Below are 57,113 nucleotides of genomic sequence, written 5' to 3' on the forward strand. Positions count from 1 at the left end.
CCTTCTCGTCAGCCTTGTCGTCGGCCTTCTCGTCAGCCTCGTCGTCGGCCTTCTCGTCAGCCTCGTCGTCGGCCTTTTCTACTTCCTCTTTGTCGACATCGTCTTCCGGTTTCTCCTCACCGTAATCGTCGTCGGTCGCGATCACGCCAGCGCCGCTGACGATGGCTACCGCCATCATCAGCGCCATTACGAGCGCAATCGCACGTTTTGAGATATTTACCATGGGTAGCTTTGCACACCCGAAGCGGCTACCACGGCGTCGCCACGCACCGGGTGCACGAAAACAGCTAACCAGAGACCGGATAGTAAGTATCTGCAGACTACTCATCTCCGCTCGAGCGGGAGCTACCGCCGAGGCGTCTAGATAGAGCTTACGCGCTGGTCGGGATCCGTTCGACGCGTCGGACTACTCGACTCGCGACACTGTACGCGCTCGAGACAGTTCTCGTGTAACGTCGAGATCGTAGCGGACACGAGTAACACGACCGTCACACGGAGAACACCCTTTTCGAACTCTGAACTGTAGTTGCTGACGATCTTCCTCCTCGTTTCTACTGACGTGTAGTCCTATCGTAGAGCGGAATCTATCGGCAAGAGGCCCGCCCGATCGGAAGTAGGCTGCACGTACCCGGCGAACACACGGATCGAATCGGCTCGAGACAGGGTCGGGGTCGCGTGTCGAGGAGCAAATCGTTCCGTATCGCGGCGGATCGATCGGAGATATCGGACTCGAGTTCGAGTCACCGCGGAGCGATGCCTCTCGCCGGTTCGTTCTCGAGACTGCAAAAAAGCGTGCGACGAGCGCAATCGAAGGCGGGTAGCGACAGTTAGCAGTCCTTCTTGTCCGACTTCTTCTCGTGATCGCCATCGTCAGCCTCGTCGCTGTCGGTGGCGTCGTCATCGGTTACCGCGTCGTCCGACTCGTTGTCGGACTCGTTTGCGTCCTCTTCGTCGACCTCTTCGCCGTTTTCGATAGTCTCGCCGTCGTCGTCGTAGTCCTCGTCGGCTGCAATCACGCCGGCACCACTGACAACCGCAAGCGCCATCATCAGAGTCATCGCGAGCGCAATCGCACGTTTCGGTATATCTGGACAAACTACTACAGAACTCTGAATGTATCGACACAGAATGTTCTCTCCGAGGCGTCGTTTCGTTCGGGCTGAGACGAGAAGTAAACATGGCCATCGGCACCTTTCGACACGAGTTTGCTGGTTGCGGCGACTTCTCTCGAGAAGCGGTCCGACCGAAACGGTTCCAGAAGAGGAGTTCCGACAACTGTCCGATATTTATAACGATCGGCCATCGCAGGCCTGGAAGCGAATAATTCGGAGTTTTGACGGATTGTACTCCCATAATACGTCTAATGCAAGTCGCCTCCTTATCCACGATCACTCCCGATGTTGAAACATCAAAAATAAATATGATGTCGGACCGACCCCTTCGGTCGGTCCCCCGAGAAGGAGTCCCTCGGAACTGTCGAACAACTGGTCTCGATCGCCACCGCTCGAGCCAATCTCCGAGGGAAAGTTCAAAAAGCGGGCCCGAAGCTGGTTCGGACGCGGAACGCACACGGTAAACGGGTGACGGCCGCACGCGTCGAACGCAAGCGAGTCGCAAACGTACGGTCGGCAAAAGCTGTCCGTACCCGCGTCAAGCGAATCGGGATCGGAAAACGGATACCTTCGATTCGATCGGCTCGGCGTTCACTCGCCTTCAGGCGAGGGAGTGATCAATCCGTCTCCTCGTCGTCCGTCGCGTCATCGGGGTCCGCCGGTGCCCGATAGACCGGTTCCTCGGGATCGTCCTCCTCGGAGTCTTCCTCCTCGACGTCGGGTTCCTCAGCGTCCGACCGTCCGGTATCGTCCTCGTCGGCTTCTTCGGCGTTTTCCTCTTCGGTTTCGGATTCCTCGGCGTCTGTCCCTTCGGTCTCGGAGTCCTCGGCGTCGGATTCCTCAGCGTCCATCCCTCCGTCGGTTTCGGACCCCTCGAGCGAGCGGTCCTCGGGGACGATCTGGCCGCGGATCTCGCCGTCCGGATACGCCTCGGTAGTCACGCTGGCGTAGATCTCCCGATCGGCCAGCTTGGTCGCGACCGTCTCGAGATCGTGTCGCTCGAACGCCTCGAGCAGTTCGTCGACGGTGAGGGTCCCCTCCGCGAGGGTTCCGTCGAACCGCCCTTCGGCCGGTTCGCCGTCGGCCTCGGGGTAGAGCCGGACGAACCGCGCTCCGCTCTCGCCGTCGGCCCCGTACCCGACGTATACGTCTGTCGGGTCACAGAGGTGCTCGACGTCGATTACGTAGTGGACGGCCCGTTCTTCGAGGTCGACCTCGAACGTGGCGGTTCCGCAGGCGTTCGTCTCGACCGCCCGCGGTACCGACTCGTCGGTTAGCTCCGCGACGAAGGTCGTCGGGAGGTCCTCGAGATCGGTCTCCTCGTCGGCATCTGCACCTGCGGTCCCCACCGCGAGTCCGCTACCGACGGTTACACCCGTCGCACGTAGCACCCATCGCCTGGATCGGAGATCATCAGTCATGTATAGCTGAACTACAGTGACAGAGATATTTCTGCGAAACCCGATAAACCCATTTTACGGAAAGGGCTGACTTTCAGACAATCTAATACTATCTGCGGGGATGCCGATCCGTCCTGTCGTCCCGGTTCGACGGTCGGCCGTCGACTCCAGTCCGGCGAGTCGAGCGGGCGACCCCGACCCGAAGCGGGTTTCCTGGAGTGGCGACCGACCGGACGCAGTTCGGAGCCCTCGGGAGCCACCTCCGGAGGCTCGAGCACACGAGCCACAGGGATCGGACCTGCCCTCTCGACGAACAGTCAGAACTATACGCGTTATCGCAAAGATGTAGGCATGGCGACCCAAGACCGTTGGAATCGACGGCGCGTTCTGGTTTTGGCGGGCGGGATGTCGGCCCTCGCAGGGTGTAGTACGGACGACGAGTCCACGGACGGATCGGAACCGAACGACGAGAACGAAACCGACGAGGTCGACGACGGAGACGACGCGGAGACCGACGGCCTCGAGGACGAGACCGACGATGACGAGGCGGAAGCGGAACCCGACGAGGACGCTGAGGACGACGAGCCCGCGGAGGAATCCGACGAGGACGACGAGGCAGTGGAGAAACCCGAACTGGCGGAGTTCACCCTCCGGGTCGTCGACGCCAACGGCGATCCGGCCGAGGCGATGCTCGTCGTCGGGGAAGGAGAGCCCCACGACGCCGATATTCCCCTCGAGTTCACGGGCGTGACGGGATCGGAGGGGTACCACCACAACGTGATCTACGAGAACGAGTACACGATCGAGATCGACCACCCCGACTACGAGGGGACCACGATCGAACACACCCACGACGGCCCGAGCGAGGTCACGGCCGAACTCGACGTCGAGGTGGATACCGACGACTCCGACGCGGACGACGACCCGTCCGGGGCCGAGGCGCCCGACCACGCGGAGCTCGTCCTCCGGGCCGTCGGGGCCGACGGCGACCCGATCTCGGGCGCGGTCGTCAGCGGCGAAGGTGAGCCCCACGAGGCCGACATCCCCCTCGAGTTCACGGGCATCACCGGCGGACAGGGGTACCACCACAACCTGATCTACGAGAACGAGTACACGATCGAAGTCGACCACTCCGACTACGAACCGACGACGGTCGAGCACACTCACGACGGCGACCACGAGCTAACCGTCGAACTCGAGGCCGAGTAGCTCGCAACCGAAACCGTAGCGAGGTTACTGGAACCCTGAGCGGATCCGTCGATCAGTACCGGTACCGCCGTTGTGGACTCGCGGGGATGTTGAACTACGCCCAGACGTTCCGGGTCGCTCGCTGCGCTCGCTTCCCGGCTGCGACTGGTCTCGTTCAAATCCCGCTCGTATCACGAATTTGCGGCTCGCGAATTGCTCGCCGCAAAATTAGTGGACTCGCGGGGATTTGAACCCCGGGCCTTCCCCGTGCCAGGGGGATGATCTACCACTGATCTACGAGCCCTCTCTGCACTTCCCACTTTCGCACACACCGGTATAAACCCCTCGATATCGGGCGACAGCGGCGGGGAGGGGCACGGTACGTGATCTCGAGCCACGCCGGTCTTGTCGATCGCGTCGCAGTCCTCGAGCGCGCCGAATCGCCGGCGGGCACCCGCGTCCATGAGAAAAGATTAGGCAGATACTGCCGTTGGGTGTGAACGGGAACCATAAAAACGACAATGCGGACCACGGACTTCCTCGACCGGGCCGTCGACCTCTACGACGACGTGACGGGTATCGTCGCCCACGACGGGACGGAGTACACCTACGCGGAGGTGAACGAGCGGGTGAACCAACTGGCGCACGCCCTCGAGGAGAGCGGCGTCGAGCGGGGCGACCGGGTCGCGCTGCTGGCGCCGAACACCCACTACTTCATCGAGACGCTGTACGCGACGAACAAACTGGGGGCGGTGTTCGTCCCGTTGAACTACCGCCTGACAAGCGGCGAGTACGAGTACATCCTCGGGGACTGTGCCGCGAACACCCTCATCGCCGACTACGACTACGCCGAGAAGGTCGAGCCGATCCGCGACTCGATCCCGGCCGAGACGTTCGTCGGCTACCGGGCCGACGAGATCGAGGGGGAGTGGACCGACTACGAGACGTTCCTGGACGGCCAGCCCGCCGAAGAACCCGACCGCCCCGACATCGGCGAGGACGACGACGCCAGTATCAACTACACCTCGGGGACGACGGGCGACCCGAAGGGTGTCGTCCGAACCCACCGCACGGAACACTGGCACGCCCTCGTGCTGAACCAGCACATGGAGATCCGGGACGACGACAACTACCTCTGGACGCTGCCGATGTTCCACTGCAACGGCTGGGGGCACACGTACGCGATCACGGGCACGGGCGGCACCCACGTCTGCCAGCGCACCTTCGACGCCGAGGGTGTCTTCGATCGGGTGCGAGAGTACGACGTCACGTTCATGTGCGGCGCGCCGACGGTGCTGAACTCGCTGATCCAGTACCACGGCGAGCACGCTGCGCCGGAGGGGCAGCGAGGCGAAGGCGGTGAAACCGCCGGAGCGTTCGAGACGACCGGTGACCGCGACGTTCGGATCGCGACCGCCGGCAGCGCCCCCGCCACGGCGACCATCGAGACCGTCGAGGACGAGTTCGACTGGCGGATCATCCACATCTACGGGCTGACGGAGACGGCGCCGATCATCACGACCAGCAACTCGCCGCGCCGGCTCGCCCAGCGCGGGCGCGAACTCAAGATCAAGCAGGGCGCCGAAACGCTCTGTACCGACGTCAGAGTCGTCGACGAGGACGGCGAGGAGGTCCCCCGCGACGGGGAGACGATCGGCGAGATCGTCGTCCGGGGCAACCAGGTGATGGATCGGTACCTCAACAAGCCCGACGCGACAGAGGAGGCGTTCTCCGAGCGCCTCGAGGGCTACTTCCACACGGGCGACCTCGCGACGATCGACGAGGACGGGATGGTCGCGATCCAGGACCGCAAGAAGGACATCATCATCTCCGGCGGGGAGAACATCTCGAGCATCGAACTCGAGGACGTCCTCTACGACCACCCGGCCGTCCAGAAGGCGGCGGTGATCCCCGTCCCCAGCGAGCAGTGGGGCGAGACGCCGAAGGCGCTGATCGTCCCCCGCGCGGACGCCGAGCCGACCGAGGACGAGATCGTCGACTTCGTCACGGACCACCTCGCGGGCTACAAGAAGCCCACCAGCGTCGAGATCGTCGAGGATCTCCCGGAGACGGCGACGGGGAAAGTCCAGAAGTACGAACTCCGCGAGGAGTACTGGGACGACGCGGAGCGACGCGTCGGCCAGCAGTAAGCCGAACGGGTTCGATTCGCGTTCCAACGCGGCCTTTCGCTCTCGACACCGATTGATCCATCCGCAAGGAGTATAATGAACGATATCCAAGGATATCGTATATGGAGGTTCCGCTCCTCGTAACCGACTTTCTCGACCGCGCACGGAAGTACTACGGCGACGAAGAGGCCGTCGTCGCCACGACGGGTGAACGCTACACCTACGACGAGTTCGGAGACCGCGCCGACCGCCTTTCCGCGGTACTCCAGGAGCGGGGCATCGAGAAGGGCGATCGGGTGGCGGTGCTCGATCCGAACACCCACTACCACCTCGAGTCGGCCTACGGGATCATGCAGCTCGGAGCGATCCACACCCCGTTGAACTACCGGCTGACGCCCGATGATTACGAGTACATGCTCTCGGACGCGGGCGTCGACGCCGTCGTCGCGGACTACGAGTACGCCCACAAGATCGACGCCGTTCGCGACGAGGTGCCGACGGAGACGTTTATCGCGACCGACGCCGACGCCCTCGAGGACTGTGAGGGCGAGTGGGAGGACTTCGAGGCGCTCATCGAGGACGCCTCGCCCGACTACGACCGCCCCGAGATGAGCGAGGACGACGTCATCACGATCAACTACACCTCGGGGACGACGGGCGATCCCAAGGGGGTCATGCGAACCCACCGGACCGAGTCGCTCCACGCCCAGCTGGTGACGATCCACCACGAGATCCGCGACGACGACGTCTACCTCTGGACGCTGCCGATGTTCCACGTCAACGGCTGGGGACACATCTACGCGATCACGGGGATGGGCGCGAAACACGTCTGTACGCGAGGGACCGACGCCGAGACGAACCTCCGGCAGATCCGTGAGGAGGACGTCTCCTTCCTCTGCTGTGCGCCGACCGTCCTCACCCTGTTCGAGGAGTACCTCGAGAACGAGAACGTCCCGACGACCGGCGACGCGCCGATGCGGGTCACCGCGGCCGGTGCCGCCCCGCCCGAGAGCATCATCGAGACCGTCGAGACCGAGTTCGGCTGGCACTTCCGCCAGCTCTACGGCGCGACCGAGACCGGACCCCTGATCGGTACCTCCGCGACCCGGCGGCTGATCGACGAGGGCAGCGACGAACGGTTCGCCCTCAAGAAGCGCCAGGGGATCGCCCCGCTGGCGACCGAGGTCGAGGTCGTCGACGACGACGGGAACGAAGTGCCCTGGGACGACGAGACGATCGGCGAGATCCTCGTCCGGGGCAACCAGGTGATGGAGGGCTACTGGGAGAAACCCGAGGAGACCGAGGAGGCGTTCGACGACAAACGCGAAGGGTGGTTCCACACCGGCGACCTGGCGGTCGTGAACGAAGACGGCCTGATGGCGATCCAGGACCGCAAGAAGGACATCATCGTCTCGGGCGGGGAGAACATCTCGAGCATCGAACTCGAGGACACCCTCTTCGACCACCCCGACGTCGGCGACGTCGCGATCATCCCCGCGCCAAGCGAGAAGTGGGGCGAGACGCCGAAGGCGTTCGTCGTCCCCGCCAACGGCGACCCGGAGAACCCCCCCGTAACCGCGGACGATCTGACGGCCTACACCCGCGAGCGGCTCGCCGGCTACAAGGTGGTCCACCAGGTCGAGTTCGTCGACGAACTCCCCAAGACCGCGACGGGCAAGATCCAAAAGTACGAACTCCGCGAACGGGAGTGGGAGGACGAGGAGTCGATGGTCGGACAGGGCTGACACGGAACGGCTGCGTTTTCGGGAGCGGAAGGCGGTCACCGCAGGACGCAACCCTTTAGTCGCTGCTCCCGGTAGCGACGGTGGGAAGCGCACGGCCGCAAATCCGACTCGCTGTCCATCCTTTCGGGCAGCTTGGGATTGCGGAAGTGCACGGACAGCCGGCTCCCCGGCTGTCGAACACTCGAGCGGTCAGTGCGGTTCCTATCCTCACCAATGGCACGAATGCATACCCGCCGTCGCGGCTCGTCCGGATCGGACAAGCCGACGGCAGACGAACCGCCGGAGTGGAGCGACGTCGACGCGGACGAGATCGAAGCCCGCGTCGTCGAACTGGCAGAGCAGGGCCACGATCCCAGCCAGATCGGGATCAAGCTGCGCGACGAGGGCGTCACGGGCACCCCAGTTCCGGACGTCAAGCTGGCGACCGGCAAGAAGATCACCGAGATCCTCGAAGAGAACGACGCGAAAGCCGACATCCCCGAGGACCTGCGCAGCCTGATGAAACGCGCCGTGCGCCTGCGCGAGCACGTCCGGGAGAACCCCCAGGACTACCAGAACAAGCGCGCCCTGCAGAACACCGAGTCGAAGGTCCGTCGCTTGGTCAACTACTACCGCGGCGACGAGCTTGAGGCCGACTTCCAGTACTCCTACGACGTGGCGGTCGAGCTCCTCGAGGAGTAAGGAATGTCCACCGAGGGTCGAACCGCCGACGCGACGCTAGCCCCCCTCGAGAGCGCCGGCTTCGTCCGGCTCGTGGCCAGCGCCGACGGCGACGCGCTCGCGGCGACCGGGCTGCTCGCGCGGGCGATTCGCGAGCGCGGAACGCCGTTCCAGGTAACCGTCGGCCGCACCGTCGCCGAACGAACCGAACGGGCGACGATCGGCGAACCCGAGACCGACGACGCGACGATCGTCGTCGGCAGCGCCGACCCCGACCTCGAGGCGACTCGGCTTGCGGCGGCCGACAGAGCCGCCACGCTCGAGGCCGTCGAACTCGTTCGCGGGCTGGGCGGAGCGCCCGACCCCGTCCTCGCGCTCGCGGGACTCGTCGCGGCCGGGAGCGATCCCGGTGCCGGCGAGAGCGAGTGGATGCTCGAGACCGCTCGCGATCGCGGTCTCGTCGATCGGCGACCCGGAGTCGCGGTGCCGACCGCGGATCCGGTCGACGGCCTCGCACACTCGACGCGCGTTCGCGCGCCGTGGTCCGGCGACCCGGACGCGGTCCGGGACGCGCTTTCGGAACTCGACGTTCCCGAACCCGACGCGCTCGAGGTCGACGATCACCGGGCGATCGGCTCGCTGGTCGCGCTGGATGCGGTCGGTGACGAGGACGCGGTCGAGGCGAGCGCCCGATCGATCGGGCGCGCGCTGAAGCCGTACGCGACGCCGGAGGGGTCGTTCGCGACCGTCGGCGGCTACGCCGACGTGCTGGCGGCGACGGCCCGAACCGAACCGGGAACCGGCGTCGCGCTCGCGATGGGCCACGGCGTCGATCGAGCCGCGCTCGAGGCCTGGCGAACCCACGGCCGACGCGCACACGCGGCGCTCGATTCCGCTTCGGTCAGCCGACACGACGGGCTGTTCGTCCTCGCGATCGAGGACGGCCCCGTCGAGACGGTCGCCGAGGTCGCCGTGGCCTACCGGTCGCCGGAATCGACCGTCCTGGTCGTCGGCGACGGCGAGGCCGCGCTCGCGACCCGCGCGGACGACTCGCTCGGCGCGACGACCGAGGCGATCGCCAGATCGCTCGAGGGTGACGTCGACGGACTCGAGTATGACGACGGCCGACGGCGAGGCTACCTGCGGTACGACCCCAAGACGGACGACTCGACGATCATCGCGACCACGAGGGAGTTCAGATGAGCCGACGAGCGACGATCCGGACGACCCACGACGATCCGGCGCTGATCGCGCGTTCGATCGCACCGGACAACACCGACGAGATGGAGACGACGGTCGACGACGACGCTCCCTCGAGCGACGACGCGGTCGTCACCCGGATCGAACGCGAGACGACGTCGGGGCTGCAGTCGACGGTCGACGACTACGTGGTCAACCTCGCGGTCGCGATCGAGGTCGCACAGCACGCACACCCGACGGACACGGGCACTGTGTCCGACACCCCAGATAACACCCAACTATGAGTGAACGATCGGTTTCACGCACGAAACAGGAAAAGCGGTGGTACACCATCCTCGCGCCCGAGCAGTTCGATCGCAAGGAACTCGGTGAGACCCCCGCCGACGAACCGGAGAAAGTCTACGACCGCACCATCGAAACGACGCTCGGCGAGATAACGGACAACGCCAGCGAGAATAACACGAAGCTGACCTTCAAGGTCACCGACGTCGGCAGCGACGCGGCGTACACGGAGTTTCAGGAACACGCCCTGACCCGCGACTACCTGCGCTCGCTCGTCCGCCGCGGTGCCTCGAAGGTCGAGGCCTACGTGACGGTCCTTACGACCGACGACTACCGCGTCCAGGTCCAGCCCGTCGCCTTCACGACCAAGAAGGCAGACGCGAGCCAGGAGAAAGCCATCCGCGAGCAGATGGTCCGGATGGTCGAGGAGGCCGCCGCAGAGCGGACCTTCGACGAGCTCATCGACAGCATCGTCGAGGGCCGACTCTCCTCGGCGATCTACGGCGAGGCCAAGACGATCTACCCGCTTCGCCGCGTCGAGATCCAGAAGACCACCCTCGAGGCCCACCCCGAGGAAGTCGCCGAGGAGGAAGCGACCTCCGTCGACGTCGACGAGGAAGACGTCGCAGCCGAGAACTGACGCGACGCTCGAGTTCGATTTTTCTGCGCTCGGTCGAGAAGCGACGGCTACTCGACGAGTATCTCGCCGATCATGCCGCCCTTGACGTGGGGTTCGCAGATGTAGGTGTAGGTTCCGGGAACCTCGAAGGTGTGTTCGTAGGTGTCGCGGGTGCTGAGTCGCCCGCCGCGGTACTCGTGCCAGGCGTCGATCGCCGTGTCCTCGTCCTCGTAGCCGCCGCTGGCGAAGTAGTCGGCCTCGTCGGGAATCTGGTTCTCGAGGGCGGTGACGGTGTGGTCGGCGCCGCTCGTGTTCTTCCAGACGACGGTGTCGCCGACGCTCGCGGTGTAGGTTTCGGGGAGGAACTCGTTGCGACTCATCCCGATATCACACTCGTCGCCGGCACACGGACCGTCGTCGTCCTCGAGGACGCTGAGGACGGACGAACAGCCGGCCAGCCCGGCCGAGGCGGCGGTCCCGACGGCGGCAAGGTAGACGCGCCGGTGCATACGCGAGCGTTAGGACGGTCGCGGTATAACGGGTCCGGTTCGATTCTCGAACGGGGCGGCTCAGTGGCGAACACGTTCGCGAGCCGCGGAACTCCCGCCGTCGGCTTCGGCTCTCGAATCGAGGACGCCGGAGTCGGGAACTCGCCACTTCGAATCAGCGATTATTCCACCGAAACGAAAACACGTAAGGTATCGGCCTCCCGTATCGAACGTATGCTTCCGCGGTTCGTCGGACGACTGGGTATCGCGGACGCGGTGACGATCGCCAACGCGGCGCTGGGGTTCGTCGCGATCGTCGTCGCGTTCGTCGACATCGAACTTGCGGCGCGGCTGATCCTGCTCGCGGCGATCGCCGACGGCCTCGACGGGCTGCTCGCGCGCCGCTACGGCGGCACCGAGGCGGGGCCCTACCTCGACTCGCTGGCCGACGTCGCCTCCTTCGCCGTCGCCCCCGCCGTCCTCGCGTTCGTCGTCGTCAGCGACGGGCTCGGATTGGGTTTCGACGCCGTTACCGCCGAGTTGCTCGTGGTCACGGCGATCTGTGCGCTGTTCGTCGCGATGGCCGTCACCCGGCTGGGGCTGTACACCGCCTACGACACGGCCGGTAGCTACACGGAGGGCGTCCAGACGACGCTGGCCGCGACGATCATCGGCGCCGCCATCCTCGCGGGCGACCCCGCCGACGCGCCCGTGCTCATTCTGGCGATCACGGCCGCCTTCACGTACCTGATGGTCTCGCGGATCCCCTATCCCGACCTGCTCGCTCGAGACGCCGCCATCATGGGGGTCGTCCACGCGCTGGCGATCCTCGTCCCGACGGCCGCCGGCCGGACCTTCCCCTACGCCCTGTTGACCCTCGGGATCGCGTACATGACGCTGAGCCCCTGGCTCTACTGGCGGCCTGACCCCCCTCGAGCCGAAACCGACCTGCATGGAAACGCTTAGGAACGTGCTGACACGACCTGTACGTATGAACGAAGTCACGCGTCGGTGTCGTCCCCGGGTGATTCCATGAGCGAGGACGAGGCGAACGGTGACGAGGAGCCGGCAGAAGAGCCGGACGAACAGGAGACGACGGCCGACGGAGAAGAATCCGAAGCGGAAAAAACGGAGGACCGAGAGGACCCCGAAGCCGGGGAAGAAGCGGAAGACGAGACCGAGGAGGCAGAGGACGAGAAAGACCTGGACGAGGACGCGAACGAACTCGAGGCGATCCGCGGCCAGTTCGACGCCTTCGAGACCCAGATCGAGGAGTTCGAGGCCGAACTCGAGGCCGCCGAGACCGAGGACGACCTCGACGAGGTCGAGCCGAAACTCGAGGCGTTCCGCGAGGAACTCGAGGAGGTCGAAATCCCCGACCCGCCCGAGGAGGACGACGACGAAGACGAGGACGAAGACGTCGTCCACCCCGAGGAGGAGCTCCAGGACCGCTACGACGAGATCGAGGACGCTCTCGACGACCTCGAGGACGACCTCGAGGACCAGCGCGGTCCCTACGCCGAGGACGTGATCGGGGAGATAAACGGCGTCGCCGGGACGATCACCGGCACCCGCTGGACGATCGAGGGCGAGGAGGAGCTGATCGATCCCGTCGAGGCGTTCGTCGCGGAGGCGAACGACCTGCTCGGCGCGTCCGTCGCGGTCCCCGACGACCTCGAACCGACCGAGAGCGCCGAGCTGCGCGAGGACGTTCCCGACGAGGACGAGGGCGTCCCGGAACGACTCGCCGCGACGCTCGAGGAGGTCACCGACGCCGTCGAGGACGCCGACCTCGACCCCGACGAGGACGCCGAGACGATCGCCGCCCTGCTCGAGGCGACCGACGACCTCGAGGACGGGGTCGAGGAGGCCACCGAGTGGACCGACCTGAAGGTCCGCGAGCAGCTCCGCCGCGAGGGCTTTTACGACGTGCTCGACCATGTCAAGGACTTCCCCCCGGAGTGGCACGCCCTCAAAGTCCACGAGAAGCGCGGCAACGTCGACATGATCCTGCTGGCGCTCGACTCGCTGGGCTCGGAGTTCATGGAGGAACACTGCATGGAAGCCCTCGAGCGAATGGGCCGCGAGGAGGCCATCGACCCGATGATCCAGAAGGCCAACCGCCGAGACACCAAGGCGATGAGCATCCTCGGGAAGATCGGCGCCGACGACGAGGAGGTCGTCGACACGCTGCTCGACTACGTCGACTCGAACATCCAGCTCCAACGCCCTGCGTTCAGGGCGCTGGGCGAGATCGGCGCCGAGGACGCCGTGCAACCGATCGCCGAGGAGCTCGCGACCAACGACAACCCCGCGGTTCGCAGCAACGCCGCGCGCTCGCTCGGGCTGATCGGTGACACCCGGGCCATCGAGCCGCTTGCCGACGTCCTCGAGGACGACGACGCCGACCGCGTTCGGGCCAGCGCCGCCTGGGCGCTCAACCAGATCGGCACGGAGGACGCACTCGAGGTCGTCGCCGACTACGCCGACGACCGCGCCTACCTCGTCCAGGCCGAGGCCGAACGGGCCGACCTCGAGCCCGCAGCCTGACCTTTAGGTACGAAGCCGCGGCCAGACGGACCGATGGTCCGTCGACGAGTCGCGCTCGCCGCGACGCTGGTGCTCGTTGCCGGCCTCGGACTCCCGCTCGCGACGGCGTTCGGCGCCGACGCGACCCCCGAGCCGGGCGTCGCTGATTCTCACGCAGAACACCCGCAGCCGTCCGTCGCGTCCTCGTCCGACGAGGTCAACACCGACCTCACCTGCCCGATTCCGAACGGCTCGGTCGGGAGCGGCGACCCTGACGTCAGATCCCAGCCTCGAATCGTCGAGCTCTACCCGAACCCGACGACACACGGAAACGTCGGCGAGTATCTCGTCGTCGAGACGCCCCCAGGAACTGATCTCGAGAACTGGTCGCTCACCGACGGCCATACGACCGCACGACTCCCGAACGAGACGGTTTCCGGACGGATCGCGCTCACGACCGACCCCGAGGAAACCCGCGAGCTGACCGACGATCCGGTCGCCGAACTCGAGGGAACCGTGCGACTCGCCGCCGACGGGGACGAACTCGAGCTTCGAGCCGGGAACCGGACGGTGGACGCGGTGACCTACGACCGCGCACCGACGGCCGAGCGGTGGTACCGAACGCCCGGGGCCGGCGACGGCGAGTCGACCGACGGCGCTTCCGCCAGCGGCGAGTGGTGGCCCCGGGACGCGACCTGTCTCCCGGCGTCGACCGCCGATGTCGACGAGGCGACCGCGTTCGTCCTCCCCGACAGCCCCGACGTCCCGCGGGAGACGATCCGCGAGGCCGACGACCGACTCCTGCTGGCCGGCTACACGTTCACCGACGACGACGTCGCCGACGACCTCGTCGCGGCCGCCGACCGGGGCGTCGACGTGGCGGTACTGCTCGAGTCGGGACCCGTCGGCGGTACCCCTGTAGCGACCGCGGACGTCATCGAGACGCTCGAGCGCGGCGGCGTCGACGTTCGGGTCCTCGGCGGCGAAGGGGCGCGCTACCGGTTTCACCATCCGAAGTACGCGGTCGCGGACGGGTCGGTCCTCGTAACGAGCGAGAACTGGAAGCCCTCGGGAATCGGTGGCGAGTCGAGTCGCGGCTGGGGCGTCCGTCTCGAGGACGGTCCACTCGCCGACGAGCTGGCCGCCGTCTTCCGCGCGGATTTCGAGGGCTGGGACACCGAATCGGGGGCGAGCTTTCGGGCCGACACCTCGTTCGTCGAGGACGACTCCCCGCCGCCCCGCGAGTTTTCGACGAGTCACGGGGCCGAGACCGTGCCGGTCGAGACGGCCGAACTCCTGCTCGCGCCGGAGAACGCCGAGCCGCGGCTACGGGAGCTGCTCGCCGACGCCGACGACGAGATCCTGATCAAGCAGGCCACCGTTGCCGACGACGTCTCCCTGCTCGAGGCGACCCTCGAGGCGGCTCGACGGGGTGTCGACGTTCGAATCCTGCTCGACTCGTCGTGGTACGTCGAGGACGAACACGAGGCGCTGGCGGCCGACCTCGAGCGCACGGCCGAGGAAGAGGGCCTGTCGCTCGAGGTCAGGCTCGTCGACGACACCGACGCGTTCGAGAAGGTACACGCGAAGGGGATCGTGATCGACCGCGAGGTCGCCGTCGTCGGCAGCGCGAACTGGAACGAGAACTCGCTGCGAAACAACCGCGAGGTGTTGCTCGCCTTACACGGCCCGGAGGCGGCGTCGTACTACGCGGACGTCTTCGAGAGCGACTGGGACGGCGAGAGCTGGTCGCTGCCGTTCGAACTGTCCCTCGCGGTCGTCGCTGCGCTCGCTTGCGCTGCGGCCGTCGGCCACCGATACGTGCGGTTCGGGTCGGAATAGCTCCGGCCCGCGTTCGAAACGCCGCGCCGACAAGCGTTAGTCCGCTCGGCCGGGTACCTCGAGGTACTTACAGCAGTCCGCCTCGGGGTCGAAACAGTCCGGACACTCCTCGGGACGGTCGATGATCGTGTCGAGCCGGTCCGCGACGGTGTCGTCGATCACCGCCTCGAGGGCGTGGGCCTCCTCCCGGAACTCCTCGACCTCGAGGACGTTCGCGAGGAACCGTTCGATGATGCAGTAGGTCTGGAGGGCGTCGTGGGCGCGCTCGAGACCCTCATCGGTCAGGCTCGCTCCCTTGTACTTCTCGTGTTCGACCAGGCCGCGCTCCTCGAGCTTGCCGATCATCTCGTTGACGCTGGCCGGACTGACCTCGAGCAGGTCCGCGAGCGTGCCGGTCGAGGCCGGACCGTCGTCGATGCGCTGTGCGAGGTATATCGCCTTGAGATACTGGTCTGCAGTGTTCATCGCGTCCCTCCGTCGGTGTCGGTCTGGCTGCGATCCGTCGGTCGTCGCCGCTCGCTCCGGGCGCCGATCATGCTCTGCGCTCCATGATCTCGGTTACCTCCTCGACGCCCTCCCGTTCCTCCTCGCGAATGTCGGACAGCGTCTCGAGCAGCCGGTCGCGGTCGATGGCAAACTCGCCGTCGGAGGCCTCGATCGCCTCGATCAGATCGTCGTAGAACTTGTAGGCGGTCTCCTCGTTACAGAGCTGATCGTAGAGCACGCCGTCGGTATCCTCGGGCGGTCCGTACTGTGCGTCGACCAGGGCGTTGATCTCCTCGTAGGCGACCGTCTCGGCGTCGAGATCGTCGACCAGCGTCTCGAGGCGCTCGCGGTGTTCGGCGGACTCCTCGGCGGCTTCTGCGAGCAGCGCCCGCACCTCGTCGTCGATCGTCTCGCGCTCGTCGGCCGGCAGCGACTCGAGGTGGTGGGCGGCGCGCGACTCGACCACCTCCTCCAGGACGACCCCGATCTGGAGGAGTCGGGCGAGCTGGTGGTCGCTCGAGACGCGCTGTCCCAGACTCATACGCGTACCGTCGGTGAGCGTGCTACTTAACTTCAGGCATCCCGATCCCGAGAGTCGCCGACGTACCGCCAGATGCGGCTCCCGTTCCCACCCTCGATCGTGTCGACCTGATCGAACGCGCCCTTGAGAAACCTCCACCACCCGTCGGCGGTCTCGTAGCCCGCGGGATGGATGTCGTAGAGTTCGGCGACGAACCGCGCCTTCCTCGCCCGTCCCTCGTCTCGTAGAAGCGCGATCGCGATCCCGGCGACGGTTCGTCGTTTCTCGCGCCGCTCCTCGGATCGCCCCGGTACCGAGAGTGATTCGAGATCCACGAGATCCGCGCCGACCCGAACCGTCTTCCGCTCGAGGTCGGTCGTCGATCGGTACTCGAGGCCCGTCTCGACGTCCCGATCCAGCCGACTGCGCGTCTCGGCGACCGCCCGCCGCGAGAGTTCGTCGAGGCGATCGAACCGGACGGTCTCGAGGACGGTCGCGTCCGTGCCGATGTCGTCCTCGGGGACCCTGACAACCCGTTCCGGGACCAGCGACGCCCCGGTTCCGTCGAGTTGCGCGACGATCTCGGCCGATCGGCTCGAGTCGTCCGCGTCCGCTTCGGTCGGAGACGAAACTCCGGGCTCGGCTTCGGTTCGGGACCGAGCAGGCTCCGGTGCTCGAGGCGCTTCTTCGTCCGTTTCCTCGAGCGCGTCCCGCCGGTCGACGATCCACCGGACGTAGGCATCCCGGCTCTCGAATCCCAGGAGTCGTCGCTCCGCCTCGAGTTCCTCGAGCGTCTCGGCGTCGAACGCCACCGACAGCCCCGGCATTACCGATCGGTACCGGGCTTCGATACAAAAAAGCTCGTCAGACGGACGAAAACGGCGTGTCCGAACCGCCTCGCTCGTCGTTAGTCGCGCTTTCGGAGCCGCGCCGCGACGAGGTCCTCGAGATCCTCCCGGAGCTCGTCGACCGCGATCTCCTCGAGCACGGGCACGAAGAACCCTTCGACGAGCATGTTGCGCGCCGAGCGCGGATCGATGCCGCGGGAGGTCATATACAGCAGATCCTCCTGGTCGATCTGGCCGACCGTTGCCGAGTGGCTGGCCTCGGTGTCGTGGTTGTTGATGATCAGCTTCGGCGAGGCGTCGGCCTCGGACTCGTCCGAGAGCATCAGCGTGTTCTCGCGCTGGTAGGAGCTGGTGTCCCAGGCGTCGCGGCCGACGTCCTGGACGCCCTCGTACACCGAGCGGGCGACGTCGTCGGTCACGCCGCGGGTGACGAGGTCTGCCGTCGTGTGCTCGGCGCGATGCCAGACCTTCGCGTCGAGGTCGAAGTGCTGGTCGTTGTGGCCGTAGAAGGCGCCGACGATCTGGGTCTCCGAGGAGTCGCCGTTGAGCTCCGTCGAGACGCCGGACTTGGTCAGCTGGGTGCCGATGTTGACCTCGATCCAGTTGATCGTCGCGTAGGTGTCGGCGTCGCCGCGCTTGAGCGCGAAGTTGTACGCCTCCTCCGAGAGGTTCTGGAGGCTGCCGTACTGAACCGAACTGTTCTCGCCGGCGACGACCTCGACGATCCCGCTATAGTACTGCTCCTCGGCCTCCTCGCCGGTCGACTGACGCTCCATGATCGTGACCGAGGAGGACTCCTCGGTGACGACGAGCGTGTAGTTGAACAGCGAACTGGAGTTCTGCTCGGTCCGGATCGTCACGTCCTCGGCGTCGACGCCCTCGGGGACGTGGATCACGGTCCCGGTGCTGAACAGCGCCGTCGACAGCGCCGTCAGGTAGTTCTCCTGGGGGTCGACGACGGAGCCGAACTGCTCCTGCAGGAGCTCCTCGTGTTCCTGGACGGCCTCGCTCCAGGGGAGGACGTCGACCTCGTCGGGGCCGACCTGATCCTTGTTCTCCGCCGCGTTCAGCGGATCGACGAGCGACTCGAAGTCGAGTTCGTGGAGGTTCGTCCAGTCGCGACCCGGCGTCCGGATGACGTCGGGCATGTCGAGCTCCTCGAGCGCCTCGAGCGCCTCGAGACGGGTCTCGAGCAGCCACTCGGGCTCGTCCAGCCCGTCGGAGATCTGGCGTACCTGTTCTTCGGTCAGATTGGCGTGTACCTGTGTTCCTGCGCTCATATTATCCGAGGCTCCCCTCCATCTCGAGTTCGATGAGGCGGTTGAGTTCGACCGCGTACTCGATCGGCAGTTCCTCCGTGATCGGCTCGATGAAGCCGGCGACGATCATCTTCTTGGCGTCGTCGTCGTCCAGTCCACGGGACTGGAGGTAGAAGATGTCCTCGTCGCCGATCTTGCCGACGGTCGCCTCGTGGGCGACGTCGACCTTCGACTCCTCGATCTCCATGTACGGCATGGTGTCGGAGGTCGACTCGTTGTCGAACATCAGCGCGTCACACTCGACGGCGGTCGAGGAGTTCTCGGCGCCATCGGCGATGTGGACGAGACCGCGGTAGTTGGTGCGGCCGCCGTCCTTCGAGATCGACTTCGACTCGATGGTCGAGGACGTCTCGGGCGCGTTGTGGTAGACCTTCGCGCCGGTGTCGATGTCCTGGCCCTCGCCCGCGAAGGCGATGGTGATGTGGGTGTCCGTCGAGCCGCGACCCTTGAGGATCGTACACGGATAGAGCATGGTCGCTTTCGAGCCCATGCTGCCGGAGACCCACTCCATCGTCGCGTTCTCCTCACAGATCGCACGCTTGGTGTTGAGGTTGAACGTGTTCTTCGACCAGTTCTGGACGGTCGAGTACTGAACGTGGGCGTCTTCGCCGACGAACACCTCGACGCCCCCGCTGTGGAGGTTGTGGGTGCCGTACTTCGGCGCGGAACAGCCCTCGATGTAGTGGACCTCCGAGCCCTCCTCGGCGATGATGAGCGTGTGCTCGAACTGGCCCATCCCCTCGGAGTTCATCCGGAAGTACGCCTGGACGGGCATCTCGACGGTGACGTCCTCGGGGACGTAGACGAACGAGCCGCCCGACCAGACGGCGCCGTGGAGCGCGGCGAACTTGTTGTCGCTCGGGGGGACGCAGGTCGTCATGAAGTGCTCCTTGACGAGCTCGGGGTGCTCCTGGACCGCGCGGTCCATGTTCATGAAGATGACGCCCTTCTCCTCCCACTGCTCCTGCATGTTCTGGTAGACGACTTCGGACTCGTACTGGGCGCCGACGCCCGAGAGGGCGTTCTTCTCGGCTTCCGGGATGCCCAGCTTGTCGAAGGTGTCCTTGATCTCGTCGGGGAGTTCGGTCCAGTCGTCGACGCCCTCGCGCTTGTCGACGTCCGGGCGAATGTAGGGAACGATCTCCTCGATGTCGAGTTCGGTCAGGTCCGGCTGACCGGGCCAGTCGGTCGGCATCGGCATGTTCTGGTACTGCTTGAGCGCGCGCAGACGCCGCTCGAGCATCCAGTCGGGCTCGTCCTTGTCATCCGAGATCATCCGGATGACCTCTTCGGTCAGGCCCTTGTCGGACTTGACGGCGGCGTTCTGCTCCTTCTTGAACTCGAAGCGCGCCTCGGTGTCGGTTTCTTTGAGGTGGTCTTGTTCGGAACTCATAATTGGTATGTATTCGTGTTTACGGCTGTAGCGTTATTACGGTTGTTCTAGTCGAATCCGGTTACGCCGTGCCGTAGACCTCTTCGCGGACCCAGTCGTACCCCTTGTCCTCGAGCTCCTCGGCGAGCGAGGCGTCGCCACTCTTTGCGATCTGGCCGTCGAGCATCACGTGGACGTGATCGGGCTCGACGTAGTCGAGGATGCGCTGGTAGTGGGTGATCTGGAGGATCCCGGTGCCCTGCTCGTCGCGCAGGGCGTTGATCCCGTTCGAGACGTCCTGCAGGCGGTCGATGTCGAGCCCGGAGTCGATCTCGTCTAAGACGGCGACCGACGGCTCGAGGATGGCGGCCTGGAGGACCTCGTTCTGTTTCTTCTCCCCGCCGGAGAAGCCGGCGTTGAGGTATCGCTGGGCGAACCGCTCGTCCATGTCCAGCTGCTCCATCTTCTCCTGGAGGATCTGCTGGAACTCGGCGACGCCGACCTCACCTTCGTCGACGTCGCCCTCCATCGGCGACGTCTCGAAGCCTTCGTCCTCCTCCTCTTCTGCTTCCGCTTCGTCCTCGTCCTCGAAGAGCTCCTCGCGCTCCTCGATCTTGGCGTTCAGCGCCGTGCGGAGGAAGTTCGTCATCGTGACGCCCTCGATCTCGGCGGGGTACTGGAAGCCCAGGAAGACGCCCAGTGCTGCGCGCTCGTTGGGCTCGAGTTCGAGCAGGTTCCAGGTGCGCTGGTCCTCGTCGATCTCGATATCCTCGCCGAACTCGTCTTCCTCGAGGTGGATCAGGACCTCGCCCTCGGTGACCTCGTAGGCCGGGTGGCCGGCGATGACCTTCGCGGTCGTCGACTTCCCGGAGCCGTTGGGCCCCATCAGGGCGTGGATCTCGCCCGACTCGACCTCGAGGTCGACGCCCTCGAGGATCTTCTCGTCACCGTCCGCCACTTCCGCGTGCAGGTTGCGTAGTTCGAGGCGTGCCATAGTAGTCTGTCGTGTGAACCGTGGGTCGTCCGCCTGATAACGGTTTCGTATGCGATTGGATACGGTTTCGAATAACCAAGAATATTTCACCGAACGAGAAGCGACGAGGAGCGATCCGAAACTCCGTCCCGTCGACGGTTTCGGGCCGTCGGACGGTGAAACCGCCGATATCGTTCCGAACGAGTCCGCGAAACGACGCCCTCGAGTAGTCTTTACCAGTATTGGTCGAGCCCGGTCTGTTCCTGACCCGACTTCACTTCCTCCCAGGAGACGTCCAGTGCCTCGAGGATCCGCGAGATCGGCCCTTTCAGCGTCTTCTCGAGCATCGTGTCGTAGTCGACCGCGAACTCCTCGGGGATCTGGTCGTCGTACTCGAAACAGATGACGTCGGGATCGCGCTTGAACGCCCCGTAGACGGGATCCCGGCGCGCGTCGAACCCCTCCTCGTCCTCGAGTCGCTCGAAGAAGGCGGGATCGACGCGCTCGAGGTAGAGTCGTTTGGGCTTGCTTCCGCGCTGGAAGTTCGTCCCGAGCACCCGATTCGCGTACTTGGCGCCCCGAACCTGGGCGGTGTCGGTGTCGTAGTTGTCCAGGCGTTTGCCGATCCCGCCCGGGATGGCGATCTCCTCGAGGCTCACCTCGCCCGCGCGGACGTTCTCGATGATACCCTGGACGTACTCCTTGGCGCCCTCGACGTCGCCCTCCTTGACGATCATCTCGATCACCCGATGCTGGACCTCCTTGGTGATCGGGGCGATATCCGAGCGCTGGTACTCGAAGCCGACGATGTCGACGTCGTCGACATCCTTCCCCTCCTTCCAGGTGATGTGACCGGCGTAGCGTTTCTTCTTTCCCGCCTGGAAGAAGCGCCGGTAGAGTTTCTCGAACTCGATCTGGAAGCGGTGGGCCTCGGCGTTCAGGTCCTCGCGCGCAAAGTCGTCGTAGCGGTCGTTGATGTGCTCTTCAATCTCGAAGGACTGCTCGATGGCTTCCTCCTTCGAGACGTCGGGTCCGAGCTCGAGCATGACGGAGTCCGTATCACCATACGTAACCTGATAATTCATCTCATCCGCGGCAGTTTCCGTAAATTCGATTACTTCGCGCCCAGTAGCGGTGATCGCGGATGCTGCCTCCTTATCATAAAGTCTGAATTGTTCCCATCCTGATACACCATACAACGAGTTCATGATAACCTTTACCGCACCCTGCTGGCGGTCGTACTGCTCGTATTCAGGTGATCCGGGTTTGTGCTCGTTCCGGAGCCCTTTCTTTTCCTCGCGCTCGGCGAGCAGCTCCGTGATCATCTCGCGCATCACGCCGTCGGGCTCCTTGCGAAAGTGGATGGGGTCGGGTTGGGTCGGCGCGGTGTAGGTCTCGCCGTCGTACTCGTCGGGATCGACCCGCGTCTCCGGCGAGGCGTTGATCGTCGTCATGCACATCGGGTACAGCGACTTCAGGTCCAGTACGGTGACGTTCTCCTTGACGCCCGTGATCGGATCGAAGACGGCTCCGCCCTCGTACTCCTCGCCGCCCTCCTGTTGTCCCTTCGAGGGGAGGGCGAACTGGCCGTGGGCCTGGTGGAGGACGTACATGTCGACGGCGTCGCCGGGCGTGGGGGCGTCCTCGAGCTTGCAGCCGACGAACGATCGGACCTCGTCCCAGAACGGGATGATCTGTTGCTGGCGATCGAGTTCGACGCAGATCTCGACGTCCCGGAGGTTGTACGCGAGCAGCTGGGTCGGGTCGCCCTCCCAGAGGTCGCCGATGTCGCCGGTGTAACGTTCCTTGCCGACCCCGAGTTCGGACTCGCCGACGGCGTCCAGCCGGTAGGAGTCGAGTTCGGAGAAGACCATCCGCTGGTAGCCATAGAGCAGGTCGAAGACGACTCGACCCTTGATGTCGGGACCGCCCCAGTTGCTGCGCCAGACCTCGTCCACTCGGGAGAGGCGATCGATCTCGAGGTTGTAGTCGTGATGAGGACCCTGGAGTTCCTCGAGACGATCGAGGAGGTATGGTGCGTCGAAATCATCGCAGTTGTGGACCAGACACCCTTCAGCGATGAAGTTATGCGTCGTCGTTTCGATGTCGTAGGTCGTTTCAGTACCAGTTACCGAAACGTCCGTTACCTCAACGAAGACGTACTCTTCCCACTCCTCGGAGTGTGTCTCATGACGTTTGAGGTTGATACCTCGCCGGTGTTTGTCGTTCCCGACCCGTTTGGCGTCAGTCCCGACATCAGCTTCGAACAATGCGTATGGGATGTTCTCGGATTGAGCGCTTTTGCCGCCCTCAAAGTCCGTTAGGGCGTCTTTCTTTTCGGGATGTCCCATATGCGGGAGAACGCAGTCCTTCAGTCGATCGATGCCGCGTTTCGCATCGGGAATCCTAACGACGTTCTCTCGTTGCTGCGCGTAGATTCCAAGTCGCTTGAATAGCTTTACGTACCACTCACCGATCGACCGGTTCTCGGCAGCAACTGTGATCCCACTTTGCGCAATATTTCCGTCGCCATCGATAGCTCCTGCCAAGAAGCGACTGATGTATTCGGACGGCATTTCGTAAATCATCGAGAGATCGACGGGGCCGTCGTTTTTGTTTCCAAACGGAATACCGAGCCCGTTAAGGGCATACATCATCGCATAATCCAGCACGTTCTGTTTGTAACATCCCTTTCCGTCCGGTTCTAAGTGATTCTCGCCAGGGAATTGTCGATGAAGTTCTTCTCGAGTGTTGTAGAACCGAACGCCATCATCTGTCGACATCGACCCGTCCGTGAGGATCAGCCCAGCGTAATAGAGTTCGTCAGGCGTTATTTTTCGTTCGAGAGCAACACCCGTTCCCCGATATTCGACGCCACCATCTGGAACGGGAACATCGTACTGGCTCGCTGCATCTCGACAGCGTTTCGGCGTCCAGACGGTCGTGTGAGGGTGGTGTAACGTTCCGGTTGCAACGTCGAATTCGTCGGCTAACTCGGTGATGGCACCGTATGGAAGATCCGTCTTGAATTCTGAGACCGTCTGTTTGTTGGCGTACCGTTGGTTCTCTACTGGAATGAGTTCCGAAAGTGTGGGGACGATCGGCTCTTCGACGGAGAGTCTCCGCGGCTTGAGTACGTAATCACCAGATTCGATTTCGCCCCCCTCCTTCCAGTCTACAGTATCGTCGTCCCCGACCATTATCCGATGCTCGGCTGACGATCGGAGCGAGGATCCATCAGCTAACGAGAATTCACGAATCTCTTTTTTGCTTTCCCACTTGTTCGTTACTTCTGCAACGCTTGTTTGCTGTGATTCGGAACCGACTACCGAATCCCCGATTTCGATATCTTGTATCTCTTTTTCGGTTCCGTCCGCCATGAGGACGTCGCTATCCGCCGGAAGACAGTTCCAGCCAGTGACGATGTCTGGATCTGCCTTATTTCGATCAGCAACGTAGTCGACGAACGCTTCGAGCATCGCCTCCTCCTCCTCGAACGCTCGAACCTCGTGGTCGATCTCGCCCTCGATCGGGTCGTACTCGGTGATCTCGTCGGGAATGTGGCCGGAACCCTCATCGGCTGCACAGACCCACATGATGTACTTATCACGGTAGGAGTCGTGGCTGGTGAGACAGACGATGGGTTCTTCGCCATCCTCCGGGAAGCCGTGGCGGTCCTCGACCTCGATGTCGAACGTCAGCACGCGCGGTTCGGCGTCGACGTCGGTCGCCTCGACCTCGTCGTGGGGGACGACCAGCGAGCCGTCGTCGGCCCGCCGCTCGGGGACGCGAATCCCGCTGCGGACGTCCTTGTCGATGAGAAACCGGTTCGGGAAGAGGATGTCGGCCTCGTAGTGTTCGAACTCGTCGCGGACCTGGCCGACGTCCCGCGGCGTTTGCCCGAAGATCTTCGTCAGCTTCTCGCCGCGGATGCTCTCGTAGGGCTTTCCGTTTCGGTCCTCCTCGCGGCTTCCGGTGAGCCGGTCGTACGCCTCCTCGGGCGGGCGCTCGAGGCTGTCGGTCGGCGCGTAGAAGTATGGGCGAAAGCCGACGACCTGGACGTGCTCGAGTTCGCCGTCGGTCGTGCGGCCGAAGACGTGCATGATCGGGCGCTCGTCGTCGCCGTAGCCGGCGATGGTGTAGTCGACCTGCATCACGGCGAGCTCGAGTGCTCCCGTCGGCTCCGGAAGCGTCTCCTCGCGAACGTCGATCACGGCTGTGCTGTCTCCCGTCCCGTCGCCGGCGACGGCGGCTGCCTCTTCGTCCGGCCGTTCGGAAGACTCGCGGGAAAACTCCGCGAGTCCGGTCTGGCCCGCCTCGGTCATTGTGTCGACGTTTGGCGCCGCCGGTTAAAAACCCACCATTCCCGTCGATACCACGCAAAACTGAAGGAAGAACAAAGCATATAATGTGGTAACACATAGCAAGGACGAGGTGACCGACGTGTCCACTCGTGCCAACGAAGACGAGATGACGGATCGAGGCGAACCGAGTAGCGAACCCGAGGGCACAGCGACGATCGAGGCCTACGAGATCGACGACGGCGTCGTGTTCTACGACGCGGAGAACCCCCTCGCGTGGGTCGAGACGAGCAGGACGCTGACGCTCGAGGAGTTCGTCTGAGAGTTCTGCGGGTGAACGCGAATCCTTTTCCTTGCGCTTCCCGTTTTCGGACCTGTGGTGTTCGACCGATCCGAACACGAACCCGAGGAGTGGGACCCCGAGGAGGAGTTTACCGACCCCGACAGCGATTCGCTGACGATTCCGCGAGTGTCGACCGAGGACGCGGGGTCCGACCTCGGGTCGGATCTGCGCTCGGAGTTCGAGCCGTCGACCGACTCGGAGACGGCGGTCGAAACCGACGTTCCGAGCGACCTGCTGCAGGCGTTCTGGTCGATCGTGCTCGTCGTCAACGCGGCCGTGCTCGCGTTCTCGCTCGGCGTGTTGTTCCTGCTCTTCGACGGTCTCTCGACCAACAGTTTGGTCCTCGTCGTCGGCGGGCTCGTCCTCTTCGGGTTCGCCGCCTACCGATACCGGAGCTACCGGGCGACGAGCCGCGACGATCCGACGACGACCGACGACGAGGCGAGCGACTCCGGCGCCGACACGAATACCGCACAGTCAATTCCCGGCGAAACGACTTCGGAGTCGGAGTCCGACCACCGATCACCCGACGATCCCGACCGATCATGAAACCCGTCCAAGACGACACCGGGAAGCGATACGTCCTTCTCAAACGCTCCGAGCACGCGAGTCTCGTTCGCGACCCCGAAACCGGAAACGAGTGTTACGTCCAGAACGACCGCCTCGAGCACCTCGCCGAGGAGTCCGTTCTCGAGACGGCCGCCCGAACGGTCGGCGAACCCGTCCGAACGCTGCTGTCGGCCGTCCACGACGAGACCGGTCTCGGGCTGCTCGTCGAACTCGGCAAGCGCGGTCCGCTGGGCGTTCGCGAACTGATCGAGACCTACGACTGCTGCGAGAGCGATCTCCACGGTCGGCTCACGGTGCTGACGGCGGCGGACCTGATCACCGAAACCGACGTCGCCGGCGAGCGCGGCTACCGACTCACCGACGACGCCGAAACCGCACTCGAGACGATCGGTGCGGACATCGACGAGGAGTCGGCCGCGACTCGATCGACCGACGACGATTCGTCCGGGACCGAACCCGGCTCCTGACCGGATCTGCTCGCCACTTTCGAACCTGTCACTCCGAGGTCAGCAGCGCCGCCTCCGTCGGCCGGCCGCGCTCGAGCCGGGACCGGTTCGAGGTCGCGTCCTTCTCGACGCGGACCAGCGAGTCCGCCGCGCCGATCAGCTCCTCGTCGTGGCTGACGACGACGATCTGTTCGACGCCCAGATCCCGCATCGACTCGACCAGCGAGACCAGCTGCGTGACGTGTCCCGAGTCGAGGAAGACGGTCGGCTCGTCCAGGATTAGCGGCGGCATCGGCGCGGTTCCCTCGACGCCCTCCGCGAGCAGCCGGTAGATCGCACACCGCAGGCTGAGGTTGAACAGCGCCCGCTCGCCGCCCGAGAGCTGTTCGGGCTCGAGCGGTTCGCCGTCCTTCTGGTAGACGGTCAGTCGGTACTCCCCGTCCAGGTCGATCGCGGCGTAGGAGTCGTTCTGGTAGACCAGGTCGAACGTCTCGTTCAACAGTCGCTCGAGGGTCTCGACGTTGCGCTGGCGCAGCTCCGCGCGCAACTCGCCGTAGGTCGTCTGCAGCGTTTCGGCCTCGTCGTACAGCGAGTCGAGCTGCTCGAGTTTCCCCTCGACGGTCTCGAGGCGCTCTCGAAGCCGCTCGAGCTCCTCGATCTTCTCCTCGACGCCGCCGATCTTCCCCTGTAACTCGTCGCGGTCGGCCTCGAGTTCCGCGAGCTTCTCGTCGACCTTCTCGAGGTACTGCTCGGCGTTCGATTTCTTTGTGCGGGCGGTTTCGATCCGGTCGTCGTCGAACTCGGACTCGAGTTCGCGCTTGCGCTCGCGGTCGGCCGAGAGCTGCTCGCGGCGCTCGTCGTTCATCGTCTCCCAGTCCGTGCGTCGCTCCCGCAGCGTTTCGATCTCACGGGCGAGTTCGGCGCGCTCGGCCCCGATCTCGCTTACCCGACGAAGCGTCTCCAGTCGGTCCTTGATGTCGCCGCGCTCGGCGTTGATCTCGCCGAGTTCCGCCCGCGCGTCCGAGACCTCGCTTTCGAGCTCGCTCGCCCGCTCGCGGTTCGTCTCGGCCTCGCGCTCGTACTCGTCGGCCTCCTCGCGGAGTCGGTCGCGTTGCTCCCGTCGGTCCTCGAGGCTCCCGCGCTTCTCGGCGAGCAGCTGCGCGACGTTCTCGCGGTTCTCCTCGAGGCGGTCGACGCGTCGCTCGGTCTCGACGAACGATTCGGCGCGCTCGATCCGCTCCTCGAGGTCGTCGCGGTCGTCCTCGAGGCCCGACAGCCGCTCCTCGAGCGCCGCGAGTTCGTCGTGTTTCTCCTCGAGGACGTCGACGTGAGGGGAGTCCGCGACGTCCTGGCCGCACTCGGGACACTTCCCCTCCTCGCGGAGCCGCTCGCCCTCCTCGATCGCGTTCTCGACGGACCGGATCTCGGCGGTGACGTCGTTGATCGTCGAGACGAGCTCCTCGCGCTCGCTCTCGAGGTCCTCGAGGTAGCTCTCGGCCTCGCCGAACGCGACCGGCGCGTCGTCGAACGCCGAGCGGGCGGACTCGAGGTCGTCCTCGAGGTCGTCGACCTTCTCCTCGCGGTCGGCGATGGCCTCGCGGTCGGCCTCGATCCGCTCGGTGAGGTCGTCGGCCTCCTCGCGGGCCCGCTCGGCCTGGGACTCGAGGTCGTCGGCCTCCTCGCGCAGCCGCTCTATTTCGCCGTTGCGCTCCGTGATCGAGACGCGGACGTCCTCGAGGCCGTCCCGGAGCTCCTCGTCGCGGGCCTCGACCTCCTCGATTCGGGACTCGACCGCGTCGGCGTCGCCCGTTTCGAGCTCCGTTTCCGCGAGCAGCCCGTCGCGCTCGTCCGCGAGTTCCTCGCGTTCGCTCCTTCGCTCGCGGAGGGTCTCGCCGGCGTCCTCGCGCTTTCGCTCGGTCTCGGCGATCTTCGAGCGCAGCTCCTCGATCCCCTCCTCGAGGTCCGCGATCTCCTCGCGGGTCTCCTCGTGGCGTTCGAGGACGTCCGCGGCCGTCTCGAGGGTCTCCCGCGCGTTCTCGCGCTGGGACTCGAAGCGTTCGATGTCGGCGACGACGTCGGCGTGGCTCGACTCGAGGGCGTTCAGCCGGTCGTGGAGATCCTGGTCTTCCTTGCGTTCGACCTGCGTCCGGAGGTCCTCGAGCACCTCGCGCTGGCCGTCGAGCACCGACTTGACGCCGAGCCGGGCGTCGCTGGCTCGTTCGCGGTACTCCTCGAGCGCGCCCAGCTGCAGGAGGTCGTCGATCATGTCCTGGCGCTCGCCCGGCGAGGCGTGGATCAGCTTGTTCACCTCCCCCTGGCGGACGTACGCACAGTTGACGAACGCCTCGGCGTCCATCCGCAGCAGTTCGGTCACCTCGTGGCGGACGTCCCGCGCGCCCTCGATCGTCTCGCCCGGCCCCTCGAGAACGCACTTGGTCGTCGTCGCGCGATCGCCCCGCAGCTTGAGCCGCCGCTCGACGCGGTAGCTCTCGCCGTCGTGGGTGAACTCGAGTTCGACCTCGCAGTCGTCCTCGCCGGTCGTGATCACGTCGTCGAGGGTGCGATCGCCCAGCGCCTTCGAGCCGTACAGCGCGAAGAAGACCGCCTCGAGCAGTGTCGACTTCCCGCTGCCGTTGACGCCGTGAACGATCGTCACCCCCCGCTCGAGGCCGAGCTCGGCCTCGCCGTAGCACTTGAAGTTACGCAGGCGGACGCGGTCGACCCTCATTCGAAATCACCCAGCGAGGCGTACTCGCCGCCGGAACTCGGCGCCGATCCGGAGTCAGAGCCGTCCCCGGAGTCCGTCGCGGCGGCGTCGCTCCGTTCGTCGGCTGCGGAATCGGCCTCCCCGTTCGCGTCGCCGTCGACCGCGCTCGCGGGGTTGTCGCTCGCGCTCTCGTCCGCCGCGGACTCGGCGCGACTCGGTTCGTCGGCGCCAGCGCCGGCTTCGCTCTCCGCTTCGGCCGAGAGCTGGTTCGCGACCGTCGACACGTCCTCGTCGCCCGGCTCCCGATCGGGTGCGGGTTCGAAGGCGGCCCCGTCGTCCTCGAGCAGCTCACGGGTGCATCGCTCGACCCGTTCGCGGACGTTCGCGTCCGCGAGGTCGTCGTTCCGGACGGTGCGGTCGATCTCGAGGGCGGCGTCGCTGAGGCCGAGTTCGCGAACCCGCTCGCGAACCGCGTCGTCGGGGTCGGCGAAGCTGACCGAGACCGCCTCGCCCTCGTCGGGCAGTTCGCGGCGGTCGTTCACGCGAGCGACGAGCGCGCCGCGATCGACGGCGAGTTCCTCGACGGCTGCGGGCGTGATCGGCTTCCCCTCGCCCTCGACGGTGACGACGACGACCGCATCCTCGAGGTCGTGCTGGCGGACCCGCTCCTGAACGCGGTCGACGCCCTCGCCCTCGGCGAGTTCGACGTCGACGAAGACGAACTCGCGGGTCGACTCGATCCCTCGGCGACGGATCGCCGGCTCCTCGCCGGGTTCGAAGTCGACGAGGTTGTACCCGCGGTCCTCGCGTTCGCTCGCGCTCGCGCGCTCGGTCGATCCGCAGTAGGTGACCCACGTCTCCCGTAGCTCGGCGGTGTCGGGGTGGTGGTTGTCGCCGAGCAGGACGGCGTCGAACTCGACCGTCGACTCCTCGAGGAGTCGCTCGGTGTCCCAGTCGGCGTGGGGGAACGGTTCGAACAGGCCGTGGCTCACGAGGGCGGCGTGCTCGGTCTCGTCGGGGACCGGGGCGAACTCGTACTCGAGGTCCTCGCGCCGGGAGCGGGGGACGAAGTCGAGCCCGTAGAACGCAACGTCCTCGAGGACGTACGGCTCGGCGCCGAGTCGGGTCGCGAGCCCGAGGTCGGCGAAGAGGTCGAGCCACTGGGCGTCGCGTTTCCCCTCGTGGTTGCCGACGACCGCGAGGAAGGGGACGTCGGCGTCCTCGAGCGAGCGAAGGATCTCGACGGTCCCCTGGAGGTCGACCAGGTTCGGCCGTCGGTCGTGAAAGAGGTCGCCGGCGTGGATCACGGCGTCGACGTCGCCCTCGATCGCATCCTCGGCGACGCTCCGGAAGGCCTCGAGGAAGTCCCGTCGTCGTTCGGGCGAGTTGTACTGCTGGTACCCGATGTGGGTGTCGCCCGTGTGTATCACCCGCGTCATCTGTCGGGAGTTAACCGCGGGGCCCTAAATGGATTCCGCGACCGGAGTGAAAGTAGAGCGCGCTGACGAAAACGTGAATCGATCGCCCGCGAACGGGCCGGAACGAGAGTTACAGCTCCGCTACGATTCGATATCGAGGCTGTACAGGCGCTTGCGCGCGTCCGAGAACGAGAAGCGGGAGTCGATGACGTTCTCCTCGTCGAGCCGGTTCAGCGCGTACCGGACCGTCCGCGCGGGCAGGAGCGTCTCCTCGGCGATCTGCTGTTGGGTCATGGTGTCGTTGTACTCGAGGACCTTCGCGACGAGTTTCGCACTCGGCGGGAGCTCGCGGACGTCGTCCCACGACCCCCGGTTCGTGGGTTCGGGCTGTGGCGACTCTAGAGAACTCATCCTGTACTCCCATTACGAATACGGCCTGATAATATTTTCTGTTTCATTCTATGTCCTATGGTAATATTCCAGCGGAGCTGTAGTTACCCGAAGCCTCTTATGAGCCAACACCCAACTCACAGGTGATGAGCGACACTGTGGACGACGTCGACCTCCCCTACGACGAGGACGAGGCGTCCCAACAGGAGAAAATCCAGGCACTCGAGGATCGGTTAGAGATCCTCGAGTCACAAAACGAGGAGATGCGCGACAAACTCCTCGATGCGAACGCCGAGAACAACAAGTACCAGCAGAAGCTCGAGCGGCTTACCCACGAGAACAAGAAGCTCAAGCAGTCTCCCCTGTTTGTCGCCACGGTCCAGGAACTGACGGACGAAGGCGTTATCATCAAACAACACGGGAACAACCAGGAGGCGCTGACCGAGGTCACCGAGGAGATGCGCGAGGACATCGAGCCCGACGCCCGCGTGGCCGTCAACAACTCGCTGTCGATCGTCAAGAGCCTCTCGAACGAGACCGACGTCCGCGCCCGCGTGATGGAAGTCACCGAGAGCCCCGAGGTCAGCTACGAGGACATCGGCGGTCTCGAGGAGCAGATGCAGGAAGTCCGCGAGACGGTCGAGATGCCCCTCGAGAAGCCGGAGATGTTCGACGACGTCGGCATCGAGCCCCCGAGCGGCGTCCTGCTGTACGGCCCGCCCGGCACCGGGAAGACGATGCTCGCCAAAGCAGTGGCCAACCAGACCGACGCCACCTTCATCAAGATGGCCGGCTCCGAACTCGTACACAAGTTCATCGGCGAGGGCGCGAAGCTCGTCCGCGACCTGTTCAAGGTCGCCCGCGAGCACGAGCCTGCGGTCATCTTCATCGACGAGATCGACGCCATCGCCGCCAAACGCACGGAGTCGAAGACCTCCGGTGACGCCGAGGTCCAGCGGACGATGATGCAACTCCTCTCGGAGATGGACGGCTTCGAGGACCGCGGCGACATCCGCATCATCGCCGCCACCAACCGCTTCGACATGCTCGACCGTGCGATCCTCCGACCGGGTCGGTTCGACCGACTCATCGAGGTCCCCAAGCCGAACCAGGAGGGCCGCGAGATCATCTTCGAGATCCACACCCGCGGGATGAACGTCGCCGACGACGTCGACTTCTCCGAACTGGCCGCCGAGGCCGAGGAGGCGTCCGGCGCCGACATCAAGGCGATCTGTACCGAGGCCGGGATGTTCGCCATCCGCGACGACCGCACCGAGATCCGGATGGAGGACTTCCGGGGCGCCTGGGAGAAGGTCCAGGCCGAAACCGACGAGACCGACGAGGTCTCGAAGACGTTCGCCTGATCGGACTGTCGGGTCGACTCGTCCCGTCCTTTCTCTCTATACTGCCGCAAAGACGAGCCACGGCACCACGAACAGCGCCGCCGTCAGCACGGCGAGAATCAAGAGGTAGCCGACGACGGTGCTTCCCGCGGTGAGCCAGGCGGGATGCTCGAACTGGCGCGTATCGAGTGCCATGTAGATACGAACCGAAGAGGCGTTCATAAACGTACCGGCGCACTTGTCAGCTCGCCGTCGCTGAATCGGTGGGCTTGTCAGCCGGACCCGATCGCAGGAAACGGCGTCGAAACGAGTCGAGATCCGCGAGACGCTCGCCTCCGAATACGGCGTCGGTCTCTAGAAGTACCGCAACAGGCCGCTCTCGTCGTCGGCGTTTCGGAGGCGCCGACAGAGCGGACGGGCCTTCGACCCGATCGGTTCGGGGAACTCCGTGAGAATACGGAGGATCTCGGTCAACTCGAGGGCACGGCAGAGGACGGCGACGACGAGGAAGACGAGCAACCCTGCAGGCGGGACGACGAACATCGAGATCGGGATCGCGCCGACGATCGGGACCCCGATCGGCATCGAGAGCGCGTCGGCCATGAGGTAGATCGGGACCGCCGCGACGGCGGTGGTAGCGGCGACCCGTCCGTACCGGGCGTTGGTGATCGGGTCGAAACCGGTCTTGCGGGCGCTCCAGAGGTGGAAGATCGCCATCGAGCCGTACCCGATCGACGTCGCGATCGCCGCCCCGTGCATCCCGTAGGCCGGAATGAGGGCGGCGTTCAGGACCAGGTTGATCGTCGCCGCGGCGCCGGTCGCGACGATCGGGTACCGGAGTTCGCCTTTCCCCTGGGCGATCGCGAGCATCGGGCGGGCGAGCGCGAATCCGACCGCACCGGGAAGCAAGAGGAGCAACGGCGCGATCACCGGTTCGGAGCCGGGCCCCCAGTAGATCGGGACGGCGGCGTCGGCGAGGGCCGCCATCCCGAGTGCCATCACCGCCGTGATCAGGAACGTGTACCGGAGCGTCCGACCCGCGACGGCCGAGATCTGATCGACCTTCCCCTGGGACCAGAGTTCGGACGTCGAGTGGACGAACACCGTCTGAAGGACGATGGGCGCGAACCAGAGGAACTCGGCGAACACGAGCGCCGCCTTGTAGTGACCCGGCGCGTCCGCCGAGGCCATCGCCTGGAGCATCAGGATGTCGATGTGGTACAGCGACATCAAGAGGAGCACGAGGACGATCGACAGCGAGTTGAAGGTCATCATCTCCCGTTTGGGAAGCATCCCGTTGTTCGTCTCGAAGACGCCCCCGAGCGACTGACGGTAGTGGAGGACGACCAGCCCGAGGAGCGCTACCAGCCCGCTCGAGAGGATGTGACCGAGCAGGGCTCCGACGACGCCGTAGCCCAAATACACGAGCGGGAGGGCGATGGCCACGAACGAGACGTTGAAGAGAATCTTCAGCGATTCCGAGTAGCGCTCGAGACCGAATCCCATCAGCGTCTTCCTGGCGAAAGGCCAGTACTGAGCCGTGAGTACCAGCGCGACGGTGACGTAGAAGTAGAGCGTGAACTCCTCGCGCCAGAGCCACTCGAAGAAGCCGAGGGAGGCGACGACTCCGAGAACGGCGGCGCCGAGGACGGCCAGCAGCGTCGCCAGCCGGAAGTAGAAGCCGACGACGGTCCGTTCCCAGGCGGGGTCGTCGCGGTCCTCGGCGACGTACTTCCGGACGCCGTCGGCGATCGGGGTACTGACGACGATCATGAACATGGAGTGGGCGGAGAGGACCGTCGCGTAGGCGCCGTAATCGACGTCGCCGAGCCAGCGATAGAGCAGCGGGGAAGCGATGATCCCCAGGATCAACGCGACGAACTTGCCGCTGGCGACCGAGAGAATTGCACTCGTCAGACTACGCTTCACCTGTTGTCCTCCGGACGACCGTAGGAAACCCGCGTCCAGTATAAAAGGTGGCGGAAGCAGATCGACATCGCGTGAACTACCTCGGAGCCAAGCCCCGAGGCTTCGCCGACTCCGAACGGGAGGAATACCCGTTCCACCATCGGATACTGCACTCGCGGTTCCGGTCCGCTTTTACCGACCCGCTGGCTATACCCTCTCAATGACGAAGATCGTCGTGGTGGACAACCACGGACAGTTCACCCACCTCGAGCAGCGGGCGCTTCGGGACCTCGGCGTCGACACCGAACTGATCGACAACGACACGGATCCCGCGGAGGTCGACGCCGACGGCGTCGTCCTCTCCGGCGGTCCCGACATGGATCGAATCGGCCGTTCGGCGGAGTACCTCGAGTCCGACGTGCCCGTCCTCGGCATCTGTCTCGGGATGCAACTGATCGCGACGGAACTCGGCGGCGAGGTCGGCAGCGGCGAGTACGGCGGCTACGCCGACGTAACCGTCGATATCGTCGACGAGGCCGACCCGCTCACGGGCAGTCTCCACCCCGAAACCCGCGTCTGGGCGAGCCACGCGGATGAGGTCACGGAACTCCCCGAGGGGTTCGAACGCACCGCCCGCAGCGACGTCTGCGACGTCGAGGCGATGAGCGACACCGACCGAGACCTCTACGGGGTCCAGTGGCACCCCGAGGTCGCCCACACCGAGGAAGGCGAACAGATCTTCGAGAACTTCCTCGAGATCTGTGCGGAAAACGGCGCGTAGCGAGGGACTGCTTCTCTTCGATTGCGTTTCCCGGCCCCCGTCTGTACTTTCCATCGCGCTCTCGAGCAGCGACGGGTTCGGCGCGCGACGGGAGCGATAACACCAGTGTTACGTGGTATCTCCAACGTCGCCAAACGCGTATATGGTTACGTGACGAATCAGGTAACGTGATGCAACCGCAATCCGACGCCGCCGTTCGAACCGAGTTCGCCGTATCGACTGACGCTCCCGTCCGAGGTGAACGACGATGACGACCAGCGTCCTCGTCACCGGCGCGACCGGCAATCAGGGCGGCGCGGTCGTCGAGCACCTGCTCGAGAGCGACGCCGAGTTCGACGTCTACGGACTGACGCGGGACGCCTCGAGCGAGACGGCCCAGTCGCTATCCGAGCGAGGGGTGACGATGGTCGAGGGCGATTTGGACGACAAGGAGTCGCTCGCCCCCCACGTCGCCGAGGTCGACGCCGTCTTCGCGGTCACCAACTTCTGGACGCAAGGGTACGACGCGCAGGTCCAGCAGGGCAAGAACATCGCCGAGGTCGCCGCCGACGAGGACGTCGAGCAGTTCGTCCTCAGCGGCGTCGGCAGCCACTGGGAGGACACCGGCGTCCCCCACTTCGACTCGGCACAGGAGATCGACGAGCACGCACAGGATCTCGAGCTCCCGATGACGGTCCTCGGCCCCGTGTTCTTCTTCCAGAACTTCGAGGCGTTCGCCGAGGACGTCGTCGATGACGGCCAGATCGCGCTGCCCCTCGAGGAAGGCGTCTCCCTGCAGATGATCGACACCGACGACGTCGGCCACGCCGCCGCCGTCGCGCTCGCGAACCCCGAAGCGTTCGTCGGCGAGCGGATCGAACTCGCGGGCGACGAGCTCACCCTGGCGGAAGCTGCCGACACCCTCTCCGAGGTGACGGGTCGGGACATCGAACCCGTCCACGTCCCGATCGAGGACGCCTACGACTCCTTCGGCGAGGAGTTCACCGTCATGTGCGAGTGGTTCAACGAAGTCGGCTACGGCGCGGATCTCGAGGGGCTCGAGGAGCGCTTCGGCTTCGCGTTCACCGAGTTCGAGGCGTACCTCCGCGAGCACGGCTGGGAGGACAAGGAGGGGATGGCCTCGGTTCCGGGCTGGGTCAAGGCGATGCAGTAGGAACTCGAGTCTTTCTCAATCGTCGCTCGCGACGGGAACGCTCGCGCGCACCTCGAGTCGGTCCAGATCCCCGACGAAGGAGGCGAGCATCTCGCTGGTGACGTGGGGCATACAGACGACCCGAAGCTCGCCCGTCGCGGTTCTGGAGATCCGCCACCCCTTCGCCCGGAGCGCGTCGAACGTCGGTTGAGGGACCGTCGCCGCGACCAGCGGCAGGGTGGGATCGACCACCTCGTAGCCGCGTTTCTCTAAGGCGTCGGCCAGCCACTCGGCGTTGTGCTGCGAGCGGACGTACTGCTCGCGGTAGCCGTCGGGCCACAGCGCCTCCATCGCCGCCACGGCGCTGGCGACGCCCGCGCCCGACCGAGTCCCGGTCAGCGTCGCCTGGGCGGTCGACTCGAGGTACGGCGTGTCGACGGCCAGTTTGTCGAGCAGCGACTCGGAGCGGGCGAGCAATCCGCCCGCCGGAACCGCGGCCTGGCCCATCTTGTGGGGGTCGATCGCCATCGTGTCGACGGGCGCGTGGCCGAAGTGCCACTCGTGGTCAGTGAAGGGAAGGACGAACCCGCCCCAGGCGGCGTCGACGTGCAGCAAGGCGTCGACCGAGTCGGCGATTTCGCCGAGTTCGGGGATCGGATCGACCCGACCGTACTCCGTGGTTCCCGCGACGCCGACGATCAGGGCGGTGTCGGGGTCGACGCTGGCCCGAACCGCCTCGAGATCCGCCCGGTGGTCGTCGTTGGTCGGCACGAGCCGGAGTTCGACCTCGAGCACGTCGGCGGCCTTCTGGAAACTGAAGTGGCCCGACTCGGGCACGACGACGTTCGGCGTCGGCGAGTCCGCCCGCTCGCGGGCGATGCGAACGGCCTGGATGTTCGCCTCCGTCCCGCCGCTGGCGACGTAGCCGGCGGGGTCGGTGAGGCCCGCAATCTCGCCGAGCATCGCGACCGCGTCGTCCTCGAGGGCTGCGACCCGCTGGTAGGTGGCGGGGTCGCCGGGGTTCGTCGCGAGAAACCGTTCGGCCGCATCGCGCGCGTCCGGGTGGGGCATCGTGCACATCGACGAGAGGACCCGGTCGAACGCCTGCGGCTCCGCTTGCATATCACTCAGCAGTCGGGTCAACCGCTTAGTAGTTGCGTTCTTCACGACCGGTCTGTCCTCGAGAGTGGCGAACGAGTCACCACTATCAATAGCGCTGCAGTAGGAACGCTCAGATCCGGTGGATACTGGCACTCGTATAGAGGAGTCACTCAGTACATAACTTACATAATACGTCGCGTACATTCACATAGCTACGATACGAATACGCGGGTATGTCTATCGACATCGATCAATTCGACGAACGCTCTCCCGAGGAGTTAGCGGAACTGAGCAATCCCGAACAGGTGCTGAAGTTCCTCTACGAGAATCGGGATCGAGCGTGGAAGGCCAAAGAAATCGCCAGTCGAACGGGGATCAACGAAAATTCGATCCATCCCGTTCTTTCCCGCCTCGAAGACCGAGACCTCGTTCGCCACAAGGGACCGTACTGGGCGATCACCGACGACACGAATAGACTGCGCCAGGCCTACGATACGCACAGGGTAACGCAGTTGTTCGACGATCTCTACGGTGAGGAGGATCGTGACGAATGGATCGAGGCGAGCGAGCAAGTTGACGAATGAGTTTCGATCGCGGAACGATCGTCTACGCGGACGATCCGTTCAGAGACGATGATTCGGGCAGACCGTGGGTGATCATCAACACGGCGGAGATGCCGTTTCACGGCGATCAGTACATCGCCTTGGCTCTTACGACGAAAACGTGGTACGACGAGCGATTGCCGATCGACGAGGACGATCTGATCGACGGCGGGCTCCCGAAAACGAGTGTGATTCTCCCGTGGGCTGTCGGAGCTATCGGACCGAACGAGATCGACCGCGAACTCGGTACACTAGCGGATACAGTCGTCGACGCGGCAGTGACGGATCTCATCTCCTACTTAGGAGCAGACTACGACGAGAGCTGACGGGCGCCCGGAAGGACCCACGAGCGGCTCAAAACCATCAGCGACGCTTCCGACTGTCGAGTGACGGTCTTCACGGGCGTCTGGACGGCCTGGTTCGCGCTCGGGTTCGACGATCGGCGCGCTCTGCTACCGCGCGAGATATGGCTTCTGGGCAATCTTTCGGACGAATAACCGCGACGCGGACAAAAAAGACTCGACGACGTTCGCGGCTGCGACGGCCCGAACTAGCGCACCGAATCGAGCAACAGCTTCTGCTCGACGCGTTTGACCTCGTGTTGGACGTCCCGGACGGCGTCGATGTTCGCCGAGATCGAGTGGATCCCCTCGTTGACGAGGAACTGGACCATCTCGGGTTTCGAGCCGGCCTGGCCGCAGATGCTCGTGTCGACGTCGTGTTCGCGGCAGGTTTCGATGACGCCGGCGATCAATCGGAGCACGGAGGGGTGAAGCTCGTCGAAGCGGTCGGCGACGTGCTCGTTGTTGCGATCGACCGCGAGCGTGTACTGGGTGAGATCGTTGGTCCCGAAGGAGGCGAAGTCGATGCCCGCTTCGGCCATTCCCTTGACGGCCAGCGCCGAGGCGGGCGTCTCGATCATCACGCCCCAGGTGCGCTTCTCGGGGTCGATCCCCGCCTCGGTCATCAGTCGTTTGGTCCGGTAGACGTCCTCGGCGTCGTTGACCAGCGGGAACATGATCTCGACGTTGTCGTAGCCCAGCTCGTACAGCCGACGGAACGCCTCGAGTTCGTGGGCGAAGACCTCGGGCCGGTCGAGCGAGCGGCGGATGCCCCGGTAGCCGAGCATCGGGTTGTGCTCGTGGGGTTCGTCCTCGCCGCCCTCGAGCTGGCGGAACTCGTCGGTCGGCGCGTCGAGGGTTCGCACGCGGACGGGTCGGGGGTAGAACTCGTCGGCGACGCCGCGGACGCCCTGGACGAGTTCCTTGATGTAGGCGTCCTCGCCCTCGTCCTCGATGAACTTCGCGGGCGTCCGGTTCAGCGAGAGGATCATATGCTCCGTCCGCAGGAGGCCGACGCCGTCGGCGCCGGTCGCGGCCGCGCGCTCGGCTGCCTCGGGGATGGAGACGTTGACCTTGACCTCGGTCGCGGTCATCGGCTTGACCGGCGACTGCGGGCGCACCTCCTCGACGGGTTCGGCCTCCTCCTCGGGCGAGACGATGTCGCCCCCGAGCACCGACCCTTTGTCGCCGTCGAGCGTGACGACCTGGCCGTCCTCCAGCGTCGTCGTCGCGTTGGTCGTGCCGACGATCGCGGGCACGCCCAGCTCGCGGGAGACGATGGCCGCGTGGCTTGTCATCCCGCCCTCGTCGGTGATGATGCCGGCGGCGCGTTTCATCGCGGGCACCATGTCGGGCATCGTCATCTCGGTGACGATGATGTCGCCCTCGCCGACCTTGTCGAGTTCGTCGAGCTTGGTGACGATCCGGGCGGCGCCGCTGACCCGGCCCGGGCTCGAGCCCAGGCCGTCGACTATCACGTCGCCCGTTCCGGATCCGGTTGCGCTCTCGGAGCCGTCGGCGGCCTGGGTCTGCGTCCCGCTGCCGTCGGTGATCCCCTCCGTGATGTCGCCGGTTTCGGTGGCGTCCGTCGCGTCGGCGCCGCCCTCGTCGATCGTCGTGATCGGTCGCGACTGCAGCATGAAGACCTCTCCGTCGACGATCGCCCACTCGACGTCCTGGGGGGTGTCGTAGTGGTCCTCGACGCGTTCGCCGAGTTCGACGAGGCGCTCGATCTCTCCCTCCGGGAGGACGCGGGCGGTCCGTTTCTCCTCGGGGACCTCGATTTCGCGGGTTTCGCCGGTCTCCTCGTCTTTGGCGTGCATCACCTTCTTTTCGGCGACGGTGACGTCGACGTCGCCGCCGTCCCGGGGAACGATGTAGTTGTCGGGAGAGACGGCACCGGAGACGACGGCTTCACCCAGCCCCCACGCGGCCTCGATGATCATCGTCGGGTCGCCGGTCGAGGGGTGGCTCGTGAACATGACGCCGGATTTCTCGGCGTCGACCATCTGCTGGACGACGACCGCGATGTTGACCGTGGAGTGGTCGAACCCCTTCTCCTGGCGGTAGTAGATCGCCCGCTGGGTAAACAGCGAGGCCCAGCAGCTCCGGACGCGGTCGAGAAGATCCGCTTCGGTGACGTTCAGGTAGGTCTCCTGCTGGCCCGCAAAGGAGGCGTCCGGAAGGTCCTCGGCGGTCGCGGAGGAACGGACGGCGACGAACGCCTCCTCGCCCGAGTCGCCGACCTGCCGGTAGGAATCGAGGATCTCCTCGCGAACGTCCTCGGGGAACGGCGTCTCGAGGATGAGTTCCTGGGCGCGCTCGGCCGCCTCGGCGAGCGCGCTCGAGTCGTCGACGTCGACGTCGACGACCTCGAACAGCTCCTCGTCGATGTTCGCGTTCTCGATGAACGATCGGTAGGTGCCCGCAGTTACGACGAAACCAGGTGGGACGGGAAGTCCAGCGCCCGTGAGCTCGCCCAGAGAAGCTCCCTTGCCGCCGACTCTCTCGAGGTCACCGGCGCTGATCTCGTCCAACCAGAGTACAGCCATCTGTAGCTGGAAGGTCACCGGACCGGCTAAAGAAGGTTGCGAACGGCACACATGATTCAGAACTCGTGACCGAATGAGTTTGTCGCAGCCGCGGCAATTTTGAACTGTCAGCCCTCGATTATTTCGTCGCCGTCGTCGTCCGGAACGACGAGGGTGCCGTCCAGCGCCGTCACGCCGCGGCCGCCGACCCGAACGCGGTCGCCGACGCGAACGAAGACCGTTCCGGGACGGTCGACGTAGTGGCCCTGCTCGAGGCGAAGCTCCTCGGGAAGGTCGTCGTCGAACGCGCCGAACCGGTCGAGGTACGCCCCGACGGCCCCGCTTGCGGTCCCGGTGACCGGATCCTCCGGGACGCCCGCGCCGGGGGCGAACATCCGTCCGTGGAGCGTCGACTCGCGCTCGAGCGTGTCGAACGAGAAGAGGTAGATCCCGGTCGCTTCGAGGTCGTCGGTCAGGGCCTCGATCGCGCCCATATCGACCTCGGCCGCGCCGAGGTCCGAGAGGTAGGTTATCGGAACGATCAGGAACGGAAGCCCCGTCGAGGCGATCGCCAGCGGAATGTCGTCGCTGGCTCCCTCGAGGGCGGCCGCCTCGACGCCGAGCGCGTCGGCGACGCGGTCGTAGCCGACGTCGACCTCCCGGGTCGTCGGTTCGTTCTGGGTCATCCAGACCGTCCCGTCGGCCTCGAGTTCGATCTCGAGGACGCCGACGTTCGTCTCGAGGGTCGTCGTCCCCGGCTCGAGGCCCTCGTCGCGAAGGTGGGCGTAGCTGCCGATCGTCGCGTGGCCACAGAGGTCGATCTCCTGCGTTGGGGTGAAGTACCGAACCCGACGGTCGGCGTCGTCGCTCGAGCGGAGGAAGGCGGTCTCGCTCAGCGCCAGCTCGCGGGCGATCGCCTGCATTTGCTCGTCGGTGAGCCCGTCGGCCTCGGGAACGACGCCGGCCGGATTGCCCGTCAGCGCCTCGTCGGTGAACGCGTCGACCTGCAGGACCCGAATCGTCTCCATACGTCGGGATCGAACGGACCCGGCATCAAACCATCGCAGCGTCGGCGGACGACCGGTCTCGCCCGCGGACGCGTCAGCGCGCGGGCGCGATCACTCGACGGCACCGCCGCGGACGGCGAGAGCCACCGATCGGTCGGCCCCGTCCGGAATCGAAACGTCGAACTCGAGCGCCCGGTCGCTGTCGTCGGCTTCGATCTCGAGCGTCCGTCGCTCCCCGTCGACCTCGAGCCAGTACGCGCCCGGCTCGCTCGCCGCGACGACGACCGTCGCCGAGACGGTCGCTCCCGGGCTGGGTCGGTCGTCGAACGTGACCGACTCGAGGTCGAGGGTCGCGCCCTCGAGATCGACCTCGAGATCGGTTTCGAACGTCGTCGTGTAGACGGGAACGTCCGGTTCGTCGTCCTCGTCGGCTCCGCCGCCGCCGTCCTCGCCCGGCTCCTCGAGGAGGATCTCGACCCCGAGCTGCCGCTCGACGTTCTCGATCCGGTTACAGATCGTCTGCTGGAACGAGCCGGCAAAGAGCAGGCCGACGAGTTCGCCGTCCTCGCGGAAGACCGGCGAGCCGCTGTCCCCGCCCTCGGACATGTAGTCCGTGATCAGCTGGTCGCGAAGCCGTACCGTTCCCTGTTCGGCGCCGAACTCGACTTCGACGCTCGCGCTCGTGGCCTCGACGGTGGCGCTGGTAACGCCCGTCGTTCGCCCCGTCTTGGTCAGCGTCTCGCCGCGGAGTTCGCCGTATTCGCCTCGGCGGACGTCCGTCGGCCACGCCCCGTCGAGTTCGTGATACCGGTCTGCCTCCCGCTCCCGGTCGACCGATCTGGCGGCGACGTCGACCCGAACGCCGTCCTCGATGGGAACGTAGCCGACGAGTTCGCCGACCTCGTCGTCCGGACCACCGCCGTCGTGAGGCGACGGCTGGAGGATCGACTCGCCGATATCGGCCTCGTTCGAGCGCGCGTAGACGTGGTTGTTCGAGAGTCGAACGAGATCGTGGGGGCCGACGGCGTCGCTCCAGACTGCCTCGCTCGCCTCCCCGTCCGCGTCTTCCGTGATCCGTGCGGGGTAGGGTCCGCCGGTACCGGCCGACAGCTCCGCGTTGGCCTCGCTGACGCCGCCCGGTACGGGACGGTGGCGGTCGCTTCGACCCGTGGCCGCCTCGGGAACTACCTCGAGGGTCGCCAACGGATCGAACCCCTCCCGTTCCTCGCCGTAGCCGGCATCGACTACGTCGACGGTCACCTCGGTGTCACCGACCTCGCGGACCCGTTTCTCGACGTCGTCCTCGTCCTCGAGCGCGTCGGGCGGAAGCTTTCGGGAGACGAACACCCGGACTTCGTTCTCGGCCTCGTCGTAGTCGACGCCGATCACGTTCTCACAGTCGAGTAAGTACTCGTAATCCTGTGTCGTCGGCATAATTTGAACCCATGAACGGTTCGTACCGAAACCTCTTAGCTGTGCGGCTGCGTATCACGCGTCGAGGGGACGGTCGATTCAGCCCCACTTATGAGGTCGGGGCGAATTCCTTCGGATAGGTGGCCACCAGATGTCCGACTTACCGGACGATTTCGACTGTACGATAACGAACTGGGATTACATCTACAGCCTCTGTCGCGACGTCAGCGAGGAGGTCCGTCGGGACGACTTCGAGCCCGACGTCATCGTCGCACTCGCTCGCGGCGGCTGGTTCGCGGGTCGCTGTATCTGTGACTTCCTCGGGATGGACGATCTGACGAGCCTGAAGATGGAACACTACGTCGGCACGGCCGAGAAGAGCGGCGAGCCGACCGTTCGCTACCCCATGCCGGAGGGCAGCGTCGAGGGGAAGGACGTCCTCATCATCGACGACATCGCCGACACGGGCGGCTCGATCGAGCGCGCCCACGAGTACGTCGACGAGCGCAATGCCGGCGAGGTCCGCACCGCGACCCTCCAGTTGCTCCAGACCAGCGAGTACGAACCCGACTACATCGGCGAGCGACTCGAGGAGTGGACCTGGGTCGTCTACCCGTGGAACTTCATCGAGGACATGGTCGATCTGATCTCGGGAGCGATGGAGCGGGCCGACCAGGAGACGTTCACGGTCGAGGAGATCCGCCACTATCTCTCGGAGTACCACGGTATCGATCGAATGGAGATGGAGATCGCCCAACCCGACCGTCTTCAGGAGGTCCTCCGGGAGATGGACCGCCGCGAAGTCGTCGAGATGGTCGACCACGGCGAGTGGCGGCTGCTCGAGTAGTCGGTCCGAACCCACACCGTTTACGTCCTCGCCGGCGCGAGGTGATCGTATGACCATCGGTGTCATCGGCGGCAGCGGTATCTACGAGGCACTGCCACTCGAGAACGTTTCGAAGGAGTCGGTCTCGACGCCCTACGGCGAACCGAGCGAGGACGTCACGCTCGGCGAACTCGGCGGCCGGGAAGTCGCTTTTCTCCCGCGCCACGGCGGGGACCACCAGCACACGCCCACGCAGGCGAGCTACCGGGCGAACATCTACGCGCTGAAGTCGGTCGGCGTCGACCGCGTGATCTCGACGAACGCCGTCGGCAGCCTCCGCGAGGAGCTGCCCCCCCGGACGCTCGTCGTGCCGGATCAGATCTACGACCGAACGAAACACCGGACGCCGACGTTCTTCGGCGACGGGATGGTCGTCCACATGAGCTTCGCCGAGCCGTACTGTCCGGAGATGGCCGCACATCTCGCGGAGTCCGCCCGCGAGGCCACCGACGCCGACGTCTCGGAGGACGGCACCTACGTCTGTATCGAGGGGCCCCAGTACTCGACGAGAGCCGAGAGCGAGTTCTACCGCGAGCAGGGGTGGGATATCGTCGGCATGACGACGATCCCGGAAGCGAAACTCGCCCGCGAGGCCGAACTGAGCTACGCGACCGTCGCCGGCGTCACCGACTACGACGTCTGGAAGGAAGACAGCGAGGTCAGCCTCGAGGAGGTGCTGGCGAACGCCGAGGCCAACCAGGAGTCGATCAACGCCGTCATCGAGCACGCGATCCGGACGATGCCCGAAGACTTCGAGAGCGAAGCCTGGAGCGCCCTGGAGGGAACGATCAATACGCCGACGGATGCGATTCCCGAGGACACGCGCGAGCGGATCGACCTGCTGGCCGGCGAGTACCTCCAGTAGCGCCGTCGAGACGTCGACTACCCCGATTCGTTCGTCTCTTGGAACCGTTTTCATTTGGCAATCGGACCGTTATCGATCGAGTAGGAGCCACGTAGCGTTCGGACAGTTCGTTCCACGTTCGACAGGAATCGGGCCGACGGGGAGGGAAACGCCGTTATGGAGACCCTATCCGGATCCTGCCAGATAGTACCATACCAAATATCGTTGGAACAACCCCTATCACTCTTTCACCCCTTCTCGTGAGTACGAGACGAACTGAGCCCGCCGATATGCTCGAGGACGCGTTCGGCGATCGGTCGCCGATCGCAAAGTGCAACAGTTGTGCACTTTCTCGGCGATTAATTCTCTATTAGTATCCTATACTATCGAGTATCTTCAGAAAGTAAGATTGTCACAGAAAGTTTTATGTGCATACGGGAACCAATGTTCGAGTGAAGAGCATGACCCTCGAAACTGACCGTTCAGCCCACTCATCGGACGACGAGGAGGAGATGGAGTCCGACGAGACGCCGGAGCTCTCCAGCGACGATATCTTCCACCTTCTCCAGACCAACCGCCGGCGGGACACGATCCGCTACCTCCTCGAGGAGGAGGGTCCCGTCAAGATGCGCGACGTCGCCGAGTACGTCGCCGCCCGCGAGAACGATACCACCGTGGCGGAGCTGTCCTCGACCGAGCGCCAGCGCGTGTACATCCCGCTGTACCAGTCCCACCTGCCGAAGCTCGACGAGGAAGGCGTCGTCGAGTACAACCAGCCCCGCGGGATCGTCAAACCGACCGACAACCTCGAGATCTTTGCCCCCTACATCGAGGCGACCGAGAAGGGGACTGCGGAACTCGACTCCCGCCTCGCGGACAGTCGCGCGGTTCGGGAGTACTACGTCACCGCGGTCGCCGCGAGCGCGAGCCTGCTGTTCGCCTCCGCGGTCGGCCTGCTCTCGATCCCCGGCGTCGCCCTCGCGGCGATCATTACCGCGCTGTTCGCGCTGATCACGCTCGTCACGAACCTCTCGCAGTTCGTCGAATCGGCGAGCAGCCTCACCGCACAGTAACGTTTCTCTCTCGTCTGTAGTCGTACGTGTGTACGACGGGTTCGTCGAACCGAATCCGCCTCGAGTTCTCCGTCGTCAGTTCGTTACCGGCTCGACCCGATCGGTGTCGGCGTCGGTCCGCCGGAGCCAGAGATCGCCGAACAGTTCGTCCTGTTCGAGCGTGATCGTTCCTCGATGGGACAGAAAGAGCACGGCGAGATACGTCATCACGCGCGAGCCGCCGGCCTCGTCTACCTCGGCGTACAGGACCTCCTCGCGGCCCCGCTCGTACCGGCTCTCGAGTTCGGCCGCGACGTCGTCGATGACCCGCTCGATGTCCTCCTCGTGGGTCGTGTGCGTGACGTCGTCGCTGGTCGGCTCGTCGTCGACCCGAAACTGATCCTCCGCGTGGTAGCTCAGCTCCTGCACGCCGCGGTCGTACCCGCGAGGCGAGTCGCTCGTGTCGTAGCTCCGGGAGTCTTTCCACCACGTGTCCCGTTCGGCGTCCCTGAGATCGCGAACCAGCTCGTCGAGCGTCTCGGGTTTCCCGCGGGCGTGTTTGCGCTCGAGGCGGCGTTCCATCTCCGCCTCGAGGCCCTCGACGGGGTCGAACGCGGGCGCGTCGCCCGCATCCTCGATCGGCCCGTCGTCGGCGAACGGCGCCTCCCACGGCGGCAGCTCCTCCTCCTCGGGCTCGTCCGGGCCGAACAGCTCGTCGCTTTTCATCCGCAACAGGACGCTCGCGTAGAACAGCGCCCGTCCCGAGGTCCGCAGGTCGGCGTCGTCGAGCGCCTCGAGGAACCGATCGGTCACCTCGACGATGTCGATGTCCCAGGGGTCGATCTCCCCGTTCTCGGCGAGCTGGACGAGCAGTTCGACGGGTTCGACCTCCTCGTCGTCCTCGCCCTCGTCGACCGGCCCGACCTCGTCGTCGTCGAACTCGAGTACGGCCTCCTCGTCGCTCGGTCGGGGTCGGTCGTCGTGTCCGGCGATATCGAGCGGAATCCCGTCGTCGGAGTCGCTAGTCATCGGCCGGAACCTCCGTCGCCTCCCCGTCGCCCAGGTCGATCCCGGTCACCGCACTCACGTTGTCCCGTTGCATCGTCACCCCGATCGCGCGCTCGGCGCGGTCGAGCATCGCCGAGCGGTGGGAGACGACCGCGAACTGGGCGTCCTCCGAGAGTTCGTCGACCATCTCGCCCACCCGGTCGGCGTTGACCGCGTCGAGGAAGGCGTCGATCTCGTCGAGCGCGTAGAACGGCGCGGGATTGTGGCGCTGGATCGCGAAGATAAACGCCAGCGCGGTCAGCGATTTCTCGCCGCCCGACATGGCGTCCAGGCGCTGGATCGGCTTGTCGCCCGGCTGGGCCTTCATCGTCAGCCCGCCCTCGAAGGGGTCGTCCTCGTCCTCGAGGTGGAGGGTGCCGGTCCCCTCCGAGAGCTGCTCGAAGATGTCGGTGAAGTGGCCGGCGATCGCCTCGTAGGCGTCCATGAACGTCCGCTTCTTCTGGGTCTCGTACTGCTCGATCCGGTCGCGGATGCCGTCGGCCTCCTCGACCAGCGTCGCCTTCCCCTCCTCGAGCTCCGCGAGATCGTCCCGAACCTCGTCGTACTCGTCGATCGCGAGCATGTTGACCGGTTCCATCGCCTCCATGTCCGCCTGCAGGAGTTCGATCGTCTCGAGAACCGTCTCGTGATCGGGCACGTCCTCGGGGTCGTAGTCGCCGACCTCGGCCTCGAGGCTCTCGATCTCCCACTCGAGGTCCTCGAGTCGACCCCGCTTGTCCTCGAGTTTGCTCTCGACGGCGTTGACCCGGTCCTGTTGCTGGTCGCGTTTCGTTCGGGCGTCCGCGAGTTCCTCCTTGAGTTCGCTCCGGTCGTCTTTGAGTTCGGTTAGCTCGTCCTCGAGCGCTGCGACCGCCTCGTGTTTCGCCTCGAGCTCCTCGCGTTTCTCCTCGATCGTCGCCTCGTGTTCCTCGATCCGATCCTCGTGGTCGGCTTTCCGGTTCTGGGCGTCCTCGATGTCGTCGTGGAGCTCCTCGATCGCGTCCTCGGTGTACTCCTTCTCCAGGCGGAGTTCGTTGAGCTTCCCGTCGAGGTCGTCGATTCGGTCCTCGCGTTCGCCGATCTCGTCCTCGAGTTCCTCGATCTGTGCGGTGAGTTCGGGGATCTTCGAGTCGGCGAGTTCACTTTCGAGCTCCTCGATGTCGGCCTCGATCGCCTCGATCCGCTCGGCCTTCGCGTCGATCTCGTCGGAGATTTCGGTCATCCGTTCGTCGACCGACTCGCGTTCCTCGCGCAGCTCCTCGAGTTCGCTCTCGAGGTCGTCGATCTCGGTCCGCACCGTCTCGCGGTCGCTCTCGATGCTTTCGAGTTCGCTCTCGATCGAGCGGACCTCGTCGGCAGCGTCCGTCTTCCGGTCGCGGGCGTCGTCGAGCCGATCCTCCACGCTCCGTAACTCCTCGCGCAGCTCCTCGCGCTCTTCCTGCAGGTCGGTGATCCGTTTCGCGACGCGCTCGAGTTGGCCCTCCCCGCCGCCGGTAAAGGAGTACCGAGAGCCCTTCCGGGAGCCCCCGGTCATCGCGCCGCTTTTCTCGACGAGGTCGCCGTCGAGGGTGACCATCCGGTAGTCGCCCGTGTACGAGCGGGCCGTCTCGAGGTCCTCGACGACCAGCGTATCGCCGAGTACGTACGAGAAGATCCCCGCGTACTGCTCGTCGAACTCGACCAGATCGTACGCGAAGCCGACGATGCCGGGATCGGTCGGCGCCGACGGGAGCCGACGCTCGTGCATGTCGGTCATCGGGAGGAAGGTTGCCCGCCCGGCGTTGCGCGATTTCAGGTGCTCGATACACCGCTGGCCGACGCCGTCGTCGTCGACGACCACGTTCGCGAGCCGGCCGCCGGCCGCGGTCTCGCAGGCGACGGCGTACTCGCCCGGTACCGACCCCAGCTGGGCGACGGCGCCGTGGACGCCGTCGAGCCCCGCGTTCAGGATCGTCGTCACCGCGCGACCGAAGGAGGAGTCGCCGCTCTCGCCGGCCTTGGCCTCGAGCTCGGCGTACTCCTGTTGTTTCGCCTGGATCTCGTCGTCGAGTTCGTCGAGTTCCGACTGGGTTCGGCGCTTCTCGGCTTTCAGGTCGTCGACGACGCCCGCGATGTTCTCGCGGTTCGCCTCGGCCTTTTGTAGTTCGCGCTCGAGATCCGACTCCCGTTCCTCGAGTTCGGGGAGCGTCCCGCGTTTCTCCTCGATCGTCTCCTCTTTCTCGCTGATGGCGTTCGAGCGCCGTCGGGCCTCGTCGAGCAGGCGGTCCTGCTCGCGCTGGAGGTCGTTTCGTTCCGTCTTGGCCGCCTCGAGGTCGTCCTTGCGCTCGGCCAGTTCGGTCTTGAGTTCGTCGAACTCGGTGTCGACGGCCTCGATCTCGGCCTCGAGCTCGTCGCGCTCGCTCTCGCGTTCGGCGATCTCGGTCTTGACCGACGCCTTCTCGAGTTTGTGCTCTCGGATCTCGTCCTCGAGATCGTCGACCTGTTCTTGCTTGCGGTCGATCCCGACGAACGCCTCCCGTCGATCGGACTCGGCGGCCTCGATCTGTTCTTCGCTGGCCTCGATCTTGTCCTCGAGCCGGGAGATATCGCCCTTGATCTCCTCGATCTCGCCTTTGATCCGGAGCTGTTCGTCCTCACCTTTCCGTTCGATCTCCGCGTTCAGATCCTCGAGGTCCTCCTGGAGGCGAACGACCGTTCCCTGGCGTTCGTCTAGGGTGCGCCGGAGTCCCTCGAGTTCGGATTCGAGTTCGTCGACGTTCGCCTCGAGCCCGTCGAGTTCCTCGCGTTTCTCCTCGAGCTCGCTGGCCTTCTTGTAGCTCTCGTACTCCTCCTTCTCGCGGCGAAGCCGCCGGTAGCGAAGCGCCTCCCGTCGTTCGTCCTCGAGCTGCGTTAGTCGAGTTCGTTTCTCCTCGATCCGGAGTTCGGCCTCGTCGATCCGCTCCTGGACCGTCTCGAGCTCTTCGAAGGCGTCGGCTTTCTTCGCGTCGAACTCCGCGACGCCCGCGATCTCGTCGATGATCTCGCGGCGGGCGTGGGGCGTCATGTTGATGATCTCGGTGACGTCGCCCTGCATGACGACGTTGTACCCCTCCGGGGTGACGCCGGCCTGGGCGAGCAGGTCCTGGATGTCCGAGAGATTGACCGAGCGGTCGTTGAGGTAGTAGTAGGAGTAGTAGTTGTCCTCGGTCTCCTTGACGCGACGACGGATGCGGATCTCGTCGACGTCGCCGACGTCGTCGCTGCCGGCGGCGTTGACGACCTGCGAGCGCTCGAGCGTCCGATCCGAGTTGTCGAGGATCACCTCGACGGTCGCCTCGCGGGGACCGCCCGAGGAGGCGTCGTCCTCGTGGCCGGGGTTGTAGATGAGGTCGGTTAGCTTCTCGGCGCGGATCCCCCGGGTTCGGGCGAGCCCCAGCGCGAACAGCACCCCGTCGATGATGTTCGACTTCCCGGAGCCGTTCGGTCCGGTGACGACGGTAAAGTCCTCGTAGAACGGGATCTTGGTCTTGCGTCCGAAGCTCTTGAAGTTGTCTAAGACGAGCGCCTTGATGTACATACCCTTCTCGAATCCTCCGTCAGCTCGACCGCCGCGAATCGACCTGCAGTGTAGTCGTGCGGTTACGCGACGATAATGTCGTCGCTACCTGAGTCTTCCGTTTCGTCGGCGTCGCTCTCCTCGGTCGCCTCGTCGTCTGCGGGTTCGGCCTCGGCGTCGTCGGCCGACGGCTCGGCTTCCTCGGTCGCCTCGTCGTCGACCGGCTCCTCGCTCTCGCTTCGCCGTTCGGGGACGCGCGTCGGCGTGTCGGCGTCCAGTTCGGCCTCGAGGACGCGAATTCGTTCTTTCGCTTCGATAAGTTCGCTGGTCAACCCTTCGACGGTCGACTCGAGTTCGGCGACGGTCGACTCGAGTTGCTCCACGCGGTTGTTCGGCATACCTTCTAGGGAATGGTCCGGAACCATAAACGTACGTCAGACACAACTAACAGTTCTGGTAACTTACTGGCAATCTGTACCAAACTACAGCTCGTCGTGGTCGTCCATCCCCTCGATCGCGCCCAGCGCGGCCTTCAGGATCTTCCGCTCGCTGCGTCGCAGGTTCATCGAGACGGCGGTCTTCGAGATATCGAAGTGGTCGGCCAGTTCGTCGAGCGTCGTCTCCCGGGGCGTCTCGTAGTAGCCGTTCTTCGAGGCGACCTCGAAGGTCTCCTGTTCGGTCTCGGTCAGGGAGCGACAGCCCTCGAGCAGGCGAAGCGCGCTGTCGGAGTTCTCGAGCAGGTCGAACAGCGTCGTCGGCCCGAACTGGTCGCGGTCCTCGACCTCGTAGTCGTTGTGTCGCTCGAGTTCGGCGAGGGTACGGTCCTCGGCGTCGTCGTCGTCGAAGCCGACGTGCCAGCGCTCGCGGCCGTCCTCGATCCGGAACGGGCCGGTGATGTAGCCGTCGTTCTCCTGGATCGCCCGCATCGCGTTCGTCTGTTCGATCGTCGTCCCGATCTGGGCGACGTTGTCCCGCTTCGTGAGGATGTAACAGTCGCGCATGTTCGGGTGGGTCCGAAGCTCGTGGAGCCCCTGGTCCAGCGCCGCCGCCGACTCCCCCTTCGCGATGAGCCGCGTCTCGAGCTTCTCGGCGTCGGTGTCGAGCTGCCACTGGACGGCAGAGAACGCGACGTCGACGTCGTCCGTCGTGTCGATAAAGGGGCAGTCGTACTGCCGCATGTCGAGATCGAGGTCGATCATGGCACGGTACATTATAACCATAATACGGATATTAATCGTTCGCATTTGCGGGCGACGCGGACCGCGGACGCGGCGGCGGGTCGGCGACCGCCGTTGATATGTTAACGGGGTCGTTTTAGCGCCCTCCGGCCGACCTACACGGTATGTCTCAGGACGAGGTGAGCCCGCCGACGATCACGAACGAGGACATCCACAGGATCGCGGACGACTCCTTTACGGACCGGAACGTCTGTCTGGTGACGGGCGGGGGCTCCGGTATCGGTAGGGCGACCGCGCTGGCGGCCGCGGGCAACGGCCTCACCGTCGCGATCACGGACATCGACGAGGACGGACTCGAGGAGACCGTCGCCCGCGGCGAGGAGCTCGGTCTCGAGGGGGAGATCGCGCCGATTCACGGCGACCTCACCGTCGACGACGATATCGAGCGAATCGTCGCCGAGGCCGCCGAACTGGGCGATCTCAAGTACCTCGCGAACGTCGCGGGGATGCAACACATCGACTCGATCGAGGACTTCCCGATGGAAACGTACGATCGGATCCACCGGATCATGCTCCGGGCGCCGATCTACCTCTCGAAGCGCTGTCTCCCGCACTTCCGGGACACCGAGGACGGGCGGGGTTGCGTCGGCAACATGGCGTCGGTTCACGCCCACTTCGTCACGAGCGACAAGGTCGCCTACAACGTCTCGAAGTTCGGGCTGCGCGGGCTCACCCAGTCGATCGCGGCCGAGGGTGACGGCGAGATCCGCGCCTTCTCGGTGAGCACGGGCTACGTGAAGACGCCGCTGGTGACCGCTCAGCTCGAGGACACGGCCGAACAGCGCGGGATCAGCGTCCAAGAGGTGATCGAGGAGGTGATGCTGGGCCACTCCCGGGTCAAGGAGATGATGGAGCCGATCGACGTCGGCAACCTGTTCGTGCTCGGCTTCTCCGACCTCGGCCGCCATCTGGACGGCGGGGACCTGTTGTTTGATGGGGGCATGACCCTAACCTACGAGTGAGAGAGACGATGGGAGAAACAACCAGTCTGGAAGACGTCGACGAGGTCGTCCACGAACCCGACGAGGAGTTCGTCGAATCGACCAACGTCGCCGCGTTCATGCGGGAGTACGGAATCGACGACTACGAGGCGCTGATCGAGCGCACGACGACCGAGCTCGAGGGCGAGCCCGAGAGCGGCGTCGACTGGTTCTGGGACGAGCTGGTCGACTACCTCGGGATCGAGTTCTACGAGGAGTACGACGAGGTCAGAGATAACAGCGAGGGGCCCCAGTTCACCGGCTGGTACCCCGGCGGCGAGCTCAACCTCGCCCACAACGTCGCCGACCGCCACGCCGCCCGCGACGAGGAGCGGCGAAACAAGGTCGCCACCATCTGGGAGGGCGAGGACGGCGAGGTTCGCGAGATTACCTACCACGAGCTCCGCAGACAGTCGAACCAGGTGGCGAACGCGCTCGAGGAGCGAGGCGTCGAGACGGGCGACACCGTCGGACTCTACATGCCGATGGTCCCCGAGGTCGCCTCGATCCTCTACGGCTGTTTCAAGGTCGGCGCGATCGCGGTGCCGATCTTCTCGGGGTTCGGCGTCGACGCCACCGCGACCCGGATCGCCGACTCGGAGTGTTCGGTGCTGTTCACGGGTGACGGCTTCTACCGGCGGGGGAGCCCCGTCCGTCTCAAGGGGTCGGCCGACGAGGCGATCGAGGAGGCCGGCTACGTCGAGGACGTGATCGTCTTCGATCGCCTTGGTACCAGCAGCGACGCCAGTGAGAACGACGTCCCCTGGACCGACGACCGCGACGAGTGGTGGGCCGACGCCGTCGAGACGGCCGACGACGAGTACGAGACGAAGTCCCTCCCGTCGGACCAGGAGTCGATGCTCCTCTATTCGTCGGGGACGACGGGCAAGCCGAAGGGGATCGTCCACACCCACGCGGGCGTCCAGGTCCAGTGTCCGAAGGAGGTCCACTTCGGGATGGATCTCAAGCCGTCTGACCGGTTCTTCTGGGTCTCCGACATCGGCTGGATGATGGGCCCCTGGACGCTGATCGGCACACACACCTTCGGCGGCACCGTCTTCATGTACGAGGGCGCGCCCGATCATCCCCAGCCCGATCGGTTCTGGGAGATGATCGACCGCCACGAGCTGACCCAGTTCGGGATCTCGCCGACCGCCATCCGGGCGCTGCGAAAGCACGGAGACGACTGGCTCTCCGGCCACGACCTCTCCTCGCTTCGACTGCTGGGATCGACGGGCGAACCCTGGGACCCCGAATCCTGGCGGTGGTTCTACGAGAACGTCGGCGGCGGCGAAGCGCCGATCATCAACATCTCGGGCGGGACCGAGATCTGCGGCTGTTTCCTGATGCCGATGCCGACCGAACCGCTCAAACCCTGCACGCTCGGCGGACCCGGCCTCGGAATGGACATCGACATCGTCGACGCGACGGGCGAATCGGTCAAAGAGGAGAACGAACGGGGCTACCTCGTCGCCCGGGACTCCTGTCCGTCGATGACAAAGTCGCTGTGGTCGGGCGACGAGCGCTACCTCGAAGAGTACTGGTCGCGGTTCGACGACATGTGGAACCACGGCGACTGGGCCCAGAAGGACGCCGACGGGTTCTGGTTCCTCCACGGCCGGGCCGACGACGCCCTGAACGTTGCGGGCCGGAAGGTCGGTCCCGCCGAGGTCGAGGGCGCGCTGATCGACCACGAGGCGGTCAACCAGGCCGCGGCGATCGGCGCCCCCGACGACACCACCGGGACCGCCGTGGTCACCTACGTCATCCTCGAGGACGGATACGAGGAAAGCGACGACCTCCGCGAGGAGCTTCGGGCGCAGGTCGGCAAGGAGTTAGGCAAGCCGTTCCGCCCGCGGGAGGTGCTGTTCGTCGACGAGTTCCCCAAGACCCAGTCGGGCAAGATCATCCGCCGGGCGATCGGGGCGACCTACACCGGCGAGGATCTGGGTGACATGAGCAGCATCGAGAACCCCGACGCGCTCGAGGATCTCGAGGACGCGCGGTAGTCGCAGCGAGGCTCGAGTTCCGTCGGTCCCCATTTCCCGGGGGTGTGAATTCGTCCGTCGTTCCAGCCCGTTCGCCGGGACGCTACATGACAAAGGACCACGAGTGAATCTCGTTGATTTTATAATGGTCTACTCTCGGGACGGAATATGGCGAAGCTACCATACCGTGGTACCAGCACTCGACGAACCTTTTTGACCGCAACCGGTGGGGTGGGGTTCGCCGGGCTGGCCGGCTGTCTCGGGGAGGGAGACGGCGGCGGTAGGGACGACGGCGATCCCGTTCGGTTCGTCCTCAACCCGGCGGAGGAACAGACCGACATCGTCGAGGAGTACACGCCGATGAAGGAGTACCTCGAGGCCGAAACCGGCGCCGAGGTCGAACTCATCCGCGCCGGCAGCTACGTCGAGACCTTCGAGGCGCTCAACACCAACCAGGCCGAGATCGCGGACACGTCGCCGACGGGACTGCCGGGGAGCCAGGAGTTCGCCGACGTCCTCGGCATGCGGACGGCTTTCGGCGGCCCGCTGTACTTCTCGACGATCATCACGACGCCCGACAGCGGGATCGAGGAGCTCGACGACCTCGAGGGGGAGACGATGGCCACCGGCGCGCTCCTGTCGTTCAGCGGCACGCTCGCGCCGGCGATGATGCTGAACGAGGCCGGGCTGGACATCGGCGATTTCCCGCAGGGCGACGCGAACGATCTGGAGATCCAGACCGCGGACGACCACGACACGACCCGCGAACAGATGATCAACGACGACACCGTCGCGGCCGCGGCGACGGGTGCGTTCGCCTCCGCGCCACAGATCCCACAGGAACAGTTCGACGAGCACGAGGAGTTCGTCGAACACTCCGCGGAGTACGACGACGCGGGGTCGGCCCTCGAGGACGGCGCGGAGGAACTTCAGCTGGTCGCCGTCTCGGATCCGCTTCCTCGAGCGCCGATCACGGCCCGAAGTGACTGGGACGAGCCCGTTCGCGACGACGTCAGGGAGGCGCTGCTCGACGCCGAGGAGGAGGATCTCATCCCCGACGACGTCGACGAGGAGTACGAACTCTGGTTCACCGGGATCGAGGAGGCCGACCGGAGCGACTACGAGCTGGTCGTCGAGCTCTTCGACGAGCTGGGACTCGAGTTCGAGGACTTCGAGGACGAGTAGGTCGGCGGTACGGGCGGTCGCGACGGCCGCCCCGAACGACACCGCGGTCGAACTTGGCGTTCGGCGGTTCCGCTGGCGGTGGTCGACGGAACCGCGCTCGAGGCTCTCGTCGGGATCCATCGACTCCTGACGTTTGGCTACCCACCTCTCGAGGATCTCGAACGGGTGCGCTGAGGATCGTTCGGCGACCGTGGGGACGCCACCGCCCGCGACCCTACGTGTAACGTACCGAATGTTTCTAAGGATGGGTGTCGAGTCCACGTATAGAGCCATGTCCGAGGACGAGATCGAGGGATCCGATTCGAACCCGCCGGACGACGCGAGCGACGGGATAGAGTTCACGACGCCGGCGGTCGACGACGCCAGCGGGTACGGGCTCTCGATGACCCTGCTCGGCGGGGTGTTGCTCGCGCTCGCGTACTACGGCTACCTCGCCGTGAGCACCGTCGGTTTCGGAGCCGTGCCTGAACCGTTTTACGTGCTGGCGCTCGCGTTGCTGTTCGTGGTCGAACTCTTCCGGAGCCCGGGGTACGACGGGGAAGCGCTCGTCCGGGCGGTCGCGTTCACCGCGGTCTACGGCGGACTGGTCGTCTTCGCCATCAAGGGCGGCGCGTACCTCTTCGAGCGGCCCGAGGCGGCACTCGAGGGGTTCGTCGGCGTGACCGTCCTCGCCGTCTCGATCGTCGTCGCCGCGCTCGCGTACTTCCTCTTTCTCGCGGTCCTCAAGCCGTCGCTCTCCGACGAACGCTGATCGGGTGGGCGGCGCCGGCGAAAAACCGACGTCGATCACGGTCGTCGCCGACGCGCTCGAAGGAGACGGTGATCGCTACTCGTCGAGATCCATCGACTCCTGGCGGTCGGTTGTCCACTTCTCGACGTCCTTGATCGCGTGCTCCGGCGGGACGTCGATCGCCGGGTTCTCCTCGAAGAAGTGGGCGGGCTGGAGCTTGAACGAGACCATCTTCGCGGGCAGGATCGGCCAGTCCTCGGGCACCGAGACGTGGGTCTGACAGAGGTTGTACCAGACGACGAGGTCCTCGTCCGCGATCGAGCGGTCCGCCTCGGTCCAGGCCGGCAGCCCCTCGCCTCCGGGGTTCTGGTTGGGATACTCGCCCGCTGGGTAGCGCTCGTCGTCGTCGTACTGCGTGACCCAGAGGTGCTTTTTCGCGAAGCCGGCCCGCTTCACCACGCCGGAGCCGGCCTGCATCGGGAACGCGGTGTTCGTCCCGTCCCCGCCGACCAATCGGTAGCCGACCGGTTCGCCCGTCGCGTCGTTCCGGACGTCCTCGTTGACGATCTCCCAGTAGCGACC

Annotated in this window: 50 protein-coding genes and 1 tRNA gene (1 of these 51 running past the window's edge); 25 read left to right on the top strand and 26 right to left on the bottom strand. The window is 65.2% G+C overall.

What is annotated here, in order from left to right:
* The 3 genes from ACNA7R_RS02395 to ACNA7R_RS02405 all read right to left on the bottom strand — a co-directional run.
* The coding region (locus ACNA7R_RS02395) for a hypothetical protein (RefSeq protein ID WP_416281941.1) at positions 1-187 on the bottom strand (187 nt) is incomplete at its 3' end.
* A 640-nt stretch (positions 188-827) separates the two neighbouring features.
* Complete coding sequence (locus ACNA7R_RS02400; RefSeq protein WP_416281942.1) at positions 828-1,058, bottom strand: hypothetical protein; 231 nt, start codon at positions 1,056-1,058, stop codon at positions 828-830.
* Between the two features lie 671 nt (positions 1,059-1,729).
* Complete coding sequence (locus tag ACNA7R_RS02405; protein ID WP_416281943.1) at positions 1,730-2,533, bottom strand: CHRD domain-containing protein; 804 nt, start codon at positions 2,531-2,533, stop codon at positions 1,730-1,732.
* A gap of 330 nt (positions 2,534-2,863) precedes the next feature.
* Between ACNA7R_RS02405 and ACNA7R_RS02410 the strand changes: the two genes are divergently transcribed.
* On the top strand, positions 2,864-3,721 hold the full coding sequence (locus tag ACNA7R_RS02410) for a hypothetical protein (protein WP_416281944.1): 858 nt from the start codon (positions 2,864-2,866) through the stop codon (positions 3,719-3,721).
* 211 nt (positions 3,722-3,932) lie between these two features.
* Here the strand turns inward: ACNA7R_RS02410 and ACNA7R_RS02415 are convergent.
* Positions 3,933-4,004, bottom strand: a tRNA-Ala gene (locus tag ACNA7R_RS02415).
* A 205-nt stretch (positions 4,005-4,209) separates the two neighbouring features.
* Here ACNA7R_RS02415 and ACNA7R_RS02420 point away from each other — a divergent pair.
* From ACNA7R_RS02420 to ACNA7R_RS02445, 6 genes are all read left to right on the top strand, one after another.
* The gene (locus ACNA7R_RS02420; RefSeq protein ID WP_416281995.1) at positions 4,210-5,850 is read left to right on the top strand and encodes a long-chain-fatty-acid--CoA ligase; all 1,641 of its coding nucleotides are present in this window, start codon (positions 4,210-4,212) and stop codon (positions 5,848-5,850) included.
* Positions 5,851-5,951: 101 nt separating this feature from the next.
* Positions 5,952-7,574: a long-chain-fatty-acid--CoA ligase gene (locus tag ACNA7R_RS02425; RefSeq protein ID WP_416281945.1), complete on the top strand. Its 1,623-nt coding sequence runs from the start codon at positions 5,952-5,954 to the stop codon at positions 7,572-7,574.
* A gap of 213 nt (positions 7,575-7,787) precedes the next feature.
* Entirely contained in the window at positions 7,788-8,255 is a 468-nt protein-coding gene (locus ACNA7R_RS02430) for a 30S ribosomal protein S15 (RefSeq protein ID WP_416281946.1), read from the top strand.
* A gap of 3 nt (positions 8,256-8,258) precedes the next feature.
* Entirely contained in the window at positions 8,259-9,437 is a 1,179-nt protein-coding gene (locus ACNA7R_RS02435; protein WP_416281947.1) for an exonuclease, read from the top strand.
* A complete protein-coding gene (locus ACNA7R_RS02440) occupies positions 9,434-9,718 on the top strand; it encodes a KEOPS complex subunit Pcc1 (RefSeq protein WP_416281948.1) in 285 nt (94 codons plus the stop codon). The genes ACNA7R_RS02435 and ACNA7R_RS02440 overlap by 4 nt, the downstream gene beginning before the upstream one ends.
* Positions 9,715-10,356 (top strand): 30S ribosomal protein S3ae, encoded by a 642-nt coding sequence (locus tag ACNA7R_RS02445; protein WP_416281949.1) that lies wholly within the window; start codon positions 9,715-9,717, stop codon positions 10,354-10,356. The genes ACNA7R_RS02440 and ACNA7R_RS02445 overlap by 4 nt, the downstream gene beginning before the upstream one ends.
* 47 nt (positions 10,357-10,403) lie before the next feature.
* Here ACNA7R_RS02445 and ACNA7R_RS02450 read toward each other — a convergent pair whose 3' ends face one another.
* Entirely contained in the window at positions 10,404-10,844 is a 441-nt protein-coding gene (locus ACNA7R_RS02450) for a cupredoxin domain-containing protein (RefSeq protein WP_416281950.1), read from the bottom strand.
* 213 nt (positions 10,845-11,057) lie between these two features.
* Between ACNA7R_RS02450 and ACNA7R_RS02455 the strand changes: the two genes are divergently transcribed.
* The 3 genes from ACNA7R_RS02455 to ACNA7R_RS02465 all read left to right on the top strand — a co-directional run bounded on the left by ACNA7R_RS02455 (position 11,058) and on the right by ACNA7R_RS02465 (position 15,194).
* Complete coding sequence (locus ACNA7R_RS02455; RefSeq protein ID WP_416281951.1) at positions 11,058-11,789, top strand: protein sorting system archaetidylserine synthase; 732 nt, start codon at positions 11,058-11,060, stop codon at positions 11,787-11,789.
* A 66-nt stretch (positions 11,790-11,855) separates the two neighbouring features.
* Positions 11,856-13,373 (top strand): HEAT repeat domain-containing protein, encoded by a 1,518-nt coding sequence (locus ACNA7R_RS02460; RefSeq protein WP_416281952.1) that lies wholly within the window; start codon positions 11,856-11,858, stop codon positions 13,371-13,373.
* A gap of 33 nt (positions 13,374-13,406) precedes the next feature.
* On the top strand, positions 13,407-15,194 hold the full coding sequence (locus tag ACNA7R_RS02465) for a phospholipase D-like domain-containing protein (protein WP_416281953.1): 1,788 nt from the start codon (positions 13,407-13,409) through the stop codon (positions 15,192-15,194).
* A gap of 36 nt (positions 15,195-15,230) precedes the next feature.
* On the opposite strand, the gene ACNA7R_RS02470 is transcribed toward ACNA7R_RS02465, so the two are convergent.
* The 7 genes from ACNA7R_RS02470 to ACNA7R_RS02500 form a co-directional block, all read right to left on the bottom strand.
* Positions 15,231-15,659: a metal-dependent transcriptional regulator gene (locus ACNA7R_RS02470; RefSeq protein ID WP_416281954.1), complete on the bottom strand. Its 429-nt coding sequence runs from the start codon at positions 15,657-15,659 to the stop codon at positions 15,231-15,233.
* Between the two features lie 67 nt (positions 15,660-15,726).
* A complete protein-coding gene (locus ACNA7R_RS02475; RefSeq protein ID WP_416281955.1) occupies positions 15,727-16,221 on the bottom strand; it encodes a ferritin-like domain-containing protein in 495 nt (164 codons plus the stop codon).
* A gap of 32 nt (positions 16,222-16,253) precedes the next feature.
* Positions 16,254-17,027, bottom strand: a complete 774-nt coding sequence (locus ACNA7R_RS02480; protein ID WP_416281956.1) for a hypothetical protein — start codon at positions 17,025-17,027, stop codon at positions 16,254-16,256.
* 80 nt (positions 17,028-17,107) lie between these two features.
* Entirely contained in the window at positions 17,108-18,328 is a 1,221-nt protein-coding gene (sufD, locus tag ACNA7R_RS02485; RefSeq protein WP_416281957.1) for a Fe-S cluster assembly protein SufD, read from the bottom strand.
* Position 18,329: 1 nt separating this feature from the next.
* Positions 18,330-19,760: a Fe-S cluster assembly protein SufB gene (gene sufB / locus ACNA7R_RS02490; RefSeq protein WP_416281958.1), complete on the bottom strand. Its 1,431-nt coding sequence runs from the start codon at positions 19,758-19,760 to the stop codon at positions 18,330-18,332.
* A 61-nt stretch (positions 19,761-19,821) separates the two neighbouring features.
* The gene (locus ACNA7R_RS02495) at positions 19,822-20,733 is read right to left on the bottom strand and encodes an ABC transporter ATP-binding protein (protein WP_416281959.1); all 912 of its coding nucleotides are present in this window, start codon (positions 20,731-20,733) and stop codon (positions 19,822-19,824) included.
* A 212-nt stretch (positions 20,734-20,945) separates the two neighbouring features.
* Positions 20,946-25,037 carry a DNA polymerase domain-containing protein gene (locus ACNA7R_RS02500; RefSeq protein ID WP_416281960.1) on the bottom strand — a complete coding sequence of 1,364 codons (4,092 nt, stop codon included), beginning with the start codon at positions 25,035-25,037 and terminating at the stop codon, positions 20,946-20,948.
* Between the two features lie 109 nt (positions 25,038-25,146).
* On the opposite strand from ACNA7R_RS02500, the gene ACNA7R_RS02505 reads away from it, so the two are divergent.
* Genes ACNA7R_RS02505 through ACNA7R_RS02515 form a run of 3 tightly spaced genes read left to right on the top strand, consistent with a single transcriptional unit; the run spans position 25,147 to position 26,393 of the window.
* On the top strand, positions 25,147-25,335 hold the full coding sequence (locus ACNA7R_RS02505; protein ID WP_293032590.1) for a hypothetical protein: 189 nt from the start codon (positions 25,147-25,149) through the stop codon (positions 25,333-25,335).
* A 54-nt stretch (positions 25,336-25,389) separates the two neighbouring features.
* Entirely contained in the window at positions 25,390-25,905 is a 516-nt protein-coding gene (locus tag ACNA7R_RS02510; protein WP_416281961.1) for a hypothetical protein, read from the top strand.
* Positions 25,902-26,393: a hypothetical protein gene (locus ACNA7R_RS02515; protein WP_416281962.1), complete on the top strand. Its 492-nt coding sequence runs from the start codon at positions 25,902-25,904 to the stop codon at positions 26,391-26,393. Before ACNA7R_RS02510 ends, ACNA7R_RS02515 begins: the two co-directional genes overlap by 4 nt.
* A gap of 28 nt (positions 26,394-26,421) precedes the next feature.
* Here the strand turns inward: ACNA7R_RS02515 and rad50 are convergent, their stop codons facing one another.
* The 3 genes from rad50 to ACNA7R_RS02530 form a co-directional block, all read right to left on the bottom strand.
* Positions 26,422-29,100 (bottom strand): DNA double-strand break repair ATPase Rad50, encoded by a 2,679-nt coding sequence (gene rad50 / locus ACNA7R_RS02520; protein ID WP_416281963.1) that lies wholly within the window; start codon positions 29,098-29,100, stop codon positions 26,422-26,424.
* Positions 29,097-30,518, bottom strand: coding sequence for a DNA double-strand break repair protein Mre11 (mre11, locus tag ACNA7R_RS02525; RefSeq protein WP_416281964.1), 1,422 nt, complete (start codon positions 30,516-30,518; stop codon positions 29,097-29,099). The genes rad50 and mre11 overlap by 4 nt, the downstream gene beginning before the upstream one ends.
* Positions 30,519-30,638: 120 nt before the next feature.
* Positions 30,639-30,908, bottom strand: coding sequence for a MarR family transcriptional regulator (locus ACNA7R_RS02530; RefSeq protein WP_278300749.1), 270 nt, complete (start codon positions 30,906-30,908; stop codon positions 30,639-30,641).
* Positions 30,909-31,033: 125 nt separating this feature from the next.
* Between ACNA7R_RS02530 and pan1 the strand changes: the two genes are divergently transcribed.
* The gene (gene pan1 / locus ACNA7R_RS02535; protein WP_416281965.1) at positions 31,034-32,251 is read left to right on the top strand and encodes a proteasome-activating nucleotidase Pan1; all 1,218 of its coding nucleotides are present in this window, start codon (positions 31,034-31,036) and stop codon (positions 32,249-32,251) included.
* Between the two features lie 36 nt (positions 32,252-32,287).
* Here the strand turns inward: pan1 and ACNA7R_RS02540 are convergent, their stop codons facing one another.
* Positions 32,288-32,425 (bottom strand): hypothetical protein, encoded by a 138-nt coding sequence (locus ACNA7R_RS02540; protein ID WP_416281966.1) that lies wholly within the window; start codon positions 32,423-32,425, stop codon positions 32,288-32,290.
* Between the two features lie 159 nt (positions 32,426-32,584).
* Positions 32,585-34,159, bottom strand: a complete 1,575-nt coding sequence (locus ACNA7R_RS02545; RefSeq protein ID WP_416281967.1) for a lipopolysaccharide biosynthesis protein — start codon at positions 34,157-34,159, stop codon at positions 32,585-32,587.
* Positions 34,160-34,358: 199 nt separating this feature from the next.
* On the opposite strand from ACNA7R_RS02545, the gene ACNA7R_RS02550 reads away from it, so the two are divergent.
* A complete protein-coding gene (locus ACNA7R_RS02550) occupies positions 34,359-34,919 on the top strand; it encodes a GMP synthase subunit A (protein WP_416281968.1) in 561 nt (186 codons plus the stop codon).
* Between the two features lie 247 nt (positions 34,920-35,166).
* Positions 35,167-36,072 carry an NmrA/HSCARG family protein gene (locus tag ACNA7R_RS02555; RefSeq protein WP_416281969.1) on the top strand — a complete coding sequence of 302 codons (906 nt, stop codon included), beginning with the start codon at positions 35,167-35,169 and terminating at the stop codon, positions 36,070-36,072.
* A 15-nt stretch (positions 36,073-36,087) separates the two neighbouring features.
* Here the strand turns inward: ACNA7R_RS02555 and mfnA are convergent, their stop codons facing one another.
* Entirely contained in the window at positions 36,088-37,356 is a 1,269-nt protein-coding gene (mfnA, locus tag ACNA7R_RS02560; protein WP_416281970.1) for a tyrosine decarboxylase MfnA, read from the bottom strand.
* Between the two features lie 29 nt (positions 37,357-37,385).
* Here mfnA and ACNA7R_RS02565 point away from each other — a divergent pair, with 29 nt between their 5' ends.
* The gene (locus ACNA7R_RS02565; RefSeq protein ID WP_416281971.1) at positions 37,386-37,736 is read left to right on the top strand and encodes a MarR family transcriptional regulator; all 351 of its coding nucleotides are present in this window, start codon (positions 37,386-37,388) and stop codon (positions 37,734-37,736) included.
* Positions 37,733-38,080: a type II toxin-antitoxin system PemK/MazF family toxin gene (locus ACNA7R_RS02570; protein WP_416281972.1), complete on the top strand. Its 348-nt coding sequence runs from the start codon at positions 37,733-37,735 to the stop codon at positions 38,078-38,080. Before ACNA7R_RS02565 ends, ACNA7R_RS02570 begins: the two co-directional genes overlap by 4 nt.
* 224 nt (positions 38,081-38,304) lie before the next feature.
* Here the strand turns inward: ACNA7R_RS02570 and ppsA are convergent, their stop codons facing one another.
* The 3 genes from ppsA to ACNA7R_RS02585 form a co-directional block, all read right to left on the bottom strand.
* Positions 38,305-40,647, bottom strand: a complete 2,343-nt coding sequence (gene ppsA, locus ACNA7R_RS02575; protein ID WP_416281973.1) for a phosphoenolpyruvate synthase — start codon at positions 40,645-40,647, stop codon at positions 38,305-38,307.
* A gap of 107 nt (positions 40,648-40,754) precedes the next feature.
* Complete coding sequence (locus ACNA7R_RS02580) at positions 40,755-41,654, bottom strand: PhzF family phenazine biosynthesis protein (protein ID WP_416281974.1); 900 nt, start codon at positions 41,652-41,654, stop codon at positions 40,755-40,757.
* 90 nt (positions 41,655-41,744) lie between these two features.
* Positions 41,745-43,067 carry a S46 family peptidase gene (locus tag ACNA7R_RS02585; protein ID WP_416281975.1) on the bottom strand — a complete coding sequence of 441 codons (1,323 nt, stop codon included), beginning with the start codon at positions 43,065-43,067 and terminating at the stop codon, positions 41,745-41,747.
* 130 nt (positions 43,068-43,197) lie between these two features.
* Between ACNA7R_RS02585 and ACNA7R_RS02590 the strand changes: the two genes are divergently transcribed.
* The 3 genes from ACNA7R_RS02590 to ACNA7R_RS02600 all read left to right on the top strand — a co-directional run bounded on the left by ACNA7R_RS02590 (position 43,198) and on the right by ACNA7R_RS02600 (position 45,849).
* Positions 43,198-43,893: a phosphoribosyltransferase gene (locus ACNA7R_RS02590; protein WP_416281977.1), complete on the top strand. Its 696-nt coding sequence runs from the start codon at positions 43,198-43,200 to the stop codon at positions 43,891-43,893.
* 49 nt (positions 43,894-43,942) lie between these two features.
* Complete coding sequence (mtnP, locus tag ACNA7R_RS02595) at positions 43,943-44,797, top strand: S-methyl-5'-thioadenosine phosphorylase (protein ID WP_416281978.1); 855 nt, start codon at positions 43,943-43,945, stop codon at positions 44,795-44,797.
* A 440-nt stretch (positions 44,798-45,237) separates the two neighbouring features.
* Complete coding sequence (locus ACNA7R_RS02600; protein WP_416281979.1) at positions 45,238-45,849, top strand: hypothetical protein; 612 nt, start codon at positions 45,238-45,240, stop codon at positions 45,847-45,849.
* 75 nt (positions 45,850-45,924) lie between these two features.
* On the opposite strand, the gene ACNA7R_RS02605 is transcribed toward ACNA7R_RS02600, so the two are convergent.
* The 4 genes from ACNA7R_RS02605 to ACNA7R_RS02620 form a co-directional block, all read right to left on the bottom strand.
* A complete protein-coding gene (locus ACNA7R_RS02605) occupies positions 45,925-46,857 on the bottom strand; it encodes a segregation/condensation protein A (RefSeq protein ID WP_416281980.1) in 933 nt (310 codons plus the stop codon).
* Complete coding sequence (gene smc / locus ACNA7R_RS02610; RefSeq protein WP_416281981.1) at positions 46,850-50,431, bottom strand: chromosome segregation protein SMC; 3,582 nt, start codon at positions 50,429-50,431, stop codon at positions 46,850-46,852. Before smc ends, ACNA7R_RS02605 begins: the two co-directional genes overlap by 8 nt.
* Before the next feature lie 62 nt (positions 50,432-50,493).
* Complete coding sequence (locus tag ACNA7R_RS02615; protein ID WP_416281982.1) at positions 50,494-50,808, bottom strand: hypothetical protein; 315 nt, start codon at positions 50,806-50,808, stop codon at positions 50,494-50,496.
* An 84-nt stretch (positions 50,809-50,892) separates the two neighbouring features.
* Positions 50,893-51,609, bottom strand: coding sequence for a helix-turn-helix domain-containing protein (locus ACNA7R_RS02620; protein ID WP_049891404.1), 717 nt, complete (start codon positions 51,607-51,609; stop codon positions 50,893-50,895).
* 143 nt (positions 51,610-51,752) lie between these two features.
* Between ACNA7R_RS02620 and ACNA7R_RS02625 the strand changes: the two genes are divergently transcribed.
* The 4 genes from ACNA7R_RS02625 (at position 51,753) to ACNA7R_RS02640 (ending at position 56,552) form a co-directional block, all read left to right on the top strand.
* The gene (locus ACNA7R_RS02625; RefSeq protein ID WP_416281983.1) at positions 51,753-52,610 is read left to right on the top strand and encodes an SDR family oxidoreductase; all 858 of its coding nucleotides are present in this window, start codon (positions 51,753-51,755) and stop codon (positions 52,608-52,610) included.
* 8 nt (positions 52,611-52,618) lie between these two features.
* Positions 52,619-54,637, top strand: coding sequence for an AMP-binding protein (locus ACNA7R_RS02630; protein ID WP_416281984.1), 2,019 nt, complete (start codon positions 52,619-52,621; stop codon positions 54,635-54,637).
* A gap of 147 nt (positions 54,638-54,784) precedes the next feature.
* The gene (locus ACNA7R_RS02635) at positions 54,785-55,801 is read left to right on the top strand and encodes a PhnD/SsuA/transferrin family substrate-binding protein (RefSeq protein ID WP_416281985.1); all 1,017 of its coding nucleotides are present in this window, start codon (positions 54,785-54,787) and stop codon (positions 55,799-55,801) included.
* A 271-nt stretch (positions 55,802-56,072) separates the two neighbouring features.
* On the top strand, positions 56,073-56,552 hold the full coding sequence (locus tag ACNA7R_RS02640; RefSeq protein ID WP_416281986.1) for a hypothetical protein: 480 nt from the start codon (positions 56,073-56,075) through the stop codon (positions 56,550-56,552).
* 75 nt (positions 56,553-56,627) lie between these two features.
* Here ACNA7R_RS02640 and ACNA7R_RS02645 read toward each other — a convergent pair whose 3' ends face one another.
* Positions 56,628-57,113, bottom strand: partial view of a primary-amine oxidase gene (locus tag ACNA7R_RS02645; RefSeq protein ID WP_416281987.1) — the 3' portion only. The gene runs 1,554 nt beyond the window's last position; the window shows 486 of its 2,040 coding nt (coding positions 1,555-2,040); the start codon falls outside the window, past its right edge — the gene reads right to left on this strand; it ends in the stop codon at positions 56,628-56,630.

Origin of the sequence: Natronococcus sp. (assembly GCF_047921035.1) — an archaeon.
Lineage (GTDB): Archaea > Halobacteriota > Halobacteria > Halobacteriales > Natrialbaceae > Natronococcus.

Coding starts and splice junctions, on each gene's coding strand:
- ACNA7R_RS02555 (WP_416281969.1), top strand. CDS start 35,167: ATGACGACCAGCGTCCTCGTCACCGGCGCGACCGGCAATCAGGGCGGC.
- ACNA7R_RS02455 (WP_416281951.1), top strand. CDS start 11,058: ATGCTTCCGCGGTTCGTCGGACGACTGGGTATCGCGGACGCGGTGACG.
- ACNA7R_RS02540 (WP_416281966.1), bottom strand. CDS start 32,425: ATGGCACTCGATACGCGCCAGTTCGAGCATCCCGCCTGGCTCACCGCG.
- ACNA7R_RS02405 (WP_416281943.1), bottom strand. CDS start 2,533: ATGACTGATGATCTCCGATCCAGGCGATGGGTGCTACGTGCGACGGGT.
- ACNA7R_RS02630 (WP_416281984.1), top strand. CDS start 52,619: ATGGGAGAAACAACCAGTCTGGAAGACGTCGACGAGGTCGTCCACGAA.
- ACNA7R_RS02515 (WP_416281962.1), top strand. CDS start 25,902: ATGAAACCCGTCCAAGACGACACCGGGAAGCGATACGTCCTTCTCAAA.
- mre11 (WP_416281964.1), bottom strand. CDS start 30,518: ATGACGCGGGTGATACACACGGGCGACACCCACATCGGGTACCAGCAG.
- ACNA7R_RS02585 (WP_416281975.1), bottom strand. CDS start 43,067: ATGCCGACGACACAGGATTACGAGTACTTACTCGACTGTGAGAACGTG.
- ACNA7R_RS02500 (WP_416281960.1), bottom strand. CDS start 25,037: ATGACCGAGGCGGGCCAGACCGGACTCGCGGAGTTTTCCCGCGAGTCT.
- ACNA7R_RS02605 (WP_416281980.1), bottom strand. CDS start 46,857: ATGACTAGCGACTCCGACGACGGGATTCCGCTCGATATCGCCGGACAC.
- ACNA7R_RS02565 (WP_416281971.1), top strand. CDS start 37,386: ATGTCTATCGACATCGATCAATTCGACGAACGCTCTCCCGAGGAGTTA.
- sufD (WP_416281957.1), bottom strand. CDS start 18,328: ATGAGCGCAGGAACACAGGTACACGCCAATCTGACCGAAGAACAGGTA.
- ACNA7R_RS02620 (WP_049891404.1), bottom strand. CDS start 51,609: ATGATCGACCTCGATCTCGACATGCGGCAGTACGACTGCCCCTTTATC.
- ACNA7R_RS02495 (WP_416281959.1), bottom strand. CDS start 20,733: ATGGCACGCCTCGAACTACGCAACCTGCACGCGGAAGTGGCGGACGGT.
- ACNA7R_RS02400 (WP_416281942.1), bottom strand. CDS start 1,058: ATGACTCTGATGATGGCGCTTGCGGTTGTCAGTGGTGCCGGCGTGATT.
- ACNA7R_RS02475 (WP_416281955.1), bottom strand. CDS start 16,221: ATGAGTCTGGGACAGCGCGTCTCGAGCGACCACCAGCTCGCCCGACTC.
- ACNA7R_RS02570 (WP_416281972.1), top strand. CDS start 37,733: ATGAGTTTCGATCGCGGAACGATCGTCTACGCGGACGATCCGTTCAGA.
- ACNA7R_RS02465 (WP_416281953.1), top strand. CDS start 13,407: ATGGTCCGTCGACGAGTCGCGCTCGCCGCGACGCTGGTGCTCGTTGCC.
- ACNA7R_RS02425 (WP_416281945.1), top strand. CDS start 5,952: ATGGAGGTTCCGCTCCTCGTAACCGACTTTCTCGACCGCGCACGGAAG.
- ACNA7R_RS02600 (WP_416281979.1), top strand. CDS start 45,238: ATGACCCTCGAAACTGACCGTTCAGCCCACTCATCGGACGACGAGGAG.
- ACNA7R_RS02435 (WP_416281947.1), top strand. CDS start 8,259: ATGTCCACCGAGGGTCGAACCGCCGACGCGACGCTAGCCCCCCTCGAG.
- ACNA7R_RS02470 (WP_416281954.1), bottom strand. CDS start 15,659: ATGAACACTGCAGACCAGTATCTCAAGGCGATATACCTCGCACAGCGC.
- ACNA7R_RS02450 (WP_416281950.1), bottom strand. CDS start 10,844: ATGCACCGGCGCGTCTACCTTGCCGCCGTCGGGACCGCCGCCTCGGCC.
- smc (WP_416281981.1), bottom strand. CDS start 50,431: ATGTACATCAAGGCGCTCGTCTTAGACAACTTCAAGAGCTTCGGACGC.
- ppsA (WP_416281973.1), bottom strand. CDS start 40,647: ATGGCTGTACTCTGGTTGGACGAGATCAGCGCCGGTGACCTCGAGAGA.
- ACNA7R_RS02625 (WP_416281983.1), top strand. CDS start 51,753: ATGTCTCAGGACGAGGTGAGCCCGCCGACGATCACGAACGAGGACATC.
- ACNA7R_RS02430 (WP_416281946.1), top strand. CDS start 7,788: ATGGCACGAATGCATACCCGCCGTCGCGGCTCGTCCGGATCGGACAAG.
- pan1 (WP_416281965.1), top strand. CDS start 31,034: ATGAGCGACACTGTGGACGACGTCGACCTCCCCTACGACGAGGACGAG.
- ACNA7R_RS02580 (WP_416281974.1), bottom strand. CDS start 41,654: ATGGAGACGATTCGGGTCCTGCAGGTCGACGCGTTCACCGACGAGGCG.
- ACNA7R_RS02440 (WP_416281948.1), top strand. CDS start 9,434: ATGAGCCGACGAGCGACGATCCGGACGACCCACGACGATCCGGCGCTG.
- rad50 (WP_416281963.1), bottom strand. CDS start 29,100: ATGAGGGTCGACCGCGTCCGCCTGCGTAACTTCAAGTGCTACGGCGAG.
- ACNA7R_RS02460 (WP_416281952.1), top strand. CDS start 11,856: ATGAGCGAGGACGAGGCGAACGGTGACGAGGAGCCGGCAGAAGAGCCG.
- ACNA7R_RS02480 (WP_416281956.1), bottom strand. CDS start 17,027: ATGCCGGGGCTGTCGGTGGCGTTCGACGCCGAGACGCTCGAGGAACTC.
- mtnP (WP_416281978.1), top strand. CDS start 43,943: ATGACCATCGGTGTCATCGGCGGCAGCGGTATCTACGAGGCACTGCCA.
- mfnA (WP_416281970.1), bottom strand. CDS start 37,356: ATGTACGCGACGTATTATGTAAGTTATGTACTGAGTGACTCCTCTATA.
- ACNA7R_RS02640 (WP_416281986.1), top strand. CDS start 56,073: ATGTCCGAGGACGAGATCGAGGGATCCGATTCGAACCCGCCGGACGAC.
- ACNA7R_RS02445 (WP_416281949.1), top strand. CDS start 9,715: ATGAGTGAACGATCGGTTTCACGCACGAAACAGGAAAAGCGGTGGTAC.
- ACNA7R_RS02550 (WP_416281968.1), top strand. CDS start 34,359: ATGACGAAGATCGTCGTGGTGGACAACCACGGACAGTTCACCCACCTC.
- ACNA7R_RS02530 (WP_278300749.1), bottom strand. CDS start 30,908: ATGAGTTCTCTAGAGTCGCCACAGCCCGAACCCACGAACCGGGGGTCG.
- ACNA7R_RS02410 (WP_416281944.1), top strand. CDS start 2,864: ATGGCGACCCAAGACCGTTGGAATCGACGGCGCGTTCTGGTTTTGGCG.
- ACNA7R_RS02615 (WP_416281982.1), bottom strand. CDS start 50,808: ATGCCGAACAACCGCGTGGAGCAACTCGAGTCGACCGTCGCCGAACTC.
- ACNA7R_RS02590 (WP_416281977.1), top strand. CDS start 43,198: ATGTCCGACTTACCGGACGATTTCGACTGTACGATAACGAACTGGGAT.
- sufB (WP_416281958.1), bottom strand. CDS start 19,760: ATGAGTTCCGAACAAGACCACCTCAAAGAAACCGACACCGAGGCGCGC.
- ACNA7R_RS02635 (WP_416281985.1), top strand. CDS start 54,785: ATGGCGAAGCTACCATACCGTGGTACCAGCACTCGACGAACCTTTTTG.